This is a genomic window from Microcoleus sp. Pol14D4 (genome assembly GCF_036701245.1).
Lineage (GTDB): Bacteria > Cyanobacteriota > Cyanobacteriia > Cyanobacteriales > Microcoleaceae > Microcoleus.
Genome location: NZ_JAUBQM010000038.1, coordinates 1 through 57,671 on the forward strand (window position 1 = coordinate 1; position 57,671 = coordinate 57,671).

48 protein-coding genes and 2 pseudogenes are annotated in these 57,671 nt (G+C 46.2%); 21 read left to right on the forward strand and 29 right to left on the reverse strand.

Features of this window, described 5'->3' with window-relative positions; genetic code table 11:
• Positions 1-266 precede the first annotated feature (266 nt).
• Complete coding sequence (locus tag QUA33_RS15180) at positions 267-1,112, forward strand: hypothetical protein (RefSeq protein ID WP_333149281.1); 846 nt, start codon at positions 267-269, stop codon at positions 1,110-1,112.
• A 228-nt stretch (positions 1,113-1,340) separates the two neighbouring features.
• Positions 1,341-1,535: pseudogene (locus tag QUA33_RS15185) on the forward strand (YebC/PmpR family DNA-binding transcriptional regulator); the annotation flags it as partial.
• Between the two features lie 9 nt (positions 1,536-1,544).
• Here the strand turns inward: QUA33_RS15185 and QUA33_RS15190 are convergent.
• The 8 genes from QUA33_RS15190 to QUA33_RS15225 form a co-directional block, all read right to left on the reverse strand.
• The gene (locus tag QUA33_RS15190; protein WP_333094256.1) at positions 1,545-2,147 is read right to left on the reverse strand and encodes a Uma2 family endonuclease; all 603 of its coding nucleotides are present in this window, start codon (positions 2,145-2,147) and stop codon (positions 1,545-1,547) included.
• Between the two features lie 74 nt (positions 2,148-2,221).
• A complete protein-coding gene (locus tag QUA33_RS15195; protein ID WP_333149282.1) occupies positions 2,222-4,141 on the reverse strand; it encodes an adenylate/guanylate cyclase domain-containing protein in 1,920 nt (639 codons plus the stop codon).
• A 159-nt stretch (positions 4,142-4,300) separates the two neighbouring features.
• Complete coding sequence (locus QUA33_RS15200) at positions 4,301-7,609, reverse strand: PAS domain S-box protein (RefSeq protein ID WP_333149283.1); 3,309 nt, start codon at positions 7,607-7,609, stop codon at positions 4,301-4,303.
• A gap of 377 nt (positions 7,610-7,986) precedes the next feature.
• Positions 7,987-11,202 carry an SMC family ATPase gene (locus tag QUA33_RS15205; RefSeq protein ID WP_333149284.1) on the reverse strand — a complete coding sequence of 1,072 codons (3,216 nt, stop codon included), beginning with the start codon at positions 11,200-11,202 and terminating at the stop codon, positions 7,987-7,989.
• Positions 11,203-11,266: 64 nt separating this feature from the next.
• The gene (locus tag QUA33_RS15210; protein WP_190657517.1) at positions 11,267-11,608 is read right to left on the reverse strand and encodes a type II toxin-antitoxin system PemK/MazF family toxin; all 342 of its coding nucleotides are present in this window, start codon (positions 11,606-11,608) and stop codon (positions 11,267-11,269) included.
• Positions 11,601-11,876, reverse strand: a complete 276-nt coding sequence (locus QUA33_RS15215) for a hypothetical protein (RefSeq protein WP_333149285.1) — start codon at positions 11,874-11,876, stop codon at positions 11,601-11,603. The genes QUA33_RS15210 and QUA33_RS15215 overlap by 8 nt, the downstream gene beginning before the upstream one ends.
• 232 nt (positions 11,877-12,108) lie before the next feature.
• Complete coding sequence (locus QUA33_RS15220; RefSeq protein ID WP_333149286.1) at positions 12,109-13,218, reverse strand: hypothetical protein; 1,110 nt, start codon at positions 13,216-13,218, stop codon at positions 12,109-12,111.
• A 231-nt stretch (positions 13,219-13,449) separates the two neighbouring features.
• On the reverse strand, positions 13,450-13,728 hold the full coding sequence (locus QUA33_RS15225; protein WP_333149287.1) for a hypothetical protein: 279 nt from the start codon (positions 13,726-13,728) through the stop codon (positions 13,450-13,452).
• Positions 13,729-13,876: 148 nt separating this feature from the next.
• Between QUA33_RS15225 and QUA33_RS15230 the strand changes: the two genes are divergently transcribed.
• Positions 13,877-14,416, forward strand: coding sequence for a cyclic nucleotide-binding domain-containing protein (locus tag QUA33_RS15230; protein ID WP_333149288.1), 540 nt, complete (start codon positions 13,877-13,879; stop codon positions 14,414-14,416).
• A gap of 146 nt (positions 14,417-14,562) precedes the next feature.
• On the opposite strand, the gene QUA33_RS15235 is transcribed toward QUA33_RS15230, so the two are convergent.
• Positions 14,563-14,976 carry a hypothetical protein gene (locus QUA33_RS15235; protein WP_333149289.1) on the reverse strand — a complete coding sequence of 138 codons (414 nt, stop codon included), beginning with the start codon at positions 14,974-14,976 and terminating at the stop codon, positions 14,563-14,565.
• 283 nt (positions 14,977-15,259) lie between these two features.
• The gene (locus QUA33_RS15240; protein ID WP_333149290.1) at positions 15,260-16,120 is read right to left on the reverse strand and encodes an FAD-binding domain-containing protein; all 861 of its coding nucleotides are present in this window, start codon (positions 16,118-16,120) and stop codon (positions 15,260-15,262) included.
• A 194-nt stretch (positions 16,121-16,314) separates the two neighbouring features.
• Between QUA33_RS15240 and ribD the strand changes: the two genes are divergently transcribed.
• Positions 16,315-17,490 (forward strand): bifunctional diaminohydroxyphosphoribosylaminopyrimidine deaminase/5-amino-6-(5-phosphoribosylamino)uracil reductase RibD, encoded by a 1,176-nt coding sequence (gene ribD / locus QUA33_RS15245; RefSeq protein ID WP_333077743.1) that lies wholly within the window; start codon positions 16,315-16,317, stop codon positions 17,488-17,490.
• A gap of 52 nt (positions 17,491-17,542) precedes the next feature.
• Complete coding sequence (locus QUA33_RS15250) at positions 17,543-18,139, forward strand: hypothetical protein (RefSeq protein ID WP_333069378.1); 597 nt, start codon at positions 17,543-17,545, stop codon at positions 18,137-18,139.
• A gap of 291 nt (positions 18,140-18,430) precedes the next feature.
• On the opposite strand, the gene QUA33_RS15255 is transcribed toward QUA33_RS15250, so the two are convergent.
• Positions 18,431-19,342, reverse strand: coding sequence for a PPC domain-containing protein (locus QUA33_RS15255; protein ID WP_333149291.1), 912 nt, complete (start codon positions 19,340-19,342; stop codon positions 18,431-18,433).
• 93 nt (positions 19,343-19,435) lie between these two features.
• Here QUA33_RS15255 and QUA33_RS15260 point away from each other — a divergent pair, with 93 nt between their 5' ends.
• Entirely contained in the window at positions 19,436-21,139 is a 1,704-nt protein-coding gene (locus QUA33_RS15260) for an NAD(P)/FAD-dependent oxidoreductase (RefSeq protein ID WP_333149292.1), read from the forward strand.
• 48 nt (positions 21,140-21,187) lie between these two features.
• Here QUA33_RS15260 and QUA33_RS15265 read toward each other — a convergent pair whose 3' ends face one another.
• Positions 21,188-21,880: a Uma2 family endonuclease gene (locus tag QUA33_RS15265; protein WP_445243248.1), complete on the reverse strand. Its 693-nt coding sequence runs from the start codon at positions 21,878-21,880 to the stop codon at positions 21,188-21,190.
• A gap of 205 nt (positions 21,881-22,085) precedes the next feature.
• On the opposite strand from QUA33_RS15265, the gene QUA33_RS15270 reads away from it, so the two are divergent.
• The 3 genes and pseudogenes from QUA33_RS15270 to QUA33_RS15280 all read left to right on the forward strand — a co-directional run bounded on the left by QUA33_RS15270 (position 22,086) and on the right by QUA33_RS15280 (position 25,393).
• Positions 22,086-22,568: an FxLYD domain-containing protein gene (locus tag QUA33_RS15270; RefSeq protein ID WP_333149293.1), complete on the forward strand. Its 483-nt coding sequence runs from the start codon at positions 22,086-22,088 to the stop codon at positions 22,566-22,568.
• Between the two features lie 202 nt (positions 22,569-22,770).
• Positions 22,771-24,498 carry an ABC transporter ATP-binding protein gene (locus QUA33_RS15275; RefSeq protein ID WP_333149294.1) on the forward strand — a complete coding sequence of 576 codons (1,728 nt, stop codon included), beginning with the start codon at positions 22,771-22,773 and terminating at the stop codon, positions 24,496-24,498.
• Positions 24,499-24,664: 166 nt separating this feature from the next.
• Positions 24,665-25,393: pseudogene (locus tag QUA33_RS15280) on the forward strand (Uma2 family endonuclease).
• 8 nt (positions 25,394-25,401) lie between these two features.
• Here QUA33_RS15280 and vapC read toward each other — a convergent pair.
• The 4 genes from vapC to QUA33_RS15300 form a co-directional block, all read right to left on the reverse strand.
• Positions 25,402-25,806, reverse strand: a complete 405-nt coding sequence (gene vapC, locus QUA33_RS15285; RefSeq protein ID WP_333149295.1) for a type II toxin-antitoxin system tRNA(fMet)-specific endonuclease VapC — start codon at positions 25,804-25,806, stop codon at positions 25,402-25,404.
• The gene (locus QUA33_RS15290) at positions 25,803-26,033 is read right to left on the reverse strand and encodes an antitoxin (RefSeq protein ID WP_333149296.1); all 231 of its coding nucleotides are present in this window, start codon (positions 26,031-26,033) and stop codon (positions 25,803-25,805) included. Before QUA33_RS15290 ends, vapC begins: the two co-directional genes overlap by 4 nt.
• Before the next feature lie 84 nt (positions 26,034-26,117).
• Complete coding sequence (locus tag QUA33_RS15295) at positions 26,118-26,354, reverse strand: hypothetical protein (RefSeq protein WP_333149297.1); 237 nt, start codon at positions 26,352-26,354, stop codon at positions 26,118-26,120.
• A gap of 19 nt (positions 26,355-26,373) precedes the next feature.
• The gene (locus tag QUA33_RS15300; protein WP_333149298.1) at positions 26,374-30,867 is read right to left on the reverse strand and encodes a WD40 domain-containing protein; all 4,494 of its coding nucleotides are present in this window, start codon (positions 30,865-30,867) and stop codon (positions 26,374-26,376) included.
• Positions 30,868-31,322: 455 nt separating this feature from the next.
• On the opposite strand from QUA33_RS15300, the gene QUA33_RS15305 reads away from it, so the two are divergent.
• Entirely contained in the window at positions 31,323-31,679 is a 357-nt protein-coding gene (locus QUA33_RS15305; protein ID WP_333149299.1) for a hypothetical protein, read from the forward strand.
• Positions 31,680-31,731: 52 nt separating this feature from the next.
• Here QUA33_RS15305 and QUA33_RS15310 read toward each other — a convergent pair whose 3' ends face one another.
• The 4 genes from QUA33_RS15310 to QUA33_RS15325 all read right to left on the reverse strand — a co-directional run bounded on the left by QUA33_RS15310 (position 31,732) and on the right by QUA33_RS15325 (position 37,156).
• Positions 31,732-32,700, reverse strand: coding sequence for a YegS/Rv2252/BmrU family lipid kinase (locus tag QUA33_RS15310; protein WP_333149300.1), 969 nt, complete (start codon positions 32,698-32,700; stop codon positions 31,732-31,734).
• Between the two features lie 258 nt (positions 32,701-32,958).
• On the reverse strand, positions 32,959-33,687 hold the full coding sequence (locus tag QUA33_RS15315) for a DUF3891 family protein (protein ID WP_333094287.1): 729 nt from the start codon (positions 33,685-33,687) through the stop codon (positions 32,959-32,961).
• 142 nt (positions 33,688-33,829) lie between these two features.
• Complete coding sequence (locus tag QUA33_RS15320) at positions 33,830-35,428, reverse strand: metallophosphoesterase (protein ID WP_333149301.1); 1,599 nt, start codon at positions 35,426-35,428, stop codon at positions 33,830-33,832.
• A 672-nt stretch (positions 35,429-36,100) separates the two neighbouring features.
• Positions 36,101-37,156 (reverse strand): alpha/beta fold hydrolase, encoded by a 1,056-nt coding sequence (locus QUA33_RS15325; RefSeq protein ID WP_333149302.1) that lies wholly within the window; start codon positions 37,154-37,156, stop codon positions 36,101-36,103.
• 383 nt (positions 37,157-37,539) lie between these two features.
• On the opposite strand from QUA33_RS15325, the gene QUA33_RS15330 reads away from it, so the two are divergent.
• A complete protein-coding gene (locus QUA33_RS15330; protein ID WP_333149303.1) occupies positions 37,540-38,733 on the forward strand; it encodes a DNA cytosine methyltransferase in 1,194 nt (397 codons plus the stop codon).
• Here QUA33_RS15330 and QUA33_RS15335 read toward each other — a convergent pair.
• Together QUA33_RS15335 and QUA33_RS15340 are read right to left on the reverse strand one after the other, a co-directional pair.
• Positions 38,696-39,427, reverse strand: a complete 732-nt coding sequence (locus QUA33_RS15335; protein ID WP_333149304.1) for a restriction endonuclease — start codon at positions 39,425-39,427, stop codon at positions 38,696-38,698. The two genes, QUA33_RS15330 and QUA33_RS15335, sit on opposite strands and share 38 nt — an antisense overlap.
• Positions 39,424-39,672: a helix-turn-helix domain-containing protein gene (locus QUA33_RS15340; RefSeq protein WP_190740357.1), complete on the reverse strand. Its 249-nt coding sequence runs from the start codon at positions 39,670-39,672 to the stop codon at positions 39,424-39,426. Before QUA33_RS15340 ends, QUA33_RS15335 begins: the two co-directional genes overlap by 4 nt.
• 148 nt (positions 39,673-39,820) lie before the next feature.
• Here QUA33_RS15340 and purB point away from each other — a divergent pair, with 148 nt between their 5' ends.
• Positions 39,821-41,116 carry an adenylosuccinate lyase gene (gene purB / locus QUA33_RS15345; RefSeq protein WP_333149305.1) on the forward strand — a complete coding sequence of 432 codons (1,296 nt, stop codon included), beginning with the start codon at positions 39,821-39,823 and terminating at the stop codon, positions 41,114-41,116.
• Between the two features lie 19 nt (positions 41,117-41,135).
• Here the strand turns inward: purB and QUA33_RS15350 are convergent, their stop codons facing one another.
• Both QUA33_RS15350 and QUA33_RS15355 read right to left on the reverse strand, forming a co-directional pair.
• Positions 41,136-41,474 carry a type II toxin-antitoxin system PemK/MazF family toxin gene (locus QUA33_RS15350; RefSeq protein WP_333149306.1) on the reverse strand — a complete coding sequence of 113 codons (339 nt, stop codon included), beginning with the start codon at positions 41,472-41,474 and terminating at the stop codon, positions 41,136-41,138.
• Complete coding sequence (locus QUA33_RS15355; RefSeq protein ID WP_333149307.1) at positions 41,474-41,710, reverse strand: hypothetical protein; 237 nt, start codon at positions 41,708-41,710, stop codon at positions 41,474-41,476. The genes QUA33_RS15350 and QUA33_RS15355 overlap by 1 nt, the downstream gene beginning before the upstream one ends.
• Before the next feature lie 94 nt (positions 41,711-41,804).
• Here QUA33_RS15355 and QUA33_RS15360 point away from each other — a divergent pair, with 94 nt between their 5' ends.
• Entirely contained in the window at positions 41,805-42,530 is a 726-nt protein-coding gene (locus QUA33_RS15360) for a M15 family metallopeptidase (protein WP_333149308.1), read from the forward strand.
• A gap of 73 nt (positions 42,531-42,603) precedes the next feature.
• Here the strand turns inward: QUA33_RS15360 and QUA33_RS15365 are convergent, their stop codons facing one another.
• Positions 42,604-43,347, reverse strand: a complete 744-nt coding sequence (locus tag QUA33_RS15365) for an SH3 domain-containing protein (RefSeq protein ID WP_333149309.1) — start codon at positions 43,345-43,347, stop codon at positions 42,604-42,606.
• A gap of 245 nt (positions 43,348-43,592) precedes the next feature.
• Here QUA33_RS15365 and QUA33_RS15370 point away from each other — a divergent pair, with 245 nt between their 5' ends.
• Positions 43,593-44,960, forward strand: a complete 1,368-nt coding sequence (locus tag QUA33_RS15370) for an NACHT domain-containing protein (RefSeq protein WP_333149310.1) — start codon at positions 43,593-43,595, stop codon at positions 44,958-44,960.
• Positions 44,961-45,314, forward strand: coding sequence for a hypothetical protein (locus QUA33_RS15375; RefSeq protein WP_333149311.1), 354 nt, complete (start codon positions 44,961-44,963; stop codon positions 45,312-45,314). It abuts the gene before it with no gap.
• 235 nt (positions 45,315-45,549) lie between these two features.
• Here the strand turns inward: QUA33_RS15375 and QUA33_RS15380 are convergent, their stop codons facing one another.
• Positions 45,550-46,113, reverse strand: coding sequence for a Uma2 family endonuclease (locus QUA33_RS15380; protein ID WP_333149312.1), 564 nt, complete (start codon positions 46,111-46,113; stop codon positions 45,550-45,552).
• A gap of 194 nt (positions 46,114-46,307) precedes the next feature.
• Between QUA33_RS15380 and QUA33_RS15385 the strand changes: the two genes are divergently transcribed.
• The 4 genes from QUA33_RS15385 (at position 46,308) to QUA33_RS15400 (ending at position 50,460) form a co-directional block, all read left to right on the forward strand.
• The gene (locus QUA33_RS15385; protein ID WP_333149313.1) at positions 46,308-47,291 is read left to right on the forward strand and encodes an alpha-ketoacid dehydrogenase subunit beta; all 984 of its coding nucleotides are present in this window, start codon (positions 46,308-46,310) and stop codon (positions 47,289-47,291) included.
• Between the two features lie 175 nt (positions 47,292-47,466).
• Complete coding sequence (secD, locus tag QUA33_RS15390) at positions 47,467-48,864, forward strand: protein translocase subunit SecD (protein ID WP_333149314.1); 1,398 nt, start codon at positions 47,467-47,469, stop codon at positions 48,862-48,864.
• A gap of 130 nt (positions 48,865-48,994) precedes the next feature.
• On the forward strand, positions 48,995-49,963 hold the full coding sequence (gene secF, locus QUA33_RS15395; RefSeq protein ID WP_333149315.1) for a protein translocase subunit SecF: 969 nt from the start codon (positions 48,995-48,997) through the stop codon (positions 49,961-49,963).
• A 116-nt stretch (positions 49,964-50,079) separates the two neighbouring features.
• Positions 50,080-50,460 carry a hypothetical protein gene (locus QUA33_RS15400; RefSeq protein WP_333149316.1) on the forward strand — a complete coding sequence of 127 codons (381 nt, stop codon included), beginning with the start codon at positions 50,080-50,082 and terminating at the stop codon, positions 50,458-50,460.
• 126 nt (positions 50,461-50,586) lie between these two features.
• On the opposite strand, the gene QUA33_RS15405 is transcribed toward QUA33_RS15400, so the two are convergent.
• A complete protein-coding gene (locus QUA33_RS15405; RefSeq protein ID WP_333149317.1) occupies positions 50,587-52,071 on the reverse strand; it encodes an ATP-binding protein in 1,485 nt (494 codons plus the stop codon).
• A gap of 579 nt (positions 52,072-52,650) precedes the next feature.
• On the reverse strand, positions 52,651-52,749 hold the full coding sequence (locus QUA33_RS28250) for a hypothetical protein (protein ID WP_445243249.1): 99 nt from the start codon (positions 52,747-52,749) through the stop codon (positions 52,651-52,653).
• Positions 52,750-53,493: 744 nt separating this feature from the next.
• On the opposite strand from QUA33_RS28250, the gene QUA33_RS15415 reads away from it, so the two are divergent.
• Together QUA33_RS15415 and QUA33_RS15420 are read left to right on the forward strand one after the other, a co-directional pair.
• On the forward strand, positions 53,494-53,892 hold the full coding sequence (locus tag QUA33_RS15415) for a DUF4342 domain-containing protein (RefSeq protein ID WP_333149318.1): 399 nt from the start codon (positions 53,494-53,496) through the stop codon (positions 53,890-53,892).
• Positions 53,893-54,636: 744 nt separating this feature from the next.
• Complete coding sequence (locus tag QUA33_RS15420; RefSeq protein WP_333149319.1) at positions 54,637-55,479, forward strand: hypothetical protein; 843 nt, start codon at positions 54,637-54,639, stop codon at positions 55,477-55,479.
• Positions 55,480-55,779: 300 nt separating this feature from the next.
• Here QUA33_RS15420 and QUA33_RS15425 read toward each other — a convergent pair whose 3' ends face one another.
• Positions 55,780-57,165: a hypothetical protein gene (locus QUA33_RS15425; RefSeq protein ID WP_333149320.1), complete on the reverse strand. Its 1,386-nt coding sequence runs from the start codon at positions 57,163-57,165 to the stop codon at positions 55,780-55,782.
• Positions 57,166-57,671 lie beyond the last annotated feature (506 nt).

Sequence of the window (57,671 nt, forward strand, 5' to 3'; positions counted from 1 at the left end):
TTATTTAAATGGGTTAATTGGCAAGTCGGGAAAAGCTGTCTAAGTATTTGTACTTATTGCAAAAGTGACACGCTCCCGGTGAGATTGTTGTTAATACCGCGAGTGCGGTAGGGAATGCGGTAGGGAATGCCGGAAGTGCAGCACTCCAATTTCCCAATTTTTTTGGTTCAGCCCTCGGTTCGATTTCCCAGAGTCCTATCCTAAAAAAACTGACTGAAAATTTCAAAATCGACTGGTTAGTTAGTGCGATCGATAAAGTTGATGTCGTGACTGCCGAGGCGCAAGTTCGAGAGTTGCAGCGCCAATATCCTCACGAGAAACCTCAAGAAATCGCACATCGCTTAATGGTGGAAAAAGCCTTGCTAGCTGCAGGAAGTGGCTTGGTTAGCAGTTTAGTGCCGGGCGCAGCTTTGGCATTGGCTGGCATGGATTTAGCGGCAATGACGGTGTTATCCGCGGAGTTGGTTTATCAAATAGCTGCCGCCTATGGAAAGGAGTTGCAATCGAGCGATCGCCAAAAAGAAGTTGTAGCTATTTTCGGTTTATCCTTGGGTAGCAATTTAGCGATCGAAGCTGGAGTTACGCTTGTCAGCAATATTCCCTTGGCGGGTGCGGTAATTAATGCTAGCGCCAGTGCGACAATGATTTACGCGCTGGGATACGGTGCTTGTCGGTTTTATGAAGCCGATATCGATTCCTCGAAAATCGAAACCAAGCTCGAAGATTTACAAGAGGTATTGCAAGCGGAAAGTGAGAAATATTTAGAGACAGCGATCGCACAAGAAACGGTGATGGATTGGATTTTGGTGTATGTCGTCTATACCACCCAAAAATTCACCCGATGGGATGAGTTATTACCTCAATTACAAGCGGCGAATTTAAATCCCAAATCTTTAGCTGAGATTGAAGCTGTGAAAAATAAGTCTAAATTGCCTCCCAAGTTGGATATTTTACTCGCACAACTCGAACTCGACTTTGCCGAACCACTTTTAAAGCGATGCACTGAGATGATCGAGGCTGACGGTGAAATTAATGAACAAGAGGGGAAAATTTTGCTGACAATTCAACGGGCTGTTTTGAGCAAAAGAAAGCAAGCTCAAAAGCAAGCGTAGCAAACTTCTATCTAGAATGGGGTATCGGAAGCCACTGAAGTCTAAGCTAGATCGCAAACTACTCGGTGCCTTCACGCCCGGAAATGTCAAATCCAATACTCAAACTGGCTCAAGCGAATGGGGTAAAACTCTGGGACGATAACAGTTAATTGATTTAGTGATTCGAGCTAAAAAATAAGGGATCTATGAACCAATAATCCCAGTCTATGAAAGAGTGGGGAGTGTCATTTGAAACAAAAAAAATTTGCAGTTTTGCAGTTGGAAAATCGCTGGATTCCGAGCAATACAGTGGAAATAGACACTCCTGAAAAAGCTCGATCGCTCCTGAAGTTAATGGATGCACTGGAAGATTTGGACGACGTGCAAAGCGTGACGGCAAATTTTGAAATGACAGATGAATTGATGTCTTTGAGTATGGTTTAACGATCTAAATCACCAGATTTTTGCCATCCGCAAGACAAATCCCGGTAACTCTGGATCTGCGCTGACTGTTTCAGGATTATCCAAGATTTCCGGTTCGCGATTGGGACGGTAAATATAGACTTTTCTGTTTTTGCGATCGAGCAAAAAGCCGAGGGATACACCGTTCTCAATATATTCTTGCATCTTGTTTTGCAATCCCTTGAGAGTGTCACTAGCAGACCGCAATTCAATCACAAAGTCAGGACAAATGGGTGCGAAGGAGGCTTTTTGTTCTTCACTTAAGGCATTCCAGCGCTCTAGTTTAATCCAGGAGGCATCGGGAGATCGGGTTGCTCCATTCGGCAAGGTAAAGCCTGCACTGGAGTCAAACGTTTCACCTGTGCCATCTTCTTCTGCCCAGTTCGCAAGTTGCTGAGCAATTTTAATGTTGCGGTTCCCTGTATCTGAAAAGGCTGGTGACATGATAATGACTTCCCCACTGGCAGTACGCTCAATTCTCAAATCGCGATTAACTATACAGAATTCATAGAACTGTTCAACAGTCATCGATTGGATCGCAGGGAAATTGACCGTCAGTGGGACGCTTTCGGTTTGAATTAGCAGCGTCGTCATGGTTTTTCCTCGGTTGGTGCAGGGGTGATAGAATACCTTGAGCTTACACTATTTTAGCTTGGCGATTGAAAGTCTTACTCGATCGGGGATTCGGAAGCTTGTATCCGTTTTTGGGCTGGATCGATAATCTTTTTGCCAGTCAGCAAATAAGTAACCATGTATCCCTTGCCCTTAACTTGAATGGCGCCGCGCTTCTGAAAAGTATATTTATCTTTTAATATCTCGTAAGTTTCGGCGGTGACTTGAATGCAGCCGGTAATCCCGTGGGATTCCATTCGCGAAGCAATATTTACTGTGTCGCCCCAGAGGTCGTAAATAAACTTTTTTAAGCCGATGACGCCGGCAACGACAGGGCCGCTGCTAATCCCGATCCGAATGCTGAAAGGTTCCGAATGTTCTAAACTCAGGAGTCGAATTTCGTGCAGCATATCGATCGCCATGTTCGCAACCGCCTCGGCGTGATCGTCTCGGGGCGTAGGCAAACCGCCGACAACCATGTAAGCGTCACCAATCGTCTTAATTTTCTCCAAACCGTGGCGATCTGCCAAGTGGTCAAAAGCCGAAAAAATATCGTTGAGCACTTCCACCACCGCCGTCGCTGAAATTCTCGACGAAAGCTCTGTAAACCCCACAATGTCGGCAAACATCACAGTTACTTCCGCAAAACTTTCGGCGATATTGTGTTCATTGTCCTTCAAGCGCAGGGCGATCGCTGCCGGCAAAACGTTCAGCAGCAGTTGCTCGGATTTAGCTTGTTCGAGTTCCAACTGTAAGTAAGCAGCCTGCAACTGTTCGGCTTGGCGAATTCTTTCTCGCGCTAGCTTTTCGATTTGGGCGGTGCGGCTCAAAGCTGTCAGCATATATGTCACCGGAATCAGAGTCCACAGCATCCCCATCGTCAGAGTTCCCCAAGAGCGCCAGTGCTTGCGAATCCGGCGAATTTCCGGGGTTGCTGACACGTACATAGACCACTGGCGGCCGCTAATTTTCAGCCGCCTTCTGCAAGCTGTATAGTTCGGGCCTGGATTGTCAAGAATCGGGCAGTTTTGCAGGAGAGAGGGTTTCGCAGTGGCTGATGCTGGAAGCACTTGTTGGCTGGCGGATTGGAACTGCATCGCAAATTGCTGAATTCGCCTCTCAGCAGGGAGATTTTTGAGAACCGGGTTCCCCGTTTGCGGTAACAGCGACCCTGCTTCTTGCTTGTCTGGAGCCTCGCTAACGAGATAAATATTGAGGTAGTCGGTATTGCGTCCTTTTAAAGAGGTTTGGAAAATATCTTTGCCTCGAAATACGCCCAGAACAAATCCTTGTAGCAGTTGGCGGCGGGATTCCAGCGTAGTCGGTTGACTGCTGTTTTCGTAAATCGGAACTATGGCCAAAAGACCCTGTTCCGGGGAATTGCCCTGAGTTAAGCCGATGTAGTTGGTGACAATCATTTCTCCTGTATCGCGCCCTCGATCGAGCGCGACGCGGATTTCTGGGTGGGAGGCGAGGTCAAAACCTAATACTGTCTCGTTTCCGGCTGGTGGTTCGACGTAGAAAGCCGGGAAGTATTCTGAACGCTGGAGAGCCTTGCGGAGTTCTCCTCGCGGGCCGCGCTCTGTAATCTCGAAGCTGGGCTCTGTTTCGTTTCTAGCTTTGGTTTCGTAGTTGCGGCGCTTGGAAGTGGGGACGCGGGGGGCCCAAGCCAGGAGTTGCAGGCTGGGGTGGACGGATAGGGGACGGGCGACAAACCGAGCAAAAGAGGAACGCTCGACGGCGCTGAAGGCTTTCATGTAGTCGCTGAGGGCGAGAACAGTATCTAAGTCGGAGTTGAGCTGGCGTTCGATGCCGATCGAAATATCGTCGATGCGGCGCTGCATTTCGTAGTCGCGGCGCTTGTCTTCCCAGTCCCAAACCAAGGCGAATGCCAGAAGCGACAGTCCCACACCCAAACCTAGCGTCAACGCGGCTGGAATGTAGCGAGACCAGGATAAAGGTAGTTTTTTCAGCATATTTGCCTAGCGAATAAGGGCAGCAGATTAGCACACCGCTGAGTGCGATTTGTTCCGGCTTCTGAGTGCGGTTAATTCAAAACCCTGATAACTCAAGCACCGACGGCAATTGGGAATTAAAAGTTATATCTTGAAACTTTTAAATTAATTTCCGATCGCTCAGCAGGGGATTTCAATCCAGAATTCCGCTCCCTGTCCGGGCGCTGAGATGCACCGCAGGCTTCCCTTATGTTTTTCTACCACAATCTGATGGCTGATGGATAATCCCAAGCCAGTTCCAGACCCTACGGGTTTGGTGGTGAAGAAGGGATCGAATAGCCGCTTCCGAACGTCTTCGGTCATTCCCGGACCGCTGTCGGCGATGCAAATTACAATGCGATCGCCATCACAGAGCTGGTTTTTACTGTGGCTTTTCAGATCGGCTTTTTTCATGAGGGTGCGAATCACGATCGTCCGAGGTTGCGGTTGGTTTTCTAGAGCGTCGATCGCATTGCTGATAATATTGAGAAATACCTGGTTTAACTGACCCGGACAACAGTAAATTTTGGATGTTTTTCCGTATTCTTTAATAATTTCAATCCGGCTTTTTATATTTGCATGATGCAATCTGTGCTGCAATATTAAAAGTGTACTGTCAATTCCTTCATGAACGTCTACCAACTTCATTTCTGATTCATCCAGTCGCGAAAAGTTCCGCAGCGACAACACAATTTTACTGATTCTTTCTACTCCTAATCTCATGGAATTTAGCATTTTTGGCAAGTCTTCCTTCAGAAAATCTAACTCTAAGTCCTTAATTTTTCTAGCAATCTGAGGCACTGGGGACGGGTAATGTTCCTGGTAGAGACTTAACAGTTCAACTAAATCGTGAAAATAGTTGTCAGTGTGAGAAATATTGCCGTTAATAAAAGTTGCGGGATTGTTGATTTCGTGGGCGATGCCAGCCACCATCTGACCGAGGCTCGACATTTTTTCGGATTGAACTAATTGGATTTGAGCGTTTTGTAGTTGTTCGTAGGCTTCTTGCAATTGGGCGGCTTGTTTTCTTAACTGAGATTCGGAAGCTTGGAGTGCGGCGGCGGAAATTTTGCGGTTTGTTATATTTTCTATCATCCCTAATTTGTAAATAGGTTTTCCTTCGCCGTCTCGAATTAAAGTAGCTGTCACATTTACCCAAACAATTTTACCTGTAGCTGTAATTTGGCGGAGTTCGATTTGATAGTGAGTAATTTCTCCCCGTTCGAGAGCATCAGCAACTTGGATATTTTTTGGAGAATCGTCGGGATGCCCAAGTTCTATAAAAGTTTTGTTGAGCAATTCTGCTATGGTATATCCCAGCATTTCGCAATAAGTTTTATTGACTCTCACTAACTTGTTATCATCTAAGTTAGCTAAGTATATAGCGATTGGTGCATCTTCAAAAATTGTGCGAAATAGTTCCTCGCTGGCACGGACTTTAGCTGCTAGGGAAAGCCGATCTGTGATGTCTTCAAACGTAGACAAAATGCCGACTACATTGCCGGAATTGTCGTGTAAAGGTATTTTATTTGTATCCAGACAGCACTGGGTGCCGTCGGCTTGCATTTTGGATTCTATGATGTGATATTCTGGGGTGTTGGTTGCCATGATGCGGCTGTCGCAGGCTCGAAAAACTTCTGTTTCTTCCTGCTTCCAGGGCATATCGAAGTCGGTGAGACCAGCGATTTCGCTGGGGTGATTGAAACCTGCGACTTTAGCAAAGTTTTTGTTACCTCCCAAGTAAACTAAATCTCGATCTTTCCAGGCGATTAACTGAGGGATATTATTGATTACCAACCACAGCATATTTTGGGATGTTTGCAAGGCTTCGGTACGTTCGAGGACGCGCTTTTCAAGTTCTTGGTTGGCTTCTTGCAGGGCGATTTTTGACTCGCTGAGGGCGATTTCTGCTAGCTTGCGATCGCTGATGTCGATTGTCACTCCTTCCCACAGTATGTCGCCCCCAGATTGCGCTTCGGGGCGGGCGATGCCGCGAATCCATTTCAGTTTTCCAGATGGCGTTACGATCCGCCATTCATATATCCAAGGTTTTAAAGTTTCGCCGGAAATTGCGATTGATTCCAAAAGGACTTTTAGGTCTTCTGGATGCACCGTTGACCAAATTAAATCCGAGTTTTCTTGAACTTTTTCTGGATCTAATTCGTAGAGTTCGCAACAGCCTGAACTGGCATAAATGAATTTATCGGAACCGTCGGGATGTAGCAAGTATTGATAAATCATTCCCGGCACGTTGGCGGCCATTTTTTGAAATCTGGCTTCGCTTTGCCGCAGTGCTGATTCTGCAAGTTTACGATCGCTAATGTCAATCAACAAACCATCCCAAATAATGTTATTATTTTCCCCCCGTTCGGGTCGCGAAGCCCCGCTAATCCACTTAATTCTATCGCCCGGAAAAACAAATCTGCCTTCCCACCGCCAAGGGTCTAAAGTTTTAGCTGAGATAGCAACTGATTCATGGAAGCTGGGCGCATCCTCTGGATGAATCATTTCTATAGCAGGAATAGCTGAATTTTGGAGTACCTCTGGTTCTAATTCCCAGAGTTCGCGGCAGCCGGAACTGACGTAGGGGAATGACACAGTACCGTCTGCTGCTAACTGAAATTGATAAATCATTCCCGGAACGTTGGCAACCAGTTTTTGAAACCTGGCTTCGCTTTGCCGTAGTGCTGTTTCTGCTTCTACGCGATCGGTAATATCGTAAAATGCCGATAAAATTGCGGCTTCGCCATTAAAATTAATCGCTCGCATCGACATTTTTACCCAAAACAAACTGCCATTTGCTTTCTTGAGGCAGATTTCTTTGCTGTCGCTAAAGCCGTTTTGTTTGACTAAACCTATCAATTGACGGCGGTCATTGATATTGGCATAAAGTGCCAGTTTTTTGCGTCCGATAAGTTGTTCGTAACTCAAACCTAAACTTTTACCTAGAGCAGGATTTGCATACAAAATAACGCTATCTTCTAGGCGCGTAATTAACATGGGAACGGGAGTCGTACTGGCGATCGCGCGCAATCTTTCTTCGCTTTCTTCCCTGGCTGTTTCGGCTGCTACTCTTTTGCTAATATCGTTCTGAACTCCGATAAAATGAGTTAATTTTCCCTCATCGTCTAAGATGGGGGAAACCATTAATTCGTTCCAAAAAGGAGTTTTGTCTTTGCGATAATTTTTGAGAACTACCTGAATTTCAGTTCCCGCTTGCAAGCTGTGGCGGAGTTTGTTTAATTCAGCCCGATCGGTATCGGGACCCTGCAAAAATCGGCAGTTGCGTCCAATAACTTCTTCGCGGCTGTAACCGGTCAGTTTCTCAAAAGCAGGATTGCAGTAGATAATAGGTGTGTCATGCTTGCGAGCATCAGCAATTAAGACGCTGTTGTTCGACGCTGCGATCGCCCGCTCTAGGAGAGACAGGTTGAAAGAGTCTGTTGTCATCTGTGGCAATATCCAAATTCCCAGGGAGGGGACAGAACAATAAAAATTTATAAATAGCTTGAGCCATTCTTATTCTATAATTTTATTTTCAATTTAGCTTTTTGAACAAAGTCAGCAGCCCAAAAAAGCCCATGGGGGCGAGGACTAATACTATTTTAGATTTTAGATTTTAGATTGGCAATGACTAATTCCATTATGGTTTGGCGCACGGGCATACAGTTGCCTTCTGGTTTGAAAGTAGTACAACCGAAGGCATTAGGGACTTATCCAGAAAACAGAATGTGAAAATACCGAAAGCCCAAAGAAAACAGAAGGTGAAAATACTGATATTTTTAACTGTTTTTCTTCTCCCCTTTCCATCCGGCTCATCAACCCTTTTAAATTGACAAGCTGATGGAAGAACCCTGAGCAGTTTTGCTTACTTCAATCCTGGCTTGAAAAGCTTCTTTCAGGTGGGGCATATGGGTAACGGTGAGGATGCAGGCGAAGTCGGAGGCGATCGCATTAATTGCAGCAATCAGCCGATCGCACCCTTCAGCATCCTGAGTTCCGAATCCCTCATCAATAATCAACATTTGCAAAGCCGTGCCCGCCCGCTGAGACAGCAGTCTCGCCAGCGCCAGCCGAATCGCAAAATTAATCCGAAAAGCTTCACCGCCAGAGTAAGTTTCGTAGGCGCGAGTACCGCGTGCATCAGCAATTAAAATGTCTAAGGTGTCAATCAATTTAGTGGCTTTTTTAGAAGCAGAAGCCCGCTGAGTAATAAATTGAACGTGCAATTGATTGGCGCTCAATCTCGACAATATCTGATTTGTTTCCGCTTCGAGTTGAGGCAAAACATTTTCAATCATTAAAGCTTGAATGCCGTTTTTACCAAATGCTTGACCCAACTCTTGATAAACTCGCTGCTGGCGTTTTGCAACTTGCATTTGCTCTTTTTGAGCTACTAGCTGAACTTGCAGGTTTTCCAAATTTTGCTGCTGCTGCTGGAGGCGTCCGAGACTTCCCAAATGTTGGTCAAGCTGCTGGCGGCGGCGACTGATTTGCTGTTCGATCGCACTTATGCGGGCTGTGGGATCGGGATGTTCTTGCAATTGCTGGTTCATCGCGGAAGTTTGAGCGCTGACAGCTTGCAAATCTCGATCGCGCACTGCGATGGAATTTGCTATTTCATTAACCCGCTGCTGCACTTGCGGGTACTGCACAGTTGCCGATCGCAATTTTTCGGCACGGGCGATCCAAAACTGCGATCGGCGCATTTCGCTGCGGACGTGTTCGTGCTGTTCCAAATTATAGCCAACTTCCGCAATGTATCTATCTAAAGACAGAATTTGCTGCTGTATTTCCGAGCTATTTTTTTGCTGTTCTAACTGTTGCTGTACCGTGGCTAATTGAGTTTGCAAATCCGGGCGGCGAGCATTAATTTTATTCAGTTTCTGCTGAGCATCTTTGATTTGAGCTTGCTTAATTTCCGCCCACCGCAAGCGCTTTTCTTCGCTGCGGGCGAGGGAGTGGCTGCGATCGCTGTAATTGAGCTGTTGCAGTTGCTGTTCGATTTGCTGGAGTTCGCCCAAATCATCGGCTGCATACTCGCCGGTGCGTAGCAACCGCTCTATTTCTGCAGCGTCTTGACGCATAGTTTGCAGTCGGTTTTCATCTTGGCTCAGGCTATCTAATTGTGCTTGCAAATGGCTGCGGCGTTCGCGCAATTCTTGGTAGGGCGCTAATTCCTCTTCTAGTTCGCGGTATTCATGTCTGAGGACTTGAATTTCGCGCTCGGAGACAGCCAACTGTTCGCGCACAACCCACAGTTGATTCCAGATTTCCTGCTGTTGGGTGTGGTGTTTTGTGACTACCAAATTCCAGTAGTGTTCGTCTAAAGGTCGATCGCACAAAGGACAATTGCCAAAATTTGCATCCCGCACCATTAAAGGCGAATTCGATGGCTCGTTTTCCGCAAAATTCGAGGCTTTACCTTCGCCTGCGGTTTTTTCTCCTTCATGTTTCCGCAGCAGTTGCAGTTTTTGGTCGATCTCGGCGAGTCTGGTTTGATAGTCGCGGCTTTTGGCTTGCAGGTTTCCGAGAAAGTCGTGCCTTTCTTGACCTTTTTCGCGGACTCGCTGCTGATAAACTCGCTTGTTTTCCAACTGCAAAATTTGATTGGCGATGGCCGAGATTTCCTGCTGTAATTGCGGCTGTCGCTGCTGCTGCTGAACTTGCACCTGTCGGTTGATTTCCTCTAAGCGGGCGGTTAAACCGGCGCGGGCGCGATCGAGCTTTTGTTGCTTTTGCTGCTGCTGTTGTAGCAGCGGCGAAACTTGCAGTTGCAGTTGCTCTAGTTCGTTGAGGCGCGATCGAACTGCTTGCAACTGGGCGAGTCCTTTGTCAACCTCCGGCTGCTGTTTCAGAATTTCCAGAACATCTTTTTCATCTTGTTCTAAAACCTCTAATTGAGCTTGCAACTGCTGAATTTTGCTTTGCAAAAAGCTCAGTTCTTGCCGTTGCTGTTCTTGCAATTGCTGACGCTGATTTTGGGCTTGTTGATTAACCTTGAATTTGCCAGCCAGAGTTTCTTCTGTGGCTTGCAAGCTTTGGAAATACGCGATGCCTGCTGTTATTTCATTTTCTTGCCCTAGGAGGGCTTGCAGCTCATTTTGCTGCTGTTTGGCTGCGCTGAGTTCTTGCTGCAAGCGGCGGCATTCTTGAGTGATATTGTAGTGCTGTTGCTGGTGGCCGGCGAGGAGTTTTTGCCAAGTTTGGCGGTTGTGGTGCTGGAGTTGCAGTTGCTGTAACTCGTTTGTGTCGGCTTGCTGCTGCTGCTGAAGTAAATCGGTTGCTTGCTGCAATTGAGTTTGTTCGGAAGCAAGAGCCTCTTTTTGTTGCAGTTGCTCTTGTACGGTTAGCAAACTCTGTTTGAGCACTTCGACTTGAGCTTTAAATTGTTTGGACGTATCTTTGGCTTGGTCGGATAAAGTATCGTAGGAGTCGAGCTTGAGCAGGTTGGCTAAAACTTGTTTGCGTTCGATCGGCTTTTTGAGCATAAATTCATCAGCTCGCCCCTGCCGCAAATACGCCGAGTTGATGAAGGTATCGTAATCTAGTTTGATGTGTTCGAGGATTTTTTGCTGAGTTGTTCTCAGACCTTTGTCTGTGAGCGTGCGAAAATTCACCCCCCCCGACCCCCCCTTACTAAGGGGGGGAGAAGAATTTACTTCTTCGGGTTCCTCTTTACCAAAGGAAGAATTCACTTCTTGTGGCCCCCCCTTACCAAGGGGGGGGAAGGGGGGGTTTGTTGCTACTTGAAATTCCAAACTTCCCGATTGTCCGCGCCGGCGGTTGCGAATCACCCGGTAGATTTGGCCGCCGGTGGAGAAAGTGAAATCAACGCGCACATCTGTTTCGCCGATATGGATGATATCGTCTTCCGTATCGCTGCGACAACAGCCCCAAAGTGCCCAGGATATGGCTTCTAAGAGGGAGGATTTGCCAGCACCGTTAGGCCCGCAAATGCAAGCGGTGTGCAGGCCGCGAAAGTCTAAAGCAGCATCTCGATAGCTGAGAAAATTTTTGAGTGTAAGTTGTATAGGAATCATTTAGGCCGCCGCGCCGTACAATCTATTTATAAATAACACTATTTGTACGCTGTTGCCTAGTTATTCAATCTAGATCCAGAACAATTGTCAGTGCTTCTGCAATTTCTTCCATAATTGTCTCGGACAAGGTTCCGAGTTGTCGGACAAATCTTTGTTGGGAGACGGAACGGACTTGAAAAGTATCGGCGGCGGAGAGTTTCGCCAAGCCATTTTCGCCGCTGGGTTCTAGTCGAACCATCCAATTTCTCTCGGTGTATCGCTCTTTCCAGTCAGTGATAGGAACAATAACTTCAAGCAGCAAAATTCCCACCGTTTCATCGCTGACAATTACTACCGGACGAGTTTTGCCGATTTCGGCGCCCACAGTAGGTTCAAGCGCAACCAGCCAAATTTCACCTCTACGCATTAGTTTTTATCCCTGCGTTAAGGTATTCTTCCTCGGATTCAAAATAGGGTTCGCTCTCAGCCGACCACAAATCATGTAAAGTACCTCCCGGCATATAATCTTGGACTGCTGCTTCTGCTGCGGCTCTGAGTCTCCGCTTTCTCTCGGCTTTGCGCTGGGCTTTTTCTTCTATTTCTTCGCGCATCATCCGCGAAGCTGTTTCGATGATTTCTAGGCGTTCTTCTGCTGTCAGATTTTTGAGTGCTGCTAAGATTTCTGTTTTGGTCACGGTTTTTTCGGGTGGTTTGTGAGAAAGTACGATCGCACCATCATTATATCTTTCACAAAAATCAATATCGGCGCTCTGTGCTTATGAGGCACCATACATTACCGGTCTCTGCTTGTGGCGCACCCTAAATTGATCGAATTGGCAGATTTTCCATCATCAAAAAGGGTTGACTGTATTCCTACAGTCAACCCCGCACATATTTATTTGTCCTGCGTTTGCTCAAACAGCAACCCTACCTGACAACATTAGGGAACGTATAGCCGACACCGACTAACAATCCCACTTCAGCTCCGTCGAGAAAACCAACATTCAGTCCCGCTGTAGCTGTAAAATTTCTCGACAGCGGCACATCTACACCTCCCGAAATCAGGAAGCCAAAATGACCGTCATCGCCAGTAGAAAGTGCGACGCCAGCACCTGCATAAGGAGCAGCAGTAATCACAAAATCATCGCTGACTTCGACGGCCTCTTGAGATACAAAATCGTAGGTAACGGGAACTAGAACAGTTAAGTTGTCGCGGAACAAAACAGTCGGTCTCACCGAGAAATTGTTGGTCAAACCGATTTTGCTAATAATCGCAAATGAACCGTCGCCTAATGCTGTATCTCCGCCAAAACCTAGATTGCCGCCAATGCCGATGTAGCTGGGCCCGGAACGAGTTGCTCTGCCTGGTCGGATTTGAGTTCCTTGAGCCACTTTTTCAGTTGGTTCCGACACAGTTGCCGGTTTTTCAGCAACTTTCGGTTGGTTTGTCAAAGCTGAGGCGGAAGTGCTGACAGGATTGCTCAACAATTCTTGTGCTGTTTGGACTTCTTTTTCTTCCTTCGTTGCAGTTACTTCAAGATTATTTCTCTCGGCAACAATTGAGGTAGGTCGATCGCTCTTTTTGGCTGTCTCGACTGTTGACTCCACTTTGACACCATTATCAGCAATTTTAACGGTTTCTTCCGGCTTTTCAGTCTCAGCAGCAATGGAGGTATTTGGCGCAGTTTCTGTCTCAGCAATTTCCGATGTTGCTGCTTCCGATTTTTCTGGTGCAGCAATAGATACTTGCAAGTTGGCTGACGGTTCGGAGGCTGCTGGCTCCGCTGCTTCTGTTAGTTCGCTCCAACTGATAGAATCAATTTTTTTATTACTAGCCGTTGTTTCTGCGTCGGGTTTAACTGCTGAAGTTGCCGTCGGCTCAGAAGTTTGGTCAATATTTTGAGCTGCGATTGTTGCAGTTGTAGCGACATCGGGCAAGTTGCCAGTTTCAGCTTTCGCTGACATGGTACTGCAACAAACAGCTAAAGCTGCAAGATTTATTAACGCAAAAGTAGACTTGGAAAATAGACTATTCATAGAAACTCCTCAATGAAGGGTGTGTTAAAAGTGTAAGTGTTTGAGGGCGACCGTCGAGAGCTTTGCTAAAAAAAGACACAAATATGAGTTGTGTTGTTCCTAGATTGCCATTTTACCGTTGAATAGTCAACTCTCAAGCTGATTAGATTCAAGAACGGACGGTGGGTTTAGAGGCTAATTTTAATTTACAGATCGATCGGCTAAAAATCAATCCTAGGGATGATTTCACCCTTAATCCTGTTTAATTGAGGGTTCGATCGCGCGTCTCGCTTGCATTCTACAATTCTGTACTTGGGGGCGCTGCACTCGCAGCGACGCCGGAAAAATCCGGTTTTTGAGGGCGCACCGCCTCGAAACCAAGAGACAACAAGCTTTCAAAACAGTTTTGGCAGCCCCGCCGTCCACAGCAAGTGCAGTTAATACAACGCGATCGGCTGCTGCACAGTCCCTGACAATTAATGTAGAATAATACCACCGATCCGAGAAATATTTGTGGGTCGATCGTGTCAAAATTACTGAATATTATGAAAATTGTGTAAAATTTAGTGTTCTATTTGTAAAGTTTAGCCTTCGCTTTCGCTCAGGGTCTGACCATCTAACAACAGCACGCAACTAAACAAGTAAAAAAATACAAATTATCTCATCTCAACCTGACTTTATGAGCAAAGTTCTAGTGATATTAGGCGAATTGAGCGATCGCGACATCGATTGGATGCTCGCCAACGGCACCCGCACCCAAGTCCTCCCCGGCACAACCCTGATCGCCGAAGGTAAGCCCTTAGACGCCCTGTACATAGTTCTGGAGGGAACTTTGAGCGTTGCTGTATCATCTTTGGGCGACAAAGAAATTGGAAAAATTATTTCCGGGGAAGTGTTAGGCGAAATGTCTTTTGTAGACGGGAGGCTTCCTTCTGCTAGCGTCACGGCAATTGAAGAGTGCCTCATCCTGTCAATTCCGCGGTGGCTGCTAACTGAAAAACTAGAGCAAGACGTGCTTTTTTCCCTGCGGTTTTATCGGGCGATTACCAAATTTCTTTCGTCGAGACTGCGGGGTACAGTCAAACGCTTCGGCGATGATAGTGATGGTTTAATATATCAAGAACCCGACGACGAGGGCGCTATCCCGGAAAATGTCGAAAATCCAGATTTGGCTGAATCGAGATTTCAATGGCTGTTGGAGCGTTTGAAGGGAAGTTGAAGGAAGAGGGAAGTTCGGCAACGAGCACTGTACAAGATGTAACGGATGTAACGGATGTCAGGAAGAAGGAAGAGGGAAGAGGGAAGAAGGAAGAAGAGAAAATAACACCTATTTCCAATTTTCAATTACCAATTCCCAATTCCCAATTAGAAAACATATTTTTCAGCGACGCGCCAATAGCGAGAAAAACGCTTCAAATCAATGTAACCATCGTAGCGGACAAAGGGTTCGGGTGGCAAAACTTCTACAGGGTGCGATCGCTGAATTTCCCGGCAAATATCCTGAAAGCGAGGACTGGGACTTTCCGCAGTTACCACTTGATTGGCGCCGGATTCGATCGCAAAAGCGATAACTTCCGCCGCCACATCGCCCCGCCGAATAACTACCGGCAACTCCAGCAAACATTCGTAAATAAACACCATTCGTTTAAGACTCAACTGCCATTCATCAATGAGCGCATCATCCCAAACCCAGATTGCCGGTGCCTCTGGGTGCGCTTGAAAAGCCGGACCTTCAGGACTCAAACAGTCGCCGTGCAGCCAAATAATCGGATTGTTCATAAATTAGTAATTGGGAATGGGGCATTGGGCATTGGGCATTGGGCATTGGGCATTGGGGACTTGTACGCTGGCGTAGCCGAAGTATTGGGAATTGGGCATTGCTAGTTGGTAACTAATCACTACAGGAATTACGCAAAAACTGAGAGATTATACTACGCGTAGTGGTAAGGTACGCACTGCGTACCCTACAAGTAGAGTCGGTGCGTAAGTCCTAAACTAATAACTAATAACTAATAACCAATGCCCAATGCCCCATTCCCCATTCCCCATGCCCAATAACTTTTTAATTTCTGCGACCTTTTTTAGGGCGTTCCCAACTTTTAGAACCGCCGCTACGATCGACCTTTTCTCCATGAGGAAACAACTGCCCTTCCAAATATTCGTAAGTTCCCTCAAAATCGCATTGCCCATAAAAAGGACAATCGCGACAATAAACCGCCTTAGTGTAACGCTCCAAATTTTCCCGATTAAAAAAATAAGGTTTGTGGCTAAAAGTGCTTGCTACCCACTGCCAAGAAAGATTATTGCTCGCCGGATCTCCATCTAGCAAATGTTGCAAAAACCAGCGAGCTCCGGCTTGCCAGCCCACGCGGCGCCAGTGTACGAGATAAGCGGCAGTCCACATCCGCTGGTGATTGTGCAAATAACCAGTTTCTCGCAACTCGCGGCTGAAACTGTCGATGCAAACCAAACCAGTCGTGCCCTCGACGACATCCTCCGGCAGAGTTTCGCTGTAATCTTTAGCAGTGTAACCAGTTTTGTAGGGTTCGCGGTCTTGCCAAATCCCGTTGCCCAATTCGGCGTACAGTCGCTGCCAATAATCCCGCCAACCCAACTCGTTGACAAGTTTTACGGCCTCTTCTTGATGCCGCACCTTCTCCAGCACGGCATCCCGGACTTCGGCAAGACTCAAAACCCCGTAGCGCAAATAGGGCGACAAGCGCGTTACCGCACCGTTGAGGAAATTGCGGGTTGAGCCGTATTTGCTGGGGTCAATTTGTTGCAGGGCTGTCTCGGCTGCTTTCCGCCCGCCTGGGGTTGGGGGTACGCTGCTGTCCCGGCCGGCGGCTTCGGGGAACTGTTCGCGCACGTAGGCAATTAATTCGTCGCGGCTGGCAAATTCCCGCTTCATGTCCTGACTCATTGTTTTTTCAAGCACCTGCTATTGTTTCTTAATGTTAAAGCTATGCGATCGGGTTAGAAGCTGCCCGATCGCCATAAATTGCCCTGACAGCCTGGTAACTTACAGTGGGCCCCAGCAGCAATCGATCGTCGGATCGCAGCCAAAATTAGCATCAAAGTCAGTACACTCAGGGATAGATATAATACCAAAATCTCATGGAAACTTTTCCGGCGGACGCTCAAGCGATCGCCAGCTTAGCTAATCGACAGCAGCCAGGTACAAAACAACTGGAAAACAGCGAAATTCAAGAGTTCGATCGAGCCATGATGCGCCGCTGCATAGAATTGGCTCGCCGCGCTCTGGGCAAAACCGCACCCAACCCCCTTGTCGGTTCTGTAATTGTCCGAGATGGCAAGATTGTCGGCGAAGGGTTTCATCCCGGTGCCGGTCAACCTCACGCCGAAGTTTTTGCGCTCCGGGAAGCGGGGGAACTCGCCGAAGGAGCGACCGTCTACGTAAACCTGGAGCCATGCAACCACTACGGGCGGACTCCTCCCTGTTCCGAAGCTTTAGTTAAGGCCAAGGTGGCAAAAGTAGTGGCTGGCATGGTCGATCCGAATCCTTTGGTCGCTGGAACTGGGCTGACCCGGTTGCGAGAGGCTGGGATTGAAGTGGTGGCGGGAGTGGAAGGCGAAGCTTGCCAAAAACTCAACGAGGCTTTCGTTCACCGAATTTTATACCGCCGGCCTTTGGGAATTTTGAAATATGCAATGACTTTGGACGGTAAAATTGCTACCAGTAGCGGCCACAGCGCTTGGGTGACAGGCGAGGAGGCTCGGAGCGAGGTACACCGGGTGCGCGTCGGCTGCGATGCTGTGATTGTTGGGGGAAATACGGTGCGTCTGGACAATCCCCTACTGACGAGTCACCAGCCTGATAGGAATAATCCCCTGCGGGTGGTGATGAGCCGCACTCTGGATTTGCCAAAGTCGGCTTGGTTGTGGGAAACCTCTGTGGCGGCTACTTTGGTGCTGACTGAGCCTGGGGTTAACCCGGAATTTCAGGAATTTTTGATCGCAAAAGGGGTGGAAGTTGTGGAACTCTCGCCGCTGACACCGACTAATGTTATGGCTTATTTGTACGATCGATCTTTTCTTTCTGTACTCTGGGAGTGTGGCGGCACTTTGGCGGCGAGGGCAATTGCTGAGGGTGCAGTTCAAAAAATTATGGCTTTTATTGCTCCTAAAATTGTCGGCGGTCAAGGGTCTCCAACTCCTGTGGGAGATTTGGGGTTTTCCGCAATGACTGATGCTTTGACTTTAGAGCGGGTTTCTTGGCGCTCGGTGGGTCCAGATTGTCTGGTGGAAGGCTATTTGAAAATTAAAGATTGAAAGTTAAAAGCGAGTCTTTTTAGTTTTTGATTTTTAACTTTTAACTCCTTTTATGGTTGAAATTCTGATTTGGAGTTTGATGGTTGGCAGCCTCGGCTTGGAGGCGGCGCTCGCGGGTGTATTGGTGAGCCGCGAGCAATTGGCTGTGTGGCAAAAATACAACGAGGAGGAGGAAGTTTTGACTCGGTACGAATCTCAAGAAGATAATTTTAATGCGCCTGAAAATGCGCCCTCTAATGGCAATCCTCCACCCACTCCTAATGCTGTTGATTTGACGGTTTGGGAGTACAAGATTGTGCGGGCTAGCAACGATTTGTTTCGCAATCCTGCGATTTTTCACAAACTGTGCCAAGAAGAGGCGGAAGTTGGCTGGACTTTGCTCGAAAAGCTCGACGACAGGCGAGTGCGGTTCAAACGTCCGATCGCGCTGCGGGACGCCCCTAGGCCTAATTTACCCACCTTTGACCCTTACCGCACTCATTACGGCCCGATCTCGAATGCGATGAGTTGGGCTGCGGCGATCGTGTTTCTGAGTGCGATCGTGCTTCCCGCTGTTTTGGGCTATGCTTTGGTGTCTACTACTCTAACCAGAAGTCGCTCTAATTGGCCTCCGGCACCTGTTCAATCTTTGCCCTCTCCCAGGGGGTAAGAAACTAATAAGTGAAAGAGCAGCCCAATGGAAGAGGGAAGATGGAAGAATGAAGAGAGAATTGTTTTTTTATCTCAAGTCCGGTCAACAAAGTATAATTAAGTTTGTAGTGAGGAATTCAGTCCTCTCTTCTCTTAAAAAGCTGACGACAAACTATTATATTAGAAGCAATTAACCGGACAACATCTAACTGACCAACCAGCAGAATTATTGAATTATATGTTTTTCTTTAATTCTGCCTTCTGTCTTCCACCTTCCAATTTGGGCTGCCTTCAACTGTAGACCATCCTGTCATACAAGCGGCGTGGGAGAAGGAGCGGCTAGCAATCTCAAGTCATAATTTGTATCGCCTTGAAATTGAGAAACGCGGACAAAATAAGTCCCCGCAGGTAAAGGCCCATTGCTGACAATTGTTTCTGAAGACGTGCCTAAATTGTTAGACGAAGCAATAATATCGTCTAATCCAACTGCGCCGTTGCCGTTGAGATCTTGAATTAATTCAACATCAACATCTGCACTCAAACCGTCAATAGTTACACTGAAAAGGCTGGGAGTATTGAGGATGAAACTGTAAATGTCGGCTGGTTCTGCAGTTCCCACAAAATCGCTCGCTGTTTGAATTTCTGTCAGAATGCCCAGGCTTTTTGCTGCGTTCAAATTGTCTGCGGGATCGGGGAGATTGCTCAACAGTCCTTCTTGTTGACCGAATTGAATGTAATGGTCGATCGCACTTTTAACTGCGCCGCTTTGGACTGCTGCTGCTACCAGCGGATATTTTTCTAGATAAAAGCTGGGGTCAAAGAAAACGCTGGCTTTGCGGTTTTCAAATTGACCGGCTTTGAAGTAGTGTTCAAAAGGGGTAAATTGATTTGTTTGGACTGCTGTCTGCACGTCTGGGTTGCTTGCTAAATAGAAACCAACATCGAAGAAAGGGTTGGGGTTGCGTCGTTCAAATTGACCGAATCTAATAAAGTGATCGGCTGCTGAAAAGCCATTGAGTTTGGCTGATACCGCTACATCTGTATTGGTGTCTAAATAATAGCTGGCGTCGAACAGGGCATTCGGGTCGCGATTTTCAAATTTGCCAATTTTTCGGTAGTGATCGAAGGGACTCGATACCGTGCCTCTGGCAACTGCTACGGCGACATCTGGGTTGTTTTCGAGATAAAATTTGCTGTCGAACAGTGTTCTGAGGGTTAGCATTATTAAAAAAATCTCTCTGGACTTTAGTCTGGAAATTGCACGATCGAGAATCCAGTTTACATCAAAGTTTTGTTTTGTGAGGATGTCTTAATTATGGCTAAATCTGGACTGATGGCAATGCTGCGCCGCGCTGCAAATATTGCTCAGAAATCAAGGGAAACGGGCATTCCGGCTGATGAACTGCTGGGGATGCTGACGGCTGGTATTCCCAATTCTCCCATATCTCGGCGCAGCTTGCTGCACGGGGGCTTAGCTGCTGCGGGGGCTGTCGCTGCTGCGACTTTTACCAGGGAGGAAGGGGGAGCTTTTGCTCAACAGGGCGGACGATCGCCCATTTTGGTTGTCGGTGCGGGAATTGCGGGTTTGACGGCGGCTTATCGCTTGCGCCAAGCGGGCGTGCGCGCCGATATAATCGAGGCAACTAACCGCGTGGGGGGGCGGATTCGCACTATTCCCAAGGCGGCTGGAACGCTGATTCCGGTGGACGTGGGAGGAGCATTTATTGACACCGGTCATACTAATTTAATCTCGCTGGCGACGGAATTGGGTTTGCGGGCGATCGACTTAGCCCAAGTGCAGAGTGGACTGGTGAAGGATACTTTTTTCTTTCAAGGGCGCCGCTTTTCTCTTGAGCAAATAATCGCGGAATTTGCGCCGCTAGCTAGTAAAATTAGTGCTGATTTGCAGGCGGTTGGCGATGAAATTAGCTATCAAGATTTTACAGAAGCAGCGGAAAGATTGGACAATCTTTCGATCGCTGAATATCTAGACCAAGCTGAGACTAGCACGATTGTCCGGCAGTTACTCCGCATTGCTTATACTGGAGAATACGGTCGAGATCCCGAGGAACAGTCGGCGTTAAATCTGCTGTTTTTAATCGGTTCTGAAGCTGGCAGTTTTGAATTGTACGGCAACAGCGATGAGCGTTATGAGATTGACGGTGGCAACAGTCAAATTATCAACAGTTTAGCAAGTCAATTGTCGGGTTCGATCGAGGCGGGGACGGTTTTGGAAGCGATTACTCTTTTGCCGGATGGCCGCTATCGGGTAAATTTGCGATCGGGACAAAGCGCGTTCGAGCGCACTTACGAGCGAGTTTTGTTAACTTTGCCGTTCAGCACTCTGCGAGACGTTAAAATTAACGTACCTTTGCCCCAACCGAAGCGTAGGGCGATCGAGCAATTGGGTTACGGTACTAATTCTAAGTTAGTTACCGGCTACCGCAGCCGAATTTGGCGGGAACTTTATCGATCGACTGCTTCTGTTTATAGCGATTTAGGATTCCAGAATACCTGGGAAGCTACGCCTTTTGTTCCTACTCCTAACGGTTTAGTTACTAATTTTACAGGAGGAAAGCAGGGTTTGTCGATCGGTGCCGGAACTCCAGAAGACCAAGCACAAAAATTTTTGAACCAATTTGAAAGAGTTTTTCCCGGAGTGAGTAATTTGCGATCGGGCAAAGCTGTGCGAGCTTATTGGCCGGGAGAACGCTTTTCTAAAGGTTCTTACGCCTGCTATTTAGTCGGACAGTGGACGCAAATGTACGGGGTTGAAGGCGAACGAGTTGGCAATTTATATTTTGCCGGGGAACACACTTCGCTGGAAAATCAAGGTTACATGGAAGGCGGTTGCGAAACTGGACAAAGGGCGGCTGTTGAAATTTTGCAAGACTTGGGTTTGATACCTTCTGTTGATGCTTTGAATGTTAGAACTGCGAGCAGTTTGAACAATCGCCGTCCCAGCCGGAAAGTTCCCGGAGCGCGGAATCTTGGCAATAGAAAGCCGAGTATTAGATAATCTCGTAAGGTGCGCATTGCGCACCCTACAGATATGGCGTACAACTTATCAAATAATCTCGTCCGGGTTAATTCCCCGATCGCGCAAATATTCAGCCAGTCGTTCGGCCCGTTCACGTTCGCGATCGGCCCGTTCACGTTCTGCTGCTAACTGTTCTACACCCCATAAAAGCAGATTTCCTGCTTCATCCCACCAGCGCAACCAATAGCCTGAACGCTGTTCTTTCTCCCCCCGCCACGTTCCTAAATACAAACCAATATCTGCCATCCAGTGGCGACCTTCCGCGTCGGGAAATTCTAATTCGTACTTGCCATTTTGCAAGCGATATACTTCCAGCAAGCCAGTTTCTGGGTCAAAAATGACGTAAGTTGCTACTTGCAGAATTTGTTCGTAAAAAAACCACTTTCCTGGAGGAAAAGTACGTTTGACAGAATATTCGCCGCCGTCTGTTTCCGACAAGAATTCCATAACAATGGTCGGGATTTCTCCTTCCAAGTTTGGGGTATAACTTTTGCGGTCTCTTCTCGATTCTGCCGGCAGTACCGACGGTACATAAACCCAATCTGGTGCTTTGATTACTAACTCGCCGTTGACAGTAGCGCAAATGCCAAAGTTGCTGGCTATCAGCATTAATGGCCCGATCGATCCTCTCAGTTCTAAGATTTCTCGCAGTGCTCCAGCAATTAGCGGTTGACCTGTATCCTCTACTGGTTTTTCTTCTAATTGGAAGTCGTCTGGCAACTTCTCCCACGTTACGATCAGTTCTAACGTTTTTTATCCTGGGTTATCTTGAGTAACGACCATGACTTTACTTTACTTTCTCAAGTTTTATGTCTTATCATAGCACAATGCAGCGTGAGCGCGACGCGCCATACCTATAGATATGCTAGCCTAAATTTTAGCTGCATTATCTTGTAGAATTTATTTCATAAAAAGCAGAAAAAACATGATTTATTTACCTTTAACAGGAGCTTTATCGATTTGGCTAATGTCCTCGATATCAACTCGCCCTTTGATTGCATACTCTACAAATACACTTGCCCAAAACTCCGAAATTGACGAGCCGTTTTGCTACATGAAAACCCCCGACGGCAAAACAGTAGACTTGGGCAAGTTATGCGAGAAACAGCCATCTTTAGGAACTTCCAAAACTTGCATTCCCGGTCCCAACATCGCTGCGAAAGTGTCAATTAAGGCGACTAATTATGACGGCAACTTTTTCAGCGGTCAAGTCCTTAATCAAGGCTGCAAAATAATCAAGAATGTCAAAGTCAATTATGAAGTTTTGGACGAGTCAGGCAATTTAATTGACAACGGATTTATCTACGCTGAACCAGTTACTCTTGCGCCCGGACAGTCAGCCGCCTTTCGGGGCGAAGTTGTCGCGGGGGCTAAAGTACAGGCTACTCATCCCGACGGTCAAGAATGATTGTGGAGATTTGTCCGATCGCTGTTATCATATTCTGGCTCAGATATCTCTATGAGTTACGCAGAGATCCCCCTAAATCCCCCTTAAGAAGGGGGACTTTGAGTGTTCTTGTCCCCCCCTTTTTAAGGGGGGCTAGGGGGGATCGAAGTTTGAATATTCTTGCAGATATCTCTAAAAACAGAATTTGCGAGGGCAAAATATCTTGAAAACTCGATCGACATACTGGCAAATCTTACCCTACCTCCGTCCCCAAAAACAAACCATCGGTAAAGCATTAGCTTGTACCGTAGTATTTACCGTATTTTGGCCGATTATAGCGTGGCTGGTTGGCGAAACAGCCAAATTTATAGGTAAAGGAGATTTACAAGGGTTCGCTCAAATTGCTGCACTCAGCGCCATTATATTTCTACTTCGCGGTACAGCCCAGTACGGTCAAGATACGCTGATGGCGAAAGCAGCTTTGACTATTGCTTTAGAAATCCGCAAAAAAGTCTACTCCCACCTGCAAAAACTCAATCTCGGGTACTTTGAAACTGCCAAAACCGGAGACTTATCCTACCGCCTCACCGAAGATATTGACCGCATTGGCGAAGTCGTAAATAAATTTTTTCATCAGTTTATTCCTTGCATTTTGCAGCTAATTGCCGTCCTGGGATATATGATTTATCTCAACTGGCAATTAACCTTGGGTGCATTAATTATTGCACCGCTGATGGCTATCTTAATTGGTTGGTTTGGCGAGAGACTGCTGAGTTACTCGCGCCAAAGTCAAAATCGCATCTCGGATTTATCCGCTTTGCTGACAGAAGTATTCAGCGGCATTCGTTTAATCAAAGCATTTGTGGCTGAAGACTACGAAATTGCCCGCTTTGCAGAAGAAGCAGAACAAAACCGCCGCGCTAAGTATTTGTCAGAAAGAGTAAAAGCACTTCAGTTCGTTGTAGTTGGCTTTTTGGAAGCGATGAGCGTGATTTTGCTCTTTTTCCTGGGAGGTTGGCAAATTTCTCAAGGAAATCTCACAGGTACTCAATTTATAAGTTATATCGCAGGGGTGGCACTTTTAATTGACCCCATCGCTATTACAACTGCTAATTACGGAGATTTTAAGCAGGGAGAAGCTTCTAGCGATCGCATTTTTGAATTATTAGCAATTCAACCCGCTGTTGTCGAAAAATCGGGTGCCATTGAACTTCCCCATGTTACCGGAAAAGTCGAATACCGCAATATTAATTTTGCCTATAACTCAGAGACACCCATTCTGCAAAACATGAGTTTGTTGGTGCTTCCCGGAGAAATGATCGCCCTTGTCGGCGCATCCGGTGCGGGAAAAACTACTTTAGTAAACTTGTTACCGAGATTTTACGATCCGCAAGCGGGACAGATTTTAATTGACGGTATTGATATTCAAGATGTCACTTTAAATACTCTGCGGAGGCAAATCGGAATTGTACCGCAAGAAACGATTTTATTTTCGGGTACAATTGCTCAAAATATCGCTTTCGGTCAATCTTATTATGAACTAAAAGATGTTGAAAAAGCGGCACAAATTGCTAACGCCCATCAATTTATCAGTGAGTTTCCCGACGGCTATCAAACTTGGGTGGGAGAAAGGGGTGTAAACTTATCTGGGGGACAGAAACAAAGAATTGCGATCGCCCGTGCAGTTTTGCTCGATCCGAGAATATTGATTTTGGATGAAGCGACATCGGCGCTGGATTCGGAATCCGAAGGTTTAGTGCAAGAAGCGCTGGAAAGATTGATGCGCGATCGCACTGTGTTTATTATCGCTCACCGCTTGGCTACTGTGCGGAGAGCCGATCGCATTTTAGTTTTGGAAAAAGGAAGAATTGTAGAATCTGGGACGCACGAGGAGTTGCTGGAAAAGGGCGATCGCTATGCTGGCTACTACGCTCAACAGTTTAGTCAGTAGGTACGTTAGAAACCGGGTTTTTGGCCGTTTCTGCTGGCCTCAACGAAGTATTGTTGAAAAAAGCCGGTTTCTGACTACCCGTGCGTAAGTCCTATTAAGAATGATACAATAAATTATCCAACTGGATATTTACTGATTCCAGTTAAAAAGAACAGGCAGTGCCAACATGATTCAAACCACAGCCAAACTACTAACATTTGAAGAATTCCTAGAGTGGTATCCCGATGGCAAAGGACGTTTCGAGCTACGAAATGGAGTGATAGTTGAGAAGAATCCAAACGGAGACCATGAGGAAGTTACAAGTTTTCTCATCCGCAAAATTAACGTAGAAATCGATCGCCTAAATCTTCCGTATATAACACCATCAACCTATTTCGTCAGACCTCCAGCAGCGACTACAGGGTTTCAGCCAGACATCATAATACAGCATATTCCACGCAAATAGAGTACACCTTAATCCCAAACACTTACCAAAATGGTTGACAAACCCTTGCAACCGTACTCCATAAACCTGGAAATTGCTGTATTAGACAAGCCAGCCTTGATTTCGGAGCCACTTTGGAAAAAATCATCGATTATTACGCAAGGTGATTCTGTTAAACTTGCGGTGGAGGTAGTTAGCACCAACTGGCAAGATGATTACCTGGTTAAAGTGGCTGATTATGAAAGATTGGGTATCCCGGAATATTGGGTTGTGGATTATGCTGCTTTGGGCGGCAAACGTTTCATTGGTAATCCGAAACAACCGACTATCTCAGTTTACCAGTTGGTTGATGGGGAGTATCAGGTTAGCCTGTTCCGAGAGGGCGATCGAATTTTATCCTCTGCTTTTCCCGAACTAAATCTAACTGTTGAACAGGTTTTTGGATCTATTCAAAGGGAAGAAGGGATATAACAATGTACTCACGAATCAACCCAATTCTCTAAGGTTAATCCTGGGATACGCGACAATTCTCTCACATTATTCGTCACCAGTGTCAGCCCCAAACTGATTGCTTGGAATGCTATCAGCAAATCCATTGGGCCAACGACAATACCTTGACGTTCTAATCCTGCTCTAATTTGTCCATAAGTTTTGGTGCTTCTTTCATCAAAAGGAACTACTGGTAAAGTTATTAAAAACTGAATTAGTGCAGCCCGATTTTGCTCTTGACGCTGACTTTTGTAAACTCCATACTCAAGTTCGGCAATAGTAACAGATGAAATGCCAATATCAAAAAATTCAATTGTTTGGAATTTATCGAAGACTATTTGTGGTTTGCGCTTGATGATGTATATGCAGATATTAGTATCTAGTAAAAATCTCATTCAAAAGCCTCTCTCGTCTCCAAAGGAAGCTGCTCCCTGACTAGCATAAAGTCGTCAGAAAACATATTTAAACTATCAAAAAAAGTTTTCCAAGGATTTTCTTTGGAGATTAGGACAAGAACATCTCCTATTTTTTTGACATACACTTCATTTCCTGCCAAATGAAATTCTTTAGGTAATATGACTGTCTGATAGTCATCAGCGATCGATAATTTAGCCGTATTCATTGTTTTGCCTCCCGAGTGATTTAACTTATATTTTAAATTGACTCTCCACTTGCTCCAAGTAAATTGTAGCAGAGGATGGTAAGTTTAGTTGTCCCATGAGTTTCTTTCTTCTTCTAGTTCCCGGTCAATTTCTTCAACTGTTCTGGAAACATGACGGCTGCGGATTTCTGTAAGCAATTCCAACACCTTACGCCGCCCCGGAGGCTTTTCTGGTATAATCACAAAAACTTCAACCTCTTCACCCACAGAACCAGGTAGCACTTGAATTTCAAGTTTATTTCCTGCAAGAACTTTGGTTGTAATCCGTATTGCTGACTGCATACTTCCTCCTTTGCGACGATCAATTTTCCACAGCCCCTAAAGCTTTGAGAGTGGCTTTTTCAACTTCCGTTAAACCCGTAACGCCCGCGATATTCATCCCCTCATAAGGTCTGTCACTTTTGAGGATTTTGAGGCACTCACCAGTCTCAATCTCCCAAATCATAATTGTGCCATCCCGACTACAAGCAGCAATATTTTTTTCATTTGAACTGAAGGCAACTGAGTTAATTCTACTGGTATGATCTTGCAAAATTTTTAGACATTCACCTGTACGGATATCCCATATTCTTACCGTTCCATCTACACTTCCACTAGCAACTATTTCACCTGAATAACTAAAGGCAACTGAACGTATCCAATCAGTATGCCCGTGAAAAATATTGAGGCATTCACCGCTGTTGATATCCCATACTCTTACTGTTTGATCGATACTTCCACTGGCAAGTATTTCACCGTTCTGGCTAAAGGCGATCGCGCGTACCCAATCCGTATGCCCCTGCAATATTTGGAGGCATTCACCACTATGGATATCCCACAGCCTCACCGTTCCGTCAAAACCTTCACTGGCAAATATCTCGCCCAAAGGACTGAAAGCAGCCGAGTATACATAATTGTTATGTCCGTGCAACGTTTTGAGGCATTCGCCAGTACCGATATCCCACAGCCTCACCGTTTGGTCATAACCTGCACTCGCAAGTATTTCACCATTTGGACTGAAGGCGATCGATCGTGTTTCATTGCCAAATTCTGGCAAAGTATGAAGGCATTCACCACTGCGAATATCCCACAGTTTCAGTGTTTGGTCATAACTAGCGCTGGCAAGTATTTGACCCGAAGGATTGAAGGCAACTAAGTTTACCCGATCGAGATGCCCGTGCAAAATTTGGAGGCACTCACCGCTGCTGACATCCCACAGCTTGACAGTTTGTTCGTCATCGCCACTAGCAAGTATTTTACCGTTTGGACTGAAGGCGATCGATATTACTTGATTGCGATGCCCTTGCAGTGTATTCAAGCATTCACCGCTGTCGATATCCCACAGCCTCAGCGTTTTATCGTAACTACCGCTAACAAGTATTTCACCGTTTGGACTGAAGGCGACTGACCTTACTTGATTGCTATGTCCTTGCAAAGTATTCAAGCATTCTCCAGTGCGGATATCCCACAGCTTTGCAGTTCGATCGTGACTTCCACTTGCGAGTATTTCGCCCGAAGGACTGAAGGCTATTGACCGTACTCGATCGCCATGTCCCTCCAAAGTTTTGAGACATTCACCGCTACTGATATCCCACAGTTTCACTGTTTTTTCGCTGCTGCCACTAGCAAGTATTTCACCCGCAGGATGGAAAGCTACTGAAAACACGTTTTTAGTATGACCGTACAAAATTTTGAGGCATTCACCAGTACCGACATTCCACAGCCTTACTGTTGTGTCGCCGCTTCCACTGGCTAACATCTCACCAGCAGGATGGAAAGCCACTGAAAATACAACTTTAGTATGGTCTTGCAAAATTTTGCAGCATTCACCCGTGTGAATATCCCATAACCTGATCGCGCCATCAAAACTCCCGCTAGCGAGTATATTTCCATCAGGATTGAAGGTGACTGACATTACCGATCCGGTATGTCCCTGCAAAACTTTTAAACATTCACCAGTCTTGACATCCCATAACTTGATTATATTTTCATAACTCCCGCTAGCAAGTATCTTACCGTCAGGACTGAAGGCGACTGACTCCACCACGTTGGTATGTCCTTTACAGGTCAATATTTCTCTGCAACTGCTAGCTTCCCACAAGCGAACTATGCCATCAGTATCACCTGTAGCTAACAGTTTGCCATCAGGGCTAAATATTACCGATCGCACGCTGCTGAAGATTTTAGTAAAATCAGAATTAGCCAAATTAGCTTCAGCAAAGTTGACGCGACGCAGCGTCGCATTTGTAAAATCAGCACCTAAAATAACCGCACGAGAAAGGTCTTTTGTTTCTAACGCAGTGCGATCGATTTTCACCAACAGCGTCGCTGCATTCCCTCCCACATAACCTACCTCACTTTCAGTTTTTCCCCGCGTTGCTTCCACAATTTCCAATAATTCCTCCGTAGCTGCCCCTACATCGAGGCAGGGCCGGCACGAGGACACCGCCCCTACCATTGGCAACAACAAATCCATCACTGCTTTTGTCAGCGGCGCGTGTCCGAAACTCTGACGGAGTTGCCCTAAATCTTCAGCAGCAAATCCCTGCAAAGGCGCAATAAGTTCACCGTTATTTCTCTTTTGGGCTTGCAGCCGACAATAACTAGACCAAGCATATTTTTGAGGGGCTGCATTGCGATCTAAACAAGACTGTTCCGGCGCAACTAATTCGGTAAAATCTGCCGCCAAAACTCCCAATTCCGCCGCAAATTTATATGCGACAAAAAACTCCAACAGCGAACGGTGGGCTGGAGTATAATCGCCATCGGCATTGCGGATCAGCATCGTTTGACCCATCATGTCGTAGTGCCAGTGGTCTAAGTCTTTTTCCTCTTGGACGACAGAACCAAACAGGCCTCGGATGCGATCGGGAAAACCCCGATAATTCAGGCTCATTTGGTCGGTAGACATCATTTCCCAAGACAATTCGCACAAAAAGTAAAGCTTATCTGCTAGCGAAGTAAAAGTGCGTTCGGCTGTGATATCTCTCTCTATCTTCCGCCGCACCGCATACAGATAGATCCGCGACATATCGACTGGTTTTCCAGCTTCAATATCGGGCAATGCTTCCAAAATTAACTCTGTCATCACCGGGCGACGCGCTAAATCCAATAACTGCGGGTTTCCCATCACTTTTTCGACAGTAGCCGCTTCTGTTTGGAATGACAGCGTTTGCCGAATTTGCTCGTCGTTAAATTTCTCTAATTCTAATACTTCAAATTGGGGAAGTTCGCCTGTTAAAATGGTTGTTGATGCTTGCAGTTCTGCATTGAACAAAGCCCGTCCTTCGTTGCCTTCAGGAAAGTGTTCGGTACGGCAAGTCAGGATGACTTTTGCGCCGGGAACCACGGCTTTTGCTAGTTCCCAAAAGTTGTTGATGGCTTCTTGCCGATCGCACTTAGCGGCCATTTCATCAAAACCATCGAAAATCAACAGAAACTTACCCATCCGATTTAGTTGTTCAAAGGCCGAATAACCCGCCAAAGGTATCTCGTGCTTCCGAAAGAAAAACTCGGAAAATAGCGACTCGACACTTACGGCTTTAGCGTAATCTCGCAGCGGAATTACTAACGGTAAACGCGGGCGTTCCAAGCCTCGTCTTTGAGCTTTTTTGTAGCGTTGCAGCGCCAGCCAAGCATAGTGCATTGCAAACCAAGTTTTCCCGGTTCCAAATTCTCCTAAAACTGAAATATGTTCTTTTACTGGGTCATCTAACCACAGGTCGATGTAACCTTCGATCCAGCCATCTCGCCCGTCATAATGACTCACCCCTATTTTGCGGTGAGTATCTGGATCGATTTCGTCTTTCGTACAAGCTAGAGGCACGTATTTAGTATTAATTTCCCGGCTGGTGATTTCAGTTTCCAGCCAATCGAGATAAGCGGTAAAATCGGCATCTTGGTCGAGCAATTCATCGAAAGTATAGCAAGCTAGATCGCGATTTTCATCTTTTTTTACTTCATCCCGCGCGGCGCTACTGATGCGGCGGGCGGTAACTAACCAGCCTTCATCGGTGCGCTGTTTTTTCACCGACTCGCGCAAGGCTGAAATGTCTCTGATTCCGGCTTCTCCGGCAATTCCGCGCACTAAAATGCGATCGTACCGATTGCGTCTGACGGGGACATTGATAATCCATTCAAAGTAGTTATCTTCCGAGATTTGATATGGCTCAAACTTATAACTTAATGTTTCAAACCAACCTCGAACTTGTTGCGATAAAATAAAGGCTTGAGACTTTTGAATATTAGTTGATGCTGCGGCGGGAAGTGCGGGATAATCTTCAGCTTCCAGTCGTGCAAATTCGGTGCGAATTCCTTCGATAGTGGGGAGGCGATCGATGCGATCCATTACCATAGATAGGCGTTTTTGCAAAGAGGCGATCGCATTTCCCACCATCACATCTCCCAGCGTCCGCGTCCGCTTTGCTACTTCCATAAACACGGCGGCAAATGCCATGAATTCCCGTTTGGGGTCAATACCTAAATCTCGAATTTCTTTGCCTAAAGCACACTCATTCAGATAGTCATCGCCTGCTTTAATTAAAATAGCTGGGCTATCGGACTCGAAAGCTTTGCGAAATGCTGATTCAATCTCTTTTTGGCGAAACAGTTCTAAAATCTGCTTCGGTTTCCCAGCGCCGTATTCTACTAAAGTATAAACATACACTCCGCTAAAATCTGCGGGCGGAGCATCGGGGTCGAGGTTAAATCTTTTTAATAATTTGATGACTGTTTCGTTGCGCTGAAACTTGTCTTTGATGGTGCCGAAGGGAATTGCCGTCAGGAGGCTGATAACTAAGTCGAGACTAATTAGCATGATTTAGGCTTTCCTGTTTTTCCGTGGAAGTAATGCTCAAATCTAGAATCGGTAGGCTGTGTCCCTGAAATGCGCTGCGGGCGATCGCAAATTGCTCTATTTTTATGTTAACCCATCACTTAGACACTCCGACCAAAAAAACCGGGTTGTTACCAAAAGACGTGCTGTAGCCCGAAGCTCCCGTAAAAACCTGGTTTTTGGGTTCCCATGCCCTCCGACTCCTCGAAACCGGGTTGCTACCAAAAAACGCCTTGCAGCCTGCAAATTCGCTAAAAAACGCGGTTTCTGAGCCATCATGCTATTACCGCATATATTAGCACTTTTTACTAAATATGACCACTATAATACTGAGGAAAAACCGACAAATATTGTAGTAAGGATAGCTCTAATTTAGTTGTCATCTCTAATTGTTAAAAGTTAAAATATAGATAACGAACCAATAAAAGTTGCTCTCTATGAAAATACAATCATCCGTCTTAGTCCACCTGGGATTTGGCAAATATGTACGCTCCGATAGAGTAACAGCAGTAATACCAATTGAAGAAGAACGCGGGCCCGGTCGGCGCACTTTTGTGCACGTAGACGGCGAAGCAGACCCGATCGTTGCTTCGCGCGCGGAAGATACAATTGTTCGCGATTTGGTGCAGGAACCGCGCGAAATAACTCAAGCTCGGCAGCAACAAGAAATTCTCCAAGATTTGCTGGCAGATTTGAGCAATGTTAACCTCACGGTGCGCCGCATCAGCCGCGATGAAGGCGGACTCGATCTCGAACGTTTGGAGCGCCGCATTCGCCAAATTTTAGACGCCTAAAAAAGAAAGACCGCGCGGGCGGTCTTTCTTTTTGTTTGTGTCGCTAAAATTTTTAAGTTAAGGGTTTCAATGTAATTTCGATGTCCGCTAAACCGGTGAGTTTTTCCACCACTTGCTCTTCTTCAACTCGCGGTACAAAAATAGTTAAACCTCCCGGAACGCACTCAATAGAAACCGGAGTCATGCCGATGATTTCCCCGTCTACAACCACTTTTTGAGCAGGATCGGCACTAATTGTTACTTTTTTTGCCCGCAAATAACCGATGTCGTCGCGATCCGTAGCATTGCCGCTCAAAGCTGTTTGCAATAGATGATATGAAGCTGCGATCGCCCCAGCTTTATTCTGAGGCGCCACCAGCGTTATGTCCAGCAAGCCGTCATCAAAAATAATCCCCGCCGGGCCTTGAGCTAAAATGGAAGTAGGCGGCGCTGCATTTGCCACGGTGACGGCCACAGCAGTAAGGCTGATAATTCTATCTTCGGTTTCGATTTCCGCTTCAAATCTTTCTAAATTGTTTAACTGTTTAATTCCTGACAAAATGTAAGCCAGCATTCCCCAGCGATTCTTCATTTCGCGATCGGCAAGTTCGACGGTTTCCGCCTCAAAGCCCACTCCAGCTAACAAAACCATCGGCATTTCACCGTTGCAAATCGCCGCATCCACCACCCGCGTCAACCCTCCCAAAATAGTGGCGCAGGCGGTTTCAATTGTATTTGGAATGTCTAAAGCATTAGCAAAAGCATTAGCAGTTCCCCGCGAAATAATTCCTAAAGGAATATTTGTGCCGACAATCGCCCCAGCAACTGCGGACAAGGTGCCGTCGCCCCCGGAAGCAATAATTGCCTCAACCCCCCTGGCAACTGCTTCGCGGGCGATTTGATCGGCGTCTAATTCGCGGGTGGTCAGCCGAATGTCTAAGTCAATCAAAGGCTCTAAAAGTTCCTTAATTCTAGCTAAGTCTTGGTCGGGATCGCTGTTGCCGGCGGCGGGATTGAAAATTAGGCAAGCTGAACGTTTCATAGTTGGTAATAGGTAATGGGTAATGGCTGAACGGAAATCCTAGATTGTTTTGGTTTGTATCCAAGTTTCGAGCGCCATCGCATCCCCCTCAATAAAACCCATTTTGACTGTTCTTATCCCCCCGTTATTAAGGGGAGTTAAGGGGGAGCAAGACTCAACTATAACCCTAATTTAGACATGGTTTTAACATTAAGTTAACACAAATGCCATGCCCGCTAAACTCCGACAACAACCTTCACCTATTTTTCAAAGGTTTAATTAAGACTTGACAAAAGTCCACTCTAAGACTTCGCGCCGAGCTTTGTGCAACGCTTCCTTGATTTCCTTGTTGCTGTCGAACTTGACTTTATCCAAAAGGCACGCTTCGACGTTAACAGTAAATTTATCTTCTTCAAAAGGCCAAGGAGTTACAGTCACGAGTTCGTTGCTGTGCTGTACAATATCGTAGCGCTTGCCGTCCGGGCCGACACTAATTTCTAAAGCTCGTTCTCCGGCGGGTAACTCGCGGCTGCAAAGAATTAATGATAGCCGATCGCACCACTGGAAAAAAGCATAAGCTGCCTTAGCATCTTCCTGAGAAATATTCAACTCTTTTTGCCATTTTTTTTGATTTTCCAGTTGTTCGTCCAAAAACTCGTCTAGTTCCTTCGACTCTCCCCGCTTTCCTTCATTGAGATAGCTCATGTGCATAGAAATCAGCATTGCTACCCACCTACCGCGATATAGGGAATTCTCCGTCATGGCTTTAATTTTCGGCAGAGAAGTTTCAGTCTGCAAGGTAAAATCAAAGGGCGCGCCCGCTTCAGTCAAAATATTTTCTTCCCATTCTTTCTCCAAATCATCGTGATGCGAAATAGCAGCTATGGTTTCGTAGAGGCGAACCGGAGATTTCGAGCGCTTCCACTGTCCGCCAAGTTGCGCCGCGAGCAAAGCGTGGGCCCGGTGGTAAATTATTTCCCAGCCCGTTGCGGTTAAGTTAGCAATCATTGAATTTTTCTCCTCAATTAAGTTAATACGAGTATTTTGTGCCAGCATTCGGCTCTCGATCCCCCCTAACCTTAAAAAGGGGGGAACAATCGGTTAAAGTCCACCTTTTTAAGGGCGATCGAGACTTGGACAAAAACGAAAGTTAAATCACAAAAGGTTCGATCGAGATATCCTGCCATTTCCCCTCAAATCGTTCGACAACCAAAGGTCGGATGCGGAACTTCGGGGGACACCCATCGAGAACATCAATCCGCAGACACGAATAAGGACGGCGTTTGTGGGAACCTTGACCGCTGCGGCCGACAAATAGCAAAGATTCCGCTACCCGCCGGCTGGCTGTTTCGGAACCAGACTGCCGCGCCAACCGATAAGCTTCAGGACTCAATGCTTCCTGCAAGATCGGCCCTTCCGGGCGCTGGCGGCGGAGACTGTGGCCGCTTCCCCCGCAGACAATCCAATTAATCCCAGAGTCGCCGTGTCCAGTATCCCCAGTCCGCAGGTATTCCAAACAGTGAGCGTGGCCAGTCAGCACCAAATCTACTAGCGGACGCCCCCGCGCCACCTCCCCAACTGCATCTGCCACCCCGTCGAGCACCTCGCGCAATCGCCACCGAACCGCCAAAGTTTGAGCTTGATTCCACTTTGTCGCCTCGGTCACGTAGGGGGGATGGTGCAGGTAAATTACCCGCCCCCGCACCTCGGAATCAGCCCAAGACGCAATCAGCCTTTTTTTCAGCCATTCGAGCTGTTCAAAGTCTGTAGCTGTTTTTTCGGGAGACAGTTGTTTGTCAATATCCATCAGGATTTCGTCAACTTGCTCTAACTTGGCGGCTAAGTCGTCTAGCTGTTCGGCTTCCTCGGGAATTTGGGGATTGAGCCGATCACACATTTCGAGCATTACCAATTTTTCTTGTTCCAATTTCTGGCGATCGAGTTCCAAATTCTGGCGGCGAATGTCGCCCTGTTTGGTTTTCGGGATCGGTAACGGTTCGTTGAAGGTGTTGGAGTCGAGGGCGAAGAAGTCGATGCCGCCGCTGCGGAAGGTGTAGTAGCGGTTGGGTAAGCGGGTAAAGCGTCCGGGTTGGTAGCGGAGGCAGCGGCCTGTGCTGGTGCTGGCGGTGTAGTGGGCGTCTAGGTGGCGATCGATCTCTCCCGGCATTTTGTGAGCTTGCAGGTAGTCGAGAAACGCTTTGGCGTAGGTATTTCCGCGATCGGAACCGTGCCAGCCGACATCGAGATCCAACTTGGAACCCAACAGCCGGCGCAGCGGCAAAGCTGTCGCCGACAGAATGCCGTAGACTATCGGCAAGTCGTAATAGTCGTGGTTTCCCGGTACGGGCAAAAAGGGAAAGTTAAACACCATGCGATCGTAGGCAATGCGAGAGGGATGCTCGCCGCCGACTATAAATTCTCGGTAGGGGCGAATAAAGTTTTGCAAGTAATATTCGCTGGAACCGACGAGATAAACTACATCGCCCGTGTGGAGGACGAAACGGCAAGTTTCGCGCTCGGAGACCATCTGTTCGGCAATCTGCCGCTGGGGATTGTAGCCGCGGTGATTGCCCGTGCCGCTGTCGCCTACGACTAAAAACGAAAACTCTGGAGAGTCGGTGGTTGGAGATTCCAAAACCATCCGAGTTTGGTCGATTCCCCGATCGACGATCGATTTTTCTTGCCACCGCACCCGCTCGTTCATTTTGCGGATTTTAACTTTTATTTGCGGGTCGGAAACGAATTTCAATTCACCTCTTCTCCAAAATTGCTGAGTTCCTAGTTAATCATAGTGTAGCGATCGGGCGAGTTTTTACATCTCTCTAAAAGCTGAAAATCGAGGTGCGGGTACTCAGAAACCGGGTTTTTTACGAGAATACGGCGTTAAAACCGACAGCAGCGGCCAAAAACCCGGTTTCTTTGGTTTTGATGCGATCGCCCCGTCTCTCAACTAAAATAAGATTTTGTACGAGGCGGTGCTGTTTGTTGTTGCCGAGGACGAGGGCATCAATCAAGGACGGGGGAAGATAACACTAACAATGCTAGCCAACTACAGCGAACTCTAAATACGAGAGAGTAATTATCGCTCTTTGCGGTTTGATTAGATTGAGAGTTGGAGCTTTAGTTTTACCTAGTTAATAGCTGACACAGTTATCAAAAAAACGAATAAATTAATCGATATTTATTCACCAGTTTTTAACTAGAATTCCTTCTACTCCTTATGCTGTCGTCACATCGAGGTTAAGTCACCTGGCTGTGCAAATTATGCACAATTGTGTCCCAGTGAGCCATTCAGCTTGTGCCCAGATGTCTAGTGTTTTTGCGAAATAGTTTTAAGGTTCTGGACTAGATCTATTAAACCCCCTAATCCTTTCCTCCCCGCAACTATTGCCGAGGAGTGTTAAGGTTTTATTTGATAATCTTAATCCACACTCAAGGCATCGAACCACTGTAAAATCCGATTCCATGCCCACCACCGATCGCTATCACCAAATTGATGCTGACAACGTTTACTACTGATATGCCCAACATGACCGCCGCAGGCTGTCACCACTAATTCTAAGGCAGGATTGTTCGCGCTAATGGCTTGTAACTCAGAGACAAGCACCGGATCAAACATCGGATCGTCGGCTGCATAAAGGATGTAAGTGGGTTTTTTGAGGTGAGGCAAAATGTGTAGAGCGCTGCTAGCGTCATAGTATTCTTCCACAGAGGAGAAACCTAACGGGCCAATTACCAGTTCATGGTCAAAGCCCCAAATGCTGTTGGCGCGTGCAATGGCGGCTGGATCGATCGCCCCCGGATGGGCTTTAGCGATGTCTTTTGCTAGTTTTTTTAACTGTCGCGCGATCGCTTTTTCTAAAAATTTCCCCCACTCATCTTTAACTAGATAAGACAGAGAACGGTTCGAGTCCAAGCTGGGGCAAATCACCGCCGCGCCTGCTAGTTCTGACTCTTCGAGCCCTAAGTCAGGCCCCCAATCGGCGATCGTCTGAGCTGATTTTACGGCCCACAAGGCTAATTGTCCGCCCAGAGAATAACCCGTGAACCAAAAAGGGGCGGGACATCCCATTTCTTTAGCAGCTGCAGCAATCCGAACGAAATCTTCGCCTTCGTATAAGCCATCAGAAGTCAGGGTGGGAGAGAGTTGGGCAGTTTTGCCGTGAGCTCGCCAGTCAAATAATACCACTGCACAGCCTTGGGCATAGGCTTTACGGCCTAGTAGCTTCAGATACCATTGATTATCCAGATCGCCAGTAATGCCGTAAGTGCCGACAATGGTATATCGGGGATTTTCGGGGATGGCAACCCAGCCGAAAATCGGGACTCCACAGGCACCAGTAAAGATGTGTTCTCGGTAAGGGGGCTCTGGGTCAGCGATCGTCTTTTCCCAGCGGCGACTAGCCCTTAATGCGGTGTACAACGTCATTAATAGGCCGTTGTTCAGCAGCCAAGGTGGAGTATAGGCAATGGTCATAAGCGGATGTGGGAAATGTCTGTCTTGTTGGTGGGATTTTTTTACTTGACAGGTTGGCTATTCTAGCGAATAACCCTGAAAACCGCAATATTTTTTGAGTAAATGCACTCAAGGGCGAAGTCAATCCAAAATATTAATGGCTATTCATTTGGAACCATTTATTGGCGAATAGAGAAGAATGCCAGCTAACGAGGTTTAGCATATTGTAGCGGAGCGCCCAAACTACAAAAACCTGGTTGCTTTGATAAACAGGGTTTCTGAGTCTTGCATCCCCGCGCAGATGTACAATAGGACGATCGCACTCTCCGACTCTAAGTGCGATCGATCTCTACACCCTGCCCGAAGTGGGCAACATCAGATAGAACGCAGTAAACAAATATAAAATGGAAGCAATACAACTGTCTTTATTCTCAAATGAGTCAGAACCAATTTCTGCCAAAAAGCAGAAGAAAGCAAAATTAGGGCGCTACGAACGTATCCAACGCGAACTAGAAGCAAATGACTGCGATCCGTACAAGATATTCATTGATATTGAATCTCAGTCACTGCCAAAATCAGACTATACATTTGTCGATCTTTTTTGCGGTGCGGGCGGCATGACCCAAGGTTTATTGCAAGCAGGTTTTCGACCAGTAGCAAGCGTTGAAATTAATCCCATCGCCTCGGCAACTCATACAAAAAACTTTCCCGATTGCCATCACTTGTGCGACGATATAAAAAACTTAAATCCCCAAAAGTTGCTCGCTGAAATTGGTTCGCCACCAGTTCATGTTGTGGTAGGCGGGCCGCCGTGTCAAGGCTTCTCTGTTGCAGGAAAACGCGACCCCAACGACCCTCGAAATCGCCTCTTTAGAGAGTTTGTCCGCGTTGTCTCTGAAATACGTCCTTGGTATGTTGTCATGGAAAACGTACCCGGAATATTGACTATACAAAAAGGAGCTGTTAAGCAAGCCATTTGCGAGGCTTTTCAGGAAATTGGCTATCCCCATATGTCCGTTGCTGTTCTGGAATCCGCAACCTATGGAGTCCCGCAAATCCGGCCGCGAGCCATTTTTATTGCCAATAGATTTGGGATGCAAAATCCCTATCCGAAGCCGCAATTGTTGCCCGAACAATACAAAGCGATTGAGTCAGCAATTGATGATTTACCAGAGTATACTCCCATCCCCGAAATTAACCACGAATGGACTCGTCATTCCGTTCAGTACATGGAAAGACTTGCTCAAGTACCACCAGGCGGTTCTTTGTACGAAAGCTACGCCGATGCTTTCAAGCGACAGTATCCGGGAAAACCGAGTATGACTGTTAAAGAAAATCACGGCGGTACTCATATTCATCCTTATCTCAATCGCGTGATTTCAGCTCGCGAAATGGCTAGATTGCAAACTTTCCCGGATTCATTTATTTTTGAAGGTTCGATGAAAAAGGCAATGTGGCAAATTGGAAATGCTGTGCCGCCTCGTTTAGCAGAGTGTATCGGTTTTGCACTTATTCCATATTTGACTGATATTGCGCTTAACAAACCTAGCTTAGTTACTGTTAAACATCCCGAACAGATTCAGCTAGTTTTTGATTGAGAGCATTTCGCCAAGTTTCAAAATCATACCAACCGCATCCTGTGCAGCCTTCCTCAGCTTCAGCGCCGCGCTGATGTATGGAAGGCCAGTCTTCGCCTCTTTCATACCAAAACTTGATTCCGAAAGGTGTGCCTCTTTTCCCTGTTTTGATGCAGCGTTCGCAACTTCGAGATTTTAGAAGATTGTGATTCCCTGAAGCATCTTTTTTGAGCAACTGAAACTTTGCCTTGATTTCAGATTCGCTCATAGATGCCAGGTGTGGTGGCTCATTATCTCCCCAACGCTCCATTGGGAATCTATGGTCAATTACTAACTCATGAGCTGCTCGTTTTCTCTGTTCGATTACATCCGTATAAAAGTAAACTTCGAGAATTCTTATTACCAGAGAAGCGGGTATGTTAGCAGCAGAATTTGCTGATTTAATTTCTCCTGTCCACAAATCGCCCAAACGTGTTGCCTGACAAGTTTGACAGTATCTCTTTTCTGTTACAATAACCAGACCGGGGCGCTTCCTTGTTCCGCGCTGCAATCCCTGAATTCCGCCACCGCCAGCATATTGAGCTGATGCTATCTGTTTGCCTTCGCACTCCCGACAGTGCCATTTTTGGTCTGATAGGAGATTAAAGACTTTGAATTGAGTTGAGTCTTGTTTTAATTGAGCTTTAATTGTGCTTGCTAAATCTTGATTGTTCACTCTACGTTTTCCGCTTCTATTTCTAGATTTTCGAGAAGATTGGAAACAGTTGTGCCCAAGCCGGTAGCTAGACTTGCAATTGCAGTGATGGACGGATTTCTGACTCCGCGTTCGACTCCAGATATATAGGTGCGGTCTAAATTAGCCCGCATTCCAAGCTCCTCTTGCGAAATTCCCAACGCTGTCCTGCGTTGCTTTACGAGATGACCTAAAGCACGCAGAATCTTCTGTTTCGATCGACTCATCTGCCAATTTTCAGTCTCTGCGGACGATCGGTCTACGGACGATGTGTCACATATGTGGAAAGTTCGATCGCCCGAAATTCCCCATCCCGACTGAAGACGGACGCCTCACAGAGGTACAATAGGACGATCGCATTCCCCAACTCCCACCGTGATAGAGCGCTACACTTTGCCCGAAATGGGCAACATCTGGACTGAAACCGCCAAACTGAAAACCTGGCTGCAAGTAGAAATCGCTGTCTGCGAAGCTCAAGCCGAACTCGGCTACATCCCCGCCGCCGCAGTCGAAGAAATCAAAGCTAAGGCTAATTTTGACCCGAAACGAGTCCTCGAAATAGAAGCGGAAGTCCGCCACGATATGATCGCCTTCTTGACAAATGTCAACGAATATGTAGGCGATGCCGGCCGCTACATTCACCTCGGCTTAACCAGTTCCGATGTGCTCGATACCGCTTTGGCGCTGCAATTAGTCGCCAGCGTCAATATCTTGTTAGAACGTGTCGAAGAATTGAGTCAAGCTATTCGCTATCAGGCTCAACAGCATCGCAATACCGTCATGGTTGGCCGATCGCACGGAATTCACGCCGAACCCATCACCTTTGGCTTTAAACTAGCAGGATGGCTGGCAGAAGTCTTTCGCAACCGCGCCCGATTGGTGAATTTGCGATCGTCCATAGCAGTCGGCAAAATCTCCGGCGCAGTCGGAACCTATGCTAATATTGACCCGCGAATTGAAGCGATCGCCTGTCAAAACCTCGGACTCGAACCCGATACCGCATCGACTCAAGTCATTTCGCGCGATCGACACGCCGAATACGTCCAAACCTTAGCACTTTTAGCAGCATCGATCGAGCGTTTTGCAGTAGAAATCCGCAACCTGCAACGCACCGACGTTCTCGAAGTCGAAGAATTCTTTTCCAAAGGGCAAAAAGGCTCATCCGCCATGCCCCACAAACGCAACCCGATTCGATCGGAAAGACTCACAGGGATGGCGAGAATCGTCCGCGCCAACGCCGTCGCAGCCTTAGAAAACGTTGCACTTTGGCACGAACGAGACATCTCTCACAGTTCCGTAGAACGGATGATTTTGCCCGACAGTTCTACTGTCACTCACTTCATGTTAGTAGAAACCACAGACTTAGTAAAACACCTGCTAGTCTATCCCGAAAACATGAAGCGAAACATGAACCTTTACGGCGGAGTCATCTTCAGCCAGCGCGTGATGTTAGCCTTAGTAGAAAAAGGCACGAGTCGCGAAGACGCATACAAAATTGTGCAATCTTGTGCTCACGAAGCTTGGAACAAACCGGGCGGCAATTTCTACAATTTAATTGCTAAGGACGATCGGGTAACAGCTAAGATGACGACCAAAGAAATTGATGATTGTTTCGATCCGCAGTATCAATTGAGGCACTTAGATGTAGTGTATCAGCGCTTGGGAATTTAAAAATCTTTTGAATTTCCTACTAAAGATACAAGATCGATCGTAATCCTTCATCTATTTCTTCCTGTAAATCCTGTGGTATTGTGCCAATGCACTCAATTAAAAACGTTTTGTCCACAGTAAAAAGCTGAGAAATATTAGCCACAGAATCCTTGGGTAAACCTGTGGCTTTACTCGGTAACGAGACATTACCTGGTGCTTCCGCTAACCGCAGATTAGAAGTAATGATGACGACGATTACAGTGCTAATCCGACTTTGAGTAAAAGTATCATCCTGAACAATTAAGACGGGACGACGATATCCAGGTTCTGAAGCAACTGGAGAGGGTAAGTTGGCCCACCAAATTTCTCCGCGATACATTACCAATCCTCATGGGGTAAGGACATAAATTGCATCTTTGCCAAGACTGGATCTAGTTCAGAAGACTCTTCAGAATAGACTTGATTTAATTTGCTCAAAATTCGATCGCGGTTGTGTCGCCGCAGATACGCCTGCAATGCTTTTGTATAAAGCTCACTGCGTGATAACCCTAACTGACTAGCCAAAGCCTCGGCTTCTTCAAAAACTAAATCTGGAAGTGAAATTGCAGTTTTCATAGCTCCCCTTGCTGTCACGGTGACATCATAATATTGGTTATAGCATAGAACAACGACCTCAATCTACTTTTTAACACTCACAATCCCAACAGCTATGAAATTTAATCGTTTTGGAAAATACTTAATCGCATTTATGCTAGTGTTGCTGTGTGCGATCGGTCTGCACCATAGAACATTTGTCCGCGCCCAGGAGCCGCCACAAGTGCAAATTACCCAACCAGAACCAAACCCCGTAGTACCTGAAAGTATTTTCATGAGTCAACTTCCCAGTGGGGCGCGACTGGTTGACATCCGCACCGTAAATCCAAACATTCGCCTCGATATCCGATACGCCACTACTAACAATTTCTTGAAACGAAAACTTTATCCTATATCGAAATGCGCTTTGAGAAGTTCTGTTGCTCAAAAGTTAGGGCTAGTTCAAACTGATTTGGAAAAAATCGGATTGGGTTTGAAAGTTTACGATTGCTACAGGCCTTTCTCTGTGACTAAGCAAATGTGGCAAGCTTGGCCAGATCCGCGCTATGTTGCTAATCCTGCTAGGGGTTCGCGGCACAATCGCGGTGCTGCTATAGATTTGACTTTAGTCGATCGCACTGGCAAAGAATTAGAAATGCCTACACCTTACGATGATTTTACCGAAAAAGCTCACGGAGATTATCAAGGCGGCAGCGCCGAATCTCGGAAAAATCGTCAAGTGCTTAAGGATGCGATGAAAAAACACGGATTTATCGGTATCACAACCGAATGGTGGCACTTTGATTCTGAAGATTGGCAGAAATTTGCGATTCTTGACATATCGCTTGGAACGATTCCTTAATTATACTATTGATTAAAAGTCGCAAATCCGGGTAGGGAAACGGCACTGCTGTATCCCACAGATGTCAGGAAAATTATCGCAATTTAACCGAAAATTCGTATTCGTATCCCCGGAAATTAGAGTCTAATTGTAATGTGTAATTGCCTGTTACGGGCACTTTTCCACTCCACTCTGTTTCATTGCCTTGATAAGGATCTCCGGCTAAAAGTTTGCCACGAGGAGTTATAATTTGGGGAAAAACATCTTTCCGATTCTTAACAGTCATTGTTTGACCTTTTCGGGCTCGAATCCGGTAAGAGTGGCTGCCGCCGCCGATAATTCGACCTTTAACAATTGCCTCATCTCCTCCCGGCCGAAAATTAATCTGCTGGGTGACGTTAGAACAACTGCTTTCGGTGCGGTTTTTGGCAATCCAACCGGGCGGATCGGTAATTCGCAGCCAACCGTTTTGTTCTTCGGCGACTGAAACAAAGGTATTATTTTTAAGTTGTCCTACTATGTTGCTGCCCCTTACTTGCGGGATCGATCGCACATTTAGCGGTGGATTCGGATCGCTGACTACAGCTTGGCTGATTTTGCAACCCGAATTTGGCGGTGTGACAACTACTGGCTCAACTTTTCGTGGAGGGACTCCTGGCCGAGATTCAGGGTTGTTCGTCGGGCCTGCAATCTGGTTTCTGGTGGATGCGGGTGATTCTGCAAGGGGAACATGGGATTGTTTCATCGCACCAGACTGTATAGTTGCAACAGCTACTCCCACCGCTGTTGCCACTCCTGCTAAGCTTACTGTGATGATTTGACGCTTCGTAAATGACATAAAAAACCCTCTCTGTATCTATACTAATAATTTTTGTTTGGGAGTTGAGGCGATCGCCAGTTAATTTATAGTGGAAATATCTAGTGCGGGCCACAGGGTCAGGATTTTTAGATAAAATTTCAGATCCATAATTGTCGCAATAATTTGAGTCAATATATACTGGACGCCTATACTGATGGTAATCTTGCTCTGGGTTATTTGCGCGCAAATTTGCGAAAGTAAGCGTTCAGCGCGAGGTACATAAAATGTCAAAATTGATTCCTCTGAGATTACAACCGCCTCGCGATCGATTATTGGAGGAGGTGAAGCAGGAAGTCCAAGCAGGACGATCGCAGTCTTTGCACGCTGCTGTGCTGGCTAACCTCAGCCAAGACTCGTCGCCTGTTGGTGTTAACCGCTGTTGGGATGTGGAAGTGAAAGCGGGCAACCGTCCGAGTTTTCGGCTTCCTCCCAAAGCCAGCATTGCAAAAGTGTTCGATCGCAGCGGTGGCAAATTGGTAATTTTGGGAGCCACGGGTGCAGGCAAAACTACGACGCTGCTAGAATTAGCTCGCGTGTTAGTTTCCCGCGCCCAAAAAGATGCTAGTTTGCCAGTACCAGTGCTGTTTGAACTCGGATCGTGGAAAGCAGAATCCGGGGCGATCGCCGATTGGTTAATTGCTCAACTTCAGTTCAAATACAGCATCTCTCCTGCTGTCGGCAAAAAATGGCTTGCCGAACAAAAATTGCTGCCTCTCCTTGACGGCTTGGACGAAGTAGAAACCCACCGCCAAAATATCTGCATTCAAGCAATCAATCAGTTTGTTGAAAGCCAATTCAAACCCAAACATTTAGTAGCTTGCAGCAGTTTTGAAGCTTACAAAAACTGCGATACTAGATTTCGCCTGCAAGCAGCGGTTTTATTGAAACCTTTAACAGAAACTAAAATTCAAAATTATCTGCTAGAAGCCAGAAGCCGCGAACTTTGGTACAGCATTGAGCGCGAGCCGGAGTTGTTGAAAATAGCAAAAGCTCCCTTGCTTCTAAGCATGATGGCTCTGGCTTACGATGATATTTTAATTGAAGCTTGGAAGCGCATAACTTCCGCAGAAGAACAGCGCAAATATCTGTTAACTGCCTATATTCGCCACCAAATGACCGGGCAAGTCAAGCAGTATCCCAGAGGTAAGGAACTGCGGCCGGAACAAATTCGCCACTGGCTGGGATGGTTGGCCCGAAGGATGGAACAGCAAGGAATTCAAGAATTTTACCTCGATCGCATACCGTCTAGCTGGCTGCAAACAGAGGAGGAACGGCGCAAGTATCAGTTTGGAGTTAAGCTGCTTGGCGGGCTGATTTGGGTGATTTTGGGATTAATTGCAACCCTAGTCTCCGGGTCGATTTGGGGATTAATTGCGGGTGCTGTTGCTGCGGTAATTAGTGCTTTGTTGCCGGGAATTCCGAGGATTGAAAGGTTTATATTGCACCTCGTGCTGTGGTCGAAGGGCTACATTCCTTGGGATTACAGGCGTTTTCTCGATGCTGCGACCGATCGCTTGTTGCTGCAAAAAACTGGCGATCGGCGCTATCGATTTATTCACAATTTATTGCAAAAACATTTTTCTGAAATCTAAATGCCGGAGCTTGACAAAAACAAATATAATGGATGTAACTGTGAAGGAGATTCCAATACTCGACAAGCAAAAGGAAACTCAATGGCTGTAAAATTCATTCTGAGCGAATACGTTGACAAAGCAATGGCTGAGGCTATGTATGACAAACTTGAAGATCGTAGCTTTGTTGGGAAAATTCCTGTTTGCAAGGGAGTCATCGCCTTTGGTTCAACTTTAAAAGAGTGTCAAAATGAGTTGCGATCAACTTTGGAAGACTGGATTTTGCTAGGGTTGAAATTGCGACATCGAATGCCCGTCATTGACAATATTGATTTAAATCAGGAGCCTAGCCTTGAGCCGTTGGACACCTTGTAAGCGTCGAGAGTTCATCCAGAAATTACAACAGCTAGGCTTTTCTGGCCCTTTTTCTGGAAGTAAGCACCAGTTTATGATTTATCAGGAGTATCGCTTAACGATTCCCTCTAATGATGAGTATTCTGTTCCTCAGCTACGGATGATGATTCGAGAGGCCGAGGAGATTATAGAAAGGGAAATTACTCTTGAACAATGGAATACCTTGTGAACTAACACATACTCATCCCAAAAAAGTTTATGGTATTTTTGCCATTTGAAATAGCTGTGACGCCGTAAATTCTAATCCATCAAACAGTGGATCTGTTAATAGGGTATCTCCCATATAAGTCTGCGGTGCTGCATCGGGGTAAAAAACTGTAATGCTTCTCGCCTTGCTATCTACTACCCAAACCCGCAAAACCTTAGCATCTAAATAATCTCTCGCTTTAGCAGCTAACTGACCGAAAGTTTGTTCGGGTGAAATAATTTCTATGACTAATTCGGGGACTACAGGACAGGCTTCATCTTGATTCCAGTCGGGAGATAAGCGTTCGTAAGAAACATATAAAAGGTCTGGAACTGGCACCCAGTCTCGCCCCAGTCTGGTTAATCTTACCGCCCATTCTACACCAATTTCTCCCCGTTCCTCACCCCACTGTTCGAGGAGTTTTATTAGGCTTCGGGTGAGGCGAGAATGAAATTTTTTAGGTGACATCTTCGGTACTGCTTGCTCGTCAATCAGTTCGTAGGTAATATCGCCTTCTCCTTCGGGAAGAGTGAGAAACTCTTCCAAAGTGAGTTGAGTTTTTGTCTGGAGCATAATATTTCTCTGCTGTGGGCAGGCAAGTTAGTATTATTTTAACTTAAATATTAATTGACATAATACAAATGTTATGATAAAGATTGGCAAAATCTCAGGTTTTGACTGCCGAATTTGCGATCGACTCCTAGATCGACACCCCCAAAAGGTTAAGATTCTAATCTGACCCTCCTGCAATCATTGCTTCACCTCCTATGGCAGAAACCTTATTGTTCAACGCCCTCCGCGAGGCGTTAGACGAAGAAATGGCCCGCGACTCCTCCGTATTCGTACTCGGCGAAGACGTAGGCCAATACGGCGGTTCCTACAAAGTCACCAAAGACCTCTACAACAAATACGGCGAACTTAGAGTGCTCGACACCCCGATCGCCGAAAATAGCTTTACAGGCCTGGCTGTAGGCGCAGCAATGACGGGACTGAGGCCGGTCATCGAAGGCATGAACATGGGCTTTTTGCTGCTGGCCTTCAACCAAATTTCCAACAATGCCGGAATGCTGCGCTACACATCGGGCGGCAACTTCAAAATGCCAATGGTAATTCGTGGGCCCGGCGGTGTGGGCCGGCAACTCGGCGCCGAACACTCCCAGCGCTTAGAAGCATATTTCCAAGCAGTACCGGGTTTGAAAATAGTCGCCTGTTCGACTCCCTACAACGCCAAAGGACTCTTAAAATCAGCCATCCGCGACGATAACCCGGTTCTGTTTTTCGAGCACGTCCTTCTTTACAACCTCAAAGAAAATTTGCCAGAAACAGAATATTTAGTGCCGCTGGACAAAGCAGAAATTGTGCGATCGGGCAAAGATGTCACAATCGTGACATATTCCAGGATGCGACACCACGTCATGCAAGCCGTGCCCGCCCTGCTAAAAGAAGGTTACGATCCAGAAGTAATCGACCTGATTTCTCTCAAACCCCTGGACATGGAGACAATTGGCGCATCCATTCGCAAAACTCACAAAGTAATTATTGTAGAGGAGTGTATGAAAACAGGAGGCATCGGTGCCGAACTAATTGCTTCGATTAGCGATCGATTTTTTGACGAACTCGACGCACCAGTTTTGCGCCTGTCTTCACAAGATATTCCCACACCTTACAATGGGAATTTGGAAAGACTGACCATTGTCCAGCCCACGCAAATTGTCGAGGCAGTCCAAAAAATGGTAGCTTTGCGAGTATAAATAGTTATTGGTAATTTGTAATTTGTTGTTGGTTATTTGTTATTTGTTATTTGTTATTTGTTATTTGAAAACCGAAAAAAACTCGGGACGAACCAATAACCAATAACCAATAACCAATAACCAATAACCAATAACCAATAACCAATAACCAATAACCAATAACCAATAATTAAATATGCAAAAACAACGTTCCCTATTAGCCCTAATTTTTGTTCTAATCATCGCCGCCATTACTGTAATAGTAACAATTCCGACGCGGCTGGGATTAGACTTGCAAGGAGGGTCGCAACTCACAATTCAAGTAAAAACTACCCCCACAATTCCCAAAATTGACCAGGGAATGTTAGAAGCAGTGCGGCGGATTGTCGAAAACCGCGTCAACGGTTTGGGTGTTTCCGAAGCATTAGTCCAAACAGTAGGAGAAGACCAAATTCTCGTGCAGTTGCCAGGAGTAAATGACCCGCAGCAAGCAGAACGAGTTTTGGGCGGCACCGCCAAGCTAGAATTTCTGGAACAACTGCCCGGAACAGAAGCACAATTAGGCATTGAAAGGCAGTTGCAGCAGGAATTGCTGGTCAAACAAGCAGAATTGAAAACTAGCCCGAATGAGGCAGCAATTAAAGAAAATCAGGCTGCTTTGAAAAGAAGCAATGAGGCGATCGCCAAACTCTTCAAAAGCAGCGGCCTCGGCGGCGAAAACCTCAAAGACGCTCAACCTCAACCCTTGGCTTCTGGGAACAACTGGAACGTTGCTCTTGTTTTCGATACCAAAGGAGGCGAACTCTTTGCCCAACTCACTAAAAATTTAGCCGGCACCGGACGCAGTATCGGTATTTTCCTAGACGAAAGAATGATCAGTTCTCCAGTCGTCGGCGTTGAATTTGCCCAAACAGGAATTACTGGTGGGAGTGCCGTAATTCAAGGCAACTTTACAACGCAAGAAGCCAACGATTTAGCAGTGCAATTGCGGGGCGGCGCTTTGCCCGTGCCGGTCGAAATTGTAGAAAACCGCACTGTCGGCGCCAGCTTGGGTAAAGACAGCATTCAAAGCAGTATAAACGCAGGTATCGGCGGCTTAGTTTTAGTCTTGATTTTCATGGTTGCCTACTATCGACTCCCCGGCGTAATTGCCAATATTGCGCTGTTAATTTATGCTCTGTTAACTTGGGCAGCTTTCGTGCTTTTGGGAGTGACATTAACGCTGCCGGGAATTGCGGGTTTTGTGCTCAGCATCGGGATGGCCGTGGATGCTAACGTGCTGATTTTTGAGCGCACGCGGGAAGAGTTGCGCGCGGGAAAAACGCTTTATCGATCGGTAGAATCTGGTTTTTATCGCGCTTTTTCCAGCATTTTAGACGGAAACGTCACAACAGTTATTGCTTGTGCTGCTTTGTTCTGGTTGGGTGCTGGTTTAGTTAAAGGGTTTGCTGTAACTCTGGCATTGGGGGTGGGAGTGAGTATGTTTACTGCGCTCACTTGCAGCCGCACTCTGCTGTTCGTAGTATTGAGCTTTCCAGCATTGCGGAAACCTCAGTGGTTCTGTCCCGGTTTGTCGAAAACTGCTAATAGTTAACTAATTAGGTAAGGTGCGCCCAGCGCACCCTACATTAGCTAATAACCAATAACCAATAACGAGTGACTTCTTCCTTTTTCCTTCTATCCCTTACACAATCAGTTGCCGAACTTCCTTCTTCATTCAAATTATGAAATTCAGTGTAATCAAACAGCGATCGATCTGGTGGAGTATGTCCGCCGCTATTATCCTCGCAGGTATAGTGTCGATGGCGATTTCTTGGACTCGTCCCGACATTCGCGCACCGCTGCGCCCCAGTTTAGATTTTATCGGCGGCACTCGCCTGCAATTTGAACTCGACTGCACGAAACCGGAAAATTGTAAACCCATCGATCTTGCTGCTGTCCGCGAAGTGCTGGACGCCCAAGGTTTAGGTGGCAGCAGCATTCAAGTTATCGGCAAAGAACAGCACGGTTTGTCGCTACGCACGAAAAGTTTGGATGTCGAACAACGTACTAAGTTGCAAACAGCTTTGAGCGATAAAATAGGCGATTTTGCCCCGAACTCAACTCAAATTGATACGGTTGGGCCTACCCTCGGTAAACAATTATTTACTTCGGGATTGTTGGCTGTATTTCTTTCCTTTGCTGGCATTACTATTTATCTGACATTCCGATTTCAGTTAGATTATGCCTTTTTTGCTTTTGTAGCTCTGTTTCACGACGTGTTCATTACTGTTGGTATCTTCTCAATTTTAGGTTTAGTTCAAGGTGTGGAAGTTGACAGTTTGTTTGTAGTGGCAATCTTGACAATTATCGGTTTTTCAGTTAACGATACAGTGGTAATTTACGATCGCGTTCGCGAAGTAATCAAGCTAAATCCGGGACAGTCGATAAATCAAATTGTCGATGATGCGGTCATGCAGACGCTGGGAAGGTCAATTAACACGACTATGACAACGCTGCTCACTTTGTTTTCAATCTTTTTGTTTGGCGGCGAAACCCTCAAATACTTTGCTTTAGCATTGATTGTCGGCTTTATTGCGGGTGCGTATTCGAGTATTTTCATTGCCAGTACGCTGCTAGCTTGGTGGCGCACTCGCACGGCCCACTCTATCCCTGTCCCTGCAGAAGGAATCAACCAGTCAGAGGAAGTTTAATGGACTGTTGACGGTTAACTGTTGACGGTTAACTGTTGACTGACTAATAATAAATCATCAATAACCAATAACCAATAACCAATAACCAATGACAAAGGACAAATGACAAATAACAAATGACTACTGAGGAAACTTTTCAAATTGAAGTCCAAAGGCTTCACAAACTAACAGTTTACGGCCGCTGGTTAACTGTGATATTACTGTGGATTAGCGTCGGTTCTTTGAGCATTTGGGGTTTGCGCCGCGAAATCGCTTTGTGGTTTGAACACTTCACTTGGGCGGCCGTGCGCTACGGTTTATCTTTTAATCGCTGGCCAACTCTCGGTTTGGGTTTGTGCTTGGGAATGACTTTAGGAGTGCTAACTTGGCAAAGCCGCAATATGGTGCGAGGATTGCCCCATCGGGAAAAACAGGGTTTGGAACAACAAGTGCGCCGCATTCGCCAGCGAGGGCCCAGTCATCCTTTGTGGAAATGGGTTTGCAAAGGTTCGCGCTAGCCGGCGGGTTTTATTCTTTAGTCTCAAGCCACAAAAACGAAAGTTTGACTCTTAAGCGGTTTCAACGGCCGAGTCCCTCACTTTTATTGCTTCTTCCTTCTTCCTTCTTCCTTCTGTTGAAAAGTATCACGCAAAGCGAGGCAAAATCTGTGCTACGGAAGACTGTTGAAGCGGAATCTCGATCGCAAATTCTGCTCCTTTTCCCGGTTCCGAAAAGCACTTCAATTCGCCGCCGTGTTGGTTGACAACAATTTCATAGCTAATCGACAGTCCCAAACCCGTTCCTTGGCCGACCGGCTTAGTAGTAAAGAAAGGATCAAACAACCGCTTCCGAACATCTTCTGTCATGCCCGGGCCATTGTCAGAAATTTTAATTGTTACCTTTTTTTTATCACTTAACTCGGTGCGAATCCGAATCGTAGGAATTAGGCGGGTAGACTGAGAAACTGATGATTGAGTCTTTGTACAAGACTGCTTTTCTTCGGCTGATTGCGACTTTTTCGTGCTTTTTTTATCAACCTTGTCCTGTTTATTAGACTCAACCAGAGCGTAAATTGCATTAAGTAAAATATTCATAAATACCTGATTGAGCTGTCCGGGATAGCACTGCACCAGTGGCAAGTCGCTGTATTCTTTGTGAATCTCGATCGCCTCCTGCCCCGGTTTCCCTTTAAGCTGGCTTTGCAAAAGCATAATCGTGTTGTTGATACCGTCGTGAATGTTGACCTGCTTCATTTGAGCTTCGTCCAACCTGCAAAAATTCCGCAGCGACAAAACGATGTCGCGGACTCTTTTTGCACCTTGCTGCATAGAATTTAACACTTTCGGCAAGTCTTCAACTAAATAATCGAGTTCTATTTTTTCGGCTTCTGCTGCAATTTCCGGTATGAATTCGGGACAGTGCTGCCTGTAGATGTCGAGCATCCGCATTAAAGCTTGCGTGTACTCTTGAGCGTGGTATAAATTGCTAGATATAAAGCCGATCGGATTGTTAATTTCGTGAGCTACTCCTGCTACTAACTGCCCCAAAGAAGACATTTTCTCTGTTTGAATTAGTTGAGTTTGAGTGCGCTGAAGTTCCAGCAGGGCAAGTTCGAGCTGTTGGGCTTGATGTCTTAATTGCGCTTGCGACTCGCGCATCGCCACTGTTGACAACTCGTGAATTTGCAACTGAGAAAGCAGCAGTTGGTGTACGTCTAAAAGTTTGTAAGTTTCCGGTTCGACTTGTACTACAATGGGTTCGTGGATTAATTCGGGCGATCGCTCCAAAGACTGTCGCACTGCCGTCATAATTGAGGTTTCGCGATCGAGAACCAACATATCCGTTTTAGTAAAGCGGTAGAGTATAAACAAAGGTTGTTGAGAAAATAACTCCAAACTGTAGGGGCGGCTCATGTGTTCAAAATAACGCCGCCGCGAAATCATCCCTATAAACTTTCCTTGCTGAGTGATGATGATGCCGGGAACTAAAGGGTTTGCTTGAAAAATTTTAGCAACTTCGTTCCCCGGACACTCAGACTCGAGGAGAAAGTCGTACAGGGTTAATTCCTGTAGAGTCGATCGCAAACCAAGCGGTGATTTCAGGGGACTCAACCCGTCATTTTCATACACTGCTCCCTCCTTTGGTAATTGGCAGTAGCGGTTGGGTGCTGGAGTATTGCTTACTATTTAGACGGCTTTTTCTATTTTTTTTATAGCTATGAAATCAACTCTACTCTGTTCGCTCAAATTGAGTTACTTCAGCAGAAATTTTTGGGTGTTAAATCGTGCGGGTGTCACCCGAAACGATATTGCAGGTTAGATTAATTTAACAGCAGGCACTCCTTTGAAACCTAATTATGTAGTAAATTTGACAGATCCAAGATTCTACTAATCCGAATATAACAGTCATAACTATTTTTTATGTTTGACAACATTAATTTGGTTCAGATTGATAGACATCTGCGACCTCTGGTAGTACATTTGGTATTACCCCTTGCGTAAAATTATATTACAATAAGACAAGAATAGCGACAAATGGGCAGCCGATAACCTATTTGACTATTCAGGCCAAATCGGTTTCGGGCAATTGCCAAGAAATGTCAATTGTCAGTTTTTTCGTACAAATGCCGATCGCACTCAACCCTGGAATTGTAGGTAGTCTTCCAGCCAGGGACAGCCGATGGCGAGCAATTTGTCAAGTTCGGCAGCTTATACTTTACTCGCATCGATCCTCCAAAGCTTCACCGATGAATTTTTCCCAGCCGATGCTAAAGTTGTGCGATCGCAACTAAACCTCACCTTCCACACATCCGCTTGATGTGCCTTAAAAGTTTACACAAAAGTACCGTCGGGCAGCCAACTTGATATTCAGATTCTGTCACTGGCAAATCGGATACGGAGAATCAAGAGGAAGCAGAAGGAAATAATAGTATTTTACCCGCCTTTCCCCAACCTCCACTTCAATTTGAGGAAGTTGGTTTGGTTGCGATAGTATTTCGATTGCGATTACTTCTCCTCCCCCTTGATTTTAGGCAATTCTCATTAGAAACTCTAAGATGTTGATTTGAGGAACCTCGGGGGGGCGGGTTTGCTTGGGCGATCGCACTGAGTTAAATTCAAATGACATTTGAGGAAAGTAAGCGACGGTTTCCATGTGCGGTTTCCCGAACTAGAGGTGGTAACTGTATACACGGCGGGACGATCGTACTTTCAGTACAATGTCACTATTTCAACCGGTACACCTGTTGAGTCTGAGTCTCTGAGTGTGTGAAAGTCCCTTTAATCCTTGGGCTGTCTCGATTGGAGGTTTTTGAAGAGTGAGGCGGTGCGAGGCCCAGAAGCAGACTGTTAACCAAGCGGCACTAGAGAAGTCGCCAGCTAGGGTCTACCGAGGAAGGATTTTAGGCGATCGCGATTAAAGATCGAGAGAGAAAAGCACTATAGCACCAGCAGCAATATCACCCAAAAGAAGGATTTATCGACAAAAAGTTGCGTGTTATATTTCTAAATAATTCTATACAAAAATACTTTTACCTAAAAGGAGAACAAAAAATGGACACCCCTACAGATCGCCTACAAGAACCGGTCGGGACAAGAGAACTCGAATCAATACCTGTATCTGAAAAAGTTTCTTCCCAAAAAGTTAGTGAGGTTAATTTTGAAACAACTCCTTTAGAAACCCCAGCTTATACTCAGCAAAAAGTTAACGTCGAGGAATTGAAGATTAACGGCGACGATTTGGTAGCTAAAGTTAAAGAACTGATTCACGAAGGAAATATCCGACGCATCATTATCAAAAATGAAGAGGGGCGGATCTTGGTAGAAGTTCCTCTGACAGTCGGAGTAGTCGGTGGAGTGATTGGTGCGGCCTTGTTTCCAGTCATTGCAGCAGTAGGAGCGATAGGTGCATTAGTTGCTCACATGACTATCATCATTGAAAGAACCGAGTAAAAAAATTAAGTTGTTAGTAAGGCTTCTGTCCGGTTAATTTCCCGTAATAAAGCTTGTTGGTCGCGAGTACGACTATCCTCTCTTGATGGAGAAGAAAAAACTTGCGTTGATTACTAAAAACTTAATTGGGGTTATTTAACCGGATTTAAACAAATTTCAAGCAGAAAGTGGCTTGATAAATAGGAAGCTAGTAACTCTTACTACTCCCTTCTCTTGTTTCCAGATTTCTCTGATGAATTGTCTTCCCACTCCGACCGTAAAGTTGCCACTTTTAAGGGTGTCATAAATCATCCATAACAATCCTCGCAGTAGTGAATTTATTACTTCCTCTCCGCAACTTCGGGGAGGATTGGGGTAGGATAAAAAATTTACGACTCCTGCGATTGCTATCTGCTTGCTATGCAAGCATTATAAATAACTCATTTAGCCGGTCTTCTTTGTTGAAGTCCGGCTAATTCTATTCCTTTGGGGACTCTGGCAATCACTCTAAGGGTAGAGCCTGCTTAATACCTTGGCCCGTTATATTTAATACAGATGAAGGAGAAACCAACAGTTCTCTAAACTCCCTAAGCAGAAAGCTGTTAAGCATTTAAACTGGTATGAGCCAAACACCCAACGCTTACACCTGAATCTTGACAGTAAATCAAAATAAGTGATTTAACTGCTCAACAGCTTAGCTCAAGTTTTCAAACCAGAGAATCTCCTAGAGACAAATATTTTTGAATAATTGTGGCTAAGATAATTATGAAACCTAACGAAGAAAATAGCTCTAGCCGTGAAATTCATCAAGAAGTTCACACAGATGCAACTAACGGTCACGTCAGTACAACACGAACCACTACAAATGTTCCGAGTACAACGGGTAAGGCTTCTAAAGAAGCAGCTCATCACCAAGGTTATGTACAGGGTGAAATGGCCGAAAACCACCGCCAAGTTGGAGTCCAAGAAGTCCGGGATAACGAGAATGCTGGTCGCGGGTTACTGTTAGGGATTCTTCTGGCTTCTTTGGTAGGCTTAGTTCTGGGCAGTGTATATTACTTCAATCGGGGCGAGGAGGCTCCTACTCCTACTGCTGCTCCTGTGATTGTTGTACCGAAAGCAAATCAGCCTTCAGCAACACCAGCTCCGACTAGGACTATAGAGAGAGAAAAAACGATCATTCAAAAGATTGTTCCGGTTCCGGTTCAACCATCTCCTGTTCAAAAAGCTACGCCGGCTCCTCAACCAAGTCCAGCTCAACAGGCAACTCCGGCTCCTCAAACAAGTCCGGCTCCCAATATCAATATTACAATTCCAAATTCACAGCAGCAAGATGCACCCGCTCAGGAAGCAGCGCCGTCTCCATCTTCGCCGTCAAATAATACCGATACTACGGTTCCGAATTCGCAGAGGGAGCCAGCTTCCACTCCGCCAACTACAGCACCGGAGAGTTCAGCTACTCCATCTCCAACTCAAGATGATGGTGCTTCTGGAGCAGGTACGAGCGGCGAAACTAATACGGAAAGCCAGAGCAATTCTAATCCTACGGGTACGGCTGTACCTGATAGCAACTCCGGTGCAGAGGGTGCGCCTGGTTCACCGCAATAGAAGTTGGATGTCGAATTAGTCCGCCAGGGGCTAAAACCCCAGACTCATAGCTAAAGTCCTTTAAAGAGGACTTTTTTTATGGTTTAAACTGAGAGCTTGCACCATTGTCAATAAGCCTGCTATGGGCGGGATCTCTTCCCAAACACCTACTCCCCACAAGAAAACTCATTCTTTGTGGAACGGGCCCCAGAGCCCGTTATTGAGAATAGTGCAACATCTCAGACTAACCGGACATTGTGGCTGAACTCAAGAAACCTGGTTTCTGCGATGGAAAACGTTTTAAGATTGTGCCAACCTATCCTAAGAAACTGTTTGGTGAACTAATTTAACTTTCCCTAAAGCCGTCTTTCTGCTATCAAAGAGTTTCATCACGCCGGAGGAGATGGTCTCGATGACATCGGGAGCGCAGTAAGAGAGAAACTCTTCCGAAGAAGTAGGATCTGCAAAAAACTCTTGAGCTTTCTTCAACAAGTTTTCAGTTTCAGCAAAGCCGATAGATTTGATAATAAACGTAGAAACCGGGGAGTTTTTAATATCATAGCGCGATTCTTGATTGCGTCCTATTTCTAGCAGGTATAACACTTCTCTTTGCAACTGAGTCTCTAAGGGGTAGGCGCTCTGTCTGTTGGGCAAGTAATCCTCCAAAACCGAGGTTTTAAATCCTGGTGTCCGCAATTCTCCCATCATCGTTGAAAGCGGAATATCGCGCCCCAAACGGTAGGAAAGAGCTTCTAAAATGGCGATGGTAATTAGCTTGACACCAAAATAAAGTTTAGCAACTTCGATATTTTTGCGAGTTCGGGCAATCAGGCTAGCGTAGGTTTCATCGTCCGGCTCTTGCATAAACTGCTGGAAAACCAGTTCGGGTTTGAGGAACTTCAAAAATTCTTCCATTTTTTGCAGAGACTTGCGATATCCGGCAACAGTATAGGAATTAACATTGGTCAATTCGTGGTTGGTTTCTGGCATCAAGTTCCAGGTATTGTCTAAGAAATTAGAGGAATTTGGAGAGGCAAAATTCTCGACATCTCTATTTGCTAACCTGACAGCACGCTTGACAATTTCTACAATTTTTGCAGGGTTCCATTCCATGTTAAAATCGCGATTTATACTTACCAAACGCTGGTGCAAAAGTTCGATCGCGCTCAAACCACTGGGCGAAACCGGACGAAAAGGAATAGTAGCCTCAATGCAAGCTGTTATCTCAGCGATCGTACTAGCTGGCAAAAAAGGCTCCAAAGATTTGGCAGCAATAACGGCACTCAAAAATTCGTTTTGACCGGCAAACGGAGACAGAGCCTTGCCGGGAATAAACCCAAAGACTGAGGCCACTAGGTGATACATGGGATCGTCGGGCAGTTCGCTTTCATCTCTAATCACTAACTGCGATCGCACCTCTTTGACAAAAGGACAAAGGGCGCTGCTAATATTGAAACTAACGCCTTGATCGACTTGCACGTACACGAGGTCGTGAAACAGCGCAGCCAGCACCTCGATCGGATCGACTGACCCCCCGACCTCAAAAATGTGTTCCGACGTGTGAAAGGAGCGCCAAGGCCCTCTCATCGCTTGAATGATTAGCTCAGCTATCTGCTCCAGCTTTGGAATATCTACTCGACCTCCCAATTGGTCGATCGAGCTTACCAAACCATCCAAACACCGTTTTTGTTCTCCGAAAAGCTCCATTTACACACCTCCAGTGCATTCCCTGATTGTCTTGCGCTTGATTGCATGGTATCAAAACCCGCTGCGATCGTGCCATGATTTGTCACTCAAAAATTTAAAATTTTAAGGTGAAACAGCGAGAGGGGGCCAGGGAAAGAGGAAGAGTGAGGAAGAGTGAGGAAGAGTGAGGGAGAGCGAGAGCGAGAAATTAAATATTAAAAATTCAGCCGTTGGGAAGATTGGTGCAACTTTGGTGATCGGTATCATAAATTACAGTAAAAATGCCAAAAACTGGGTAAAAACTTGATGAATTTCTGATGAAATTATGAGGAATTTTTGACAAAAGCTGTGGGTGTGTGGCATTGACACCAGCTTCAAGCTGCGGTGGTATAAATACTGCGTGTGACCTCACCATAAGATCCGTAGACGTGCTGATAAACAGCTTAATATATGCGCTAATACACTTCAGTTGAGTAGCTTTCGGTAAATCGATCTAAAGCTTCCTCGATCGCCACTTTAACTGCTGC

Bases quoted from the DNA above. Each gene is read 5' to 3' on its own strand.
- QUA33_RS15200 (WP_333149283.1), bottom strand. From the start codon at position 7,609: ATGACAACAGACTCTTTCAACCTGTCTCTCCTAGAGCGGGCGATCGCA.
- QUA33_RS15340 (WP_190740357.1), bottom strand. From the start codon at position 39,672: ATGAGTCGATCGAAACAGAAGATTCTGCGTGCTTTAGGTCATCTCGTA.
- QUA33_RS15230 (WP_333149288.1), top strand. From the start codon at position 13,877: ATGAGCAAAGTTCTAGTGATATTAGGCGAATTGAGCGATCGCGACATC.
- secD (WP_333149314.1), top strand. From the start codon at position 47,467: ATGCAAAAACAACGTTCCCTATTAGCCCTAATTTTTGTTCTAATCATC.
- QUA33_RS15325 (WP_333149302.1), bottom strand. From the start codon at position 37,156: ATGACCATTGCCTATACTCCACCTTGGCTGCTGAACAACGGCCTATTA.
- QUA33_RS15290 (WP_333149296.1), bottom strand. From the start codon at position 26,033: ATGAATACGGCTAAATTATCGATCGCTGATGACTATCAGACAGTCATA.
- QUA33_RS15385 (WP_333149313.1), top strand. From the start codon at position 46,308: ATGGCAGAAACCTTATTGTTCAACGCCCTCCGCGAGGCGTTAGACGAA.
- QUA33_RS15310 (WP_333149300.1), bottom strand. From the start codon at position 32,700: ATGAAACGTTCAGCTTGCCTAATTTTCAATCCCGCCGCCGGCAACAGC.
- QUA33_RS15370 (WP_333149310.1), top strand. From the start codon at position 43,593: ATGTCAAAATTGATTCCTCTGAGATTACAACCGCCTCGCGATCGATTA.
- QUA33_RS15350 (WP_333149306.1), bottom strand. From the start codon at position 41,474: ATGTATCGCGGAGAAATTTGGTGGGCCAACTTACCCTCTCCAGTTGCT.
- QUA33_RS15235 (WP_333149289.1), bottom strand. From the start codon at position 14,976: ATGAACAATCCGATTATTTGGCTGCACGGCGACTGTTTGAGTCCTGAA.
- QUA33_RS15420 (WP_333149319.1), top strand. From the start codon at position 54,637: ATGAAACCTAACGAAGAAAATAGCTCTAGCCGTGAAATTCATCAAGAA.
- QUA33_RS15400 (WP_333149316.1), top strand. From the start codon at position 50,080: ATGACTACTGAGGAAACTTTTCAAATTGAAGTCCAAAGGCTTCACAAA.
- QUA33_RS15210 (WP_190657517.1), bottom strand. From the start codon at position 11,608: ATGCGTAGAGGTGAAATTTGGCTGGTTGCGCTTGAACCTACTGTGGGC.
- QUA33_RS15255 (WP_333149291.1), bottom strand. From the start codon at position 19,342: ATGCTAACCCTCAGAACACTGTTCGACAGCAAATTTTATCTCGAAAAC.
- ribD (WP_333077743.1), top strand. From the start codon at position 16,315: ATGGAAACTTTTCCGGCGGACGCTCAAGCGATCGCCAGCTTAGCTAAT.
- QUA33_RS15415 (WP_333149318.1), top strand. From the start codon at position 53,494: ATGGACACCCCTACAGATCGCCTACAAGAACCGGTCGGGACAAGAGAA.
- QUA33_RS15360 (WP_333149308.1), top strand. From the start codon at position 41,805: ATGAAATTTAATCGTTTTGGAAAATACTTAATCGCATTTATGCTAGTG.
- QUA33_RS15220 (WP_333149286.1), bottom strand. From the start codon at position 13,218: ATGAATAGTCTATTTTCCAAGTCTACTTTTGCGTTAATAAATCTTGCA.
- QUA33_RS15195 (WP_333149282.1), bottom strand. From the start codon at position 4,141: ATGCTGAAAAAACTACCTTTATCCTGGTCTCGCTACATTCCAGCCGCG.
- QUA33_RS15270 (WP_333149293.1), top strand. From the start codon at position 22,086: ATGATTTATTTACCTTTAACAGGAGCTTTATCGATTTGGCTAATGTCC.
- QUA33_RS15355 (WP_333149307.1), bottom strand. From the start codon at position 41,710: ATGAAAACTGCAATTTCACTTCCAGATTTAGTTTTTGAAGAAGCCGAG.
- secF (WP_333149315.1), top strand. From the start codon at position 48,995: ATGAAATTCAGTGTAATCAAACAGCGATCGATCTGGTGGAGTATGTCC.
- QUA33_RS15315 (WP_333094287.1), bottom strand. From the start codon at position 33,687: ATGATTGCTAACTTAACCGCAACGGGCTGGGAAATAATTTACCACCGG.
- QUA33_RS15260 (WP_333149292.1), top strand. From the start codon at position 19,436: ATGGCTAAATCTGGACTGATGGCAATGCTGCGCCGCGCTGCAAATATT.
- vapC (WP_333149295.1), bottom strand. From the start codon at position 25,806: ATGAGATTTTTACTAGATACTAATATCTGCATATACATCATCAAGCGC.
- QUA33_RS15365 (WP_333149309.1), bottom strand. From the start codon at position 43,347: ATGTCATTTACGAAGCGTCAAATCATCACAGTAAGCTTAGCAGGAGTG.
- QUA33_RS15380 (WP_333149312.1), bottom strand. From the start codon at position 46,113: ATGCTCCAGACAAAAACTCAACTCACTTTGGAAGAGTTTCTCACTCTT.
- QUA33_RS15240 (WP_333149290.1), bottom strand. From the start codon at position 16,120: ATGAGTCAGGACATGAAGCGGGAATTTGCCAGCCGCGACGAATTAATT.
- QUA33_RS15190 (WP_333094256.1), bottom strand. From the start codon at position 2,147: ATGACGACGCTGCTAATTCAAACCGAAAGCGTCCCACTGACGGTCAAT.
- QUA33_RS15375 (WP_333149311.1), top strand. From the start codon at position 44,961: ATGCCGGAGCTTGACAAAAACAAATATAATGGATGTAACTGTGAAGGA.
- QUA33_RS15205 (WP_333149284.1), bottom strand. From the start codon at position 11,202: ATGATTCCTATACAACTTACACTCAAAAATTTTCTCAGCTATCGAGAT.
- QUA33_RS15295 (WP_333149297.1), bottom strand. From the start codon at position 26,354: ATGCAGTCAGCAATACGGATTACAACCAAAGTTCTTGCAGGAAATAAA.
- QUA33_RS15330 (WP_333149303.1), top strand. From the start codon at position 37,540: ATGGAAGCAATACAACTGTCTTTATTCTCAAATGAGTCAGAACCAATT.
- QUA33_RS15300 (WP_333149298.1), bottom strand. From the start codon at position 30,867: ATGCTAATTAGTCTCGACTTAGTTATCAGCCTCCTGACGGCAATTCCC.
- QUA33_RS15250 (WP_333069378.1), top strand. From the start codon at position 17,543: ATGGTTGAAATTCTGATTTGGAGTTTGATGGTTGGCAGCCTCGGCTTG.
- QUA33_RS15425 (WP_333149320.1), bottom strand. From the start codon at position 57,165: ATGGAGCTTTTCGGAGAACAAAAACGGTGTTTGGATGGTTTGGTAAGC.
- QUA33_RS15305 (WP_333149299.1), top strand. From the start codon at position 31,323: ATGAAAATACAATCATCCGTCTTAGTCCACCTGGGATTTGGCAAATAT.